Raw genomic sequence first — 54,946 nt, 5'->3', positions numbered from 1 at the left:
CCGTGCCGCTGAAGCAGGGCTTCGAGCGGATCGCGGCGATCATCCAGGGAGCCGGCCGGCCGCTGACGTCCTTCTGCGCCTGCGAATTGCGGTCGCCCGCGCCCTTCGACGATGCCGGCTTCAAGGCCTTCAACGAGGTCTATGTCGGGACCCTTGCGGCCTGGGGCATCTACGACCCCGCGACGAAGGCGAACCCCGTCGCCCGTTCCAATGTCTGTCCGCAGATCGGCGGACCGCCCGAGCCCTCGTTCCACGCGTTCTCCTTCATCGCGGAGGGCGACGTCGGCGCGCCGCAGTTCGTCATCTCCGGCTCGGGCGAGGCGCGGGAGGGCGCGGGCTCCTATGCCGAGCGCATCGTCCGGCTCAACGACACGAGCCCCGACGGCATGCGGGAGAAGGCGGTCTTCGTGCTGCAGCAGATGGAGAAGCGGATGGCCGCCTTCGGCCACGGCTGGCCGGACACGACGGCGACGCAGATCTATTGCGTCCACGACATCCATCCGTTCATGGCCGAGGAGATCGTCTCGCGCGGCGCCGCGCGGGCCGGCGTCATCTGGCATTTCAACCGGCCGCCGGTGATCGGCCTCGACTACGAGATGGATTGCCGCAGCGTGGCGGTCGAGCGCAGCGCCTGATGCCGGCGGCACGGGCCTGGCGGGACTTCTTCTCTCCCGTCCTTGCCGGCTATTGCGGCCTTCTGATCGGTGTGGGGATGGGCCGGTTCGGCTATCCGCCGCTGATTCCCGCCATGGTCGAGGCGGGCTGGGCCTCGCCCACCACCCTGCATCTCGCCGGCGCCTTCAACCTCGCCGGCTATATCGTCGGCGCGGGAACGGCGCTGGCGAGCGCCCGCGCGCTCGGGGTTCGCGCGGCCATTGCGCTCGCCGCCACGCTCGCCGTGACAGCCTTCGCCGCTTCCGCCGTGCCGCTTCCCGCCTGGCTCTTCATCGCGCTGAGGGCGTTGTCGGGCGCGACGGGCGGCGTGCTGATGATCGTCATCCCGCCCGTCGTCGCCAATGTGGTGGCCCCTTCGCATCGCGGACGGGCCAACGGCCTTGCCTTTGCCGGGGTCGGCACGGGTTTCGTGCTGTCGGGCACCGCCGTGCCAGCCTTCGCGGCGTCGGGCCCGGGGCCCGCCTGGCTGGCGCTCGCCGCGGCCCTGGCGGTCGCCAGCGTCGTGATGATGGCGCTGCTGCCACGATCGGCGCCACCGGTCGCAGCCCGCCGCAACGCGCCCGCTCCGGCCTGGCGGCGCGCGCCCGCCTTCCTCGGGCTCGCCGCGGCCTATTGCGGCGCCGCCGCGGGCTATGTGCCGCACACGATCTTCTTCGTCGACCACGTCGCCCGCGATCTTGGCTTCGGGCTCGCGATCGGCGGCTGGATCTGGGTTGCAGCGGGCATCACCGCCGTCATCGCGCCGATGGTCGCCGGACTCGCTGCCGACCGGTTCGGCTACGGACCGGTGCTGCGCATCATCGTCGCGCTCATGGCGATCGGCGCGGCCATCCCCGCGCTGACCCACAATCTCGTGCTGCTGACACTGTCGGCCATGATGGCAGGCGGCTTGATGATCGGGCTCGGATCATCCACATCCGGCCGTACCCGCGAGATCGTCGGACCGGAGGCCCATACAGCCGCCTGGGCGCTCCAGACCGTCGCCTTCGCCGTGGTTCAGGCCGCCGCTGCCTATGGCTTCACCGCGCTATTGGCAGCGACAGGCAGCCACACGCTCGTCTTCGCGATGGCGGGCGGGATCATGGCGAGCGGCCTTGCGGCGGAGCTTGCGACAGCCCGCCGCTGACCGCCAAGCAATAGAGGCTCCTTGCGGGCACTCCAATGTTGGGCCAACTTCCCGATATGGCTTGGACGCCCCCCACAGCAAAGGATCTTGCGGCTGATTGGATAGCCAGTCGCAGGAGCGACAGTATTGATGAGTCAAACTATGGAGCCGATTTCCTCCTGATGGACTCCCCACTGGAGGCGCCCGATCTCACGTGGGAGACCATCTTGTTGGTTGTGAGAGCCTATCCCGAGGCCGACTTCTATTGCGAGGCCCCTACGGAAGCGCAGGCAGTATGCGGTTCGCTCGCGGCAGGCCCTGTCGAAGACCTGCTGTCGTTCCACGGTCCAGATTTTATCGACAGGTTCGAACGCGAAGCCCGCTCGGATCGGCGAATGGCTTGGGTTCTTGGTGGTGCGTGGCAGTTCCAAATGACCGATGAGATTTGGAACCGCGTTCGCCGCGCCGCGGATTATAGTTATTGGACAAGGACAGTCACATAGCGGCGCCTGCCCGACATCGGGGCAGACGCTATTGAGAGTTCACAGCCAGACAAGAAAAAAGGGCGGCCGCTTTAGGCCGCCCTTGCGCCGGCCCGCCCGAAGGCGAGCCTCACTTTTCGTTCGGCGCGCGATCAGGCCGCGGCCTGATCCTGCTGCTTTGCCTGGACCGGACCGGAGTCCTTGCCCTTGGCGTCGACATCGCGGTCGACGAACTCGATCACCGCGACCGGCGCATTGTCGCCGTAACGGAAGCCCGCCTTCAGCACGCGGGTGTAGCCACCCTGACGCGACTGGTAGCGGGGGCCGAGAACCTCGAAGAGCTTCTTGACCATACCAAGGTCGCGAATCTGCGAGACCGCCTGGCGACGGGCGTGCAGATCGCCGCGCTTGCCGAGCGTCACCAGCTTCTCGACGATCGGACGCAGGTCCTTCGCCTTCGGCAGGGTGGTGACGATCTGCTCGTGCTTGATGAGCGCAGCGCACATGTTGGCGAACATCGCCTGACGATGCTCGGCCGTGCGATTGAACTTGCGGTGGGCTTTGCCGTGACGCATCGCCTTGTCCTCCGGTAGCTCGCGGACCTCACGGTCGGCGAGAATGAAAATCAGTAGTGGTCCTCGAAGCGCTTGGCGAGCTCTTCGATATTCTCCGGCGGCCAGCCCGTAACCTCCATACCGAGGTGGAGGCCCATCTGGGCAAGCACTTCCTTGATCTCGTTCAGCGACTTGCGGCCGAAGTTCGGAGTGCGGAGCATTTCCGCCTCGGTCTTCTGGATCAGGTCGCCGATATAGACGATGTTGTCGTTCTTCAGGCAGTTGGCCGAGCGGACCGAAAGCTCCAGTTCGTCGACCTTCTTCAGCAGCGCCGGATTGAAGGCGAGGTCCGGGATCGACTCCTGGACGACTTCCTTGCGCGGCTCCTCGAAGTTCACGAAGATTTCGAGCTGGTCCTGCAGGATGCGGGCCGCATAGGCGATCGCGTCCTCGGGCGAGACCGAGCCGTCGGTCTCCACCGTCAGGGTCAGCTTGTCATAGTCGAGAACCTGGCCCTCGCGGGTCGGCGACACCTGGTAGGACACCTTCTTCACCGGCGCGTAGAGGCTGTCGATCGGGATGAGACCGATCGGCGCGTCCTCGGCGCGGTTCTTCTCGGCGGGGACGTAGCCCTTGCCGGTATTGACGGTGAACTCCATGCGGATCGAGGAGCCCTCGTCGAGGGTGCAGATGACCAACTCGGGGTTGAGGATCACCACGTCGCCGACGGTCTGGATGTCGCCGGCGGTGACGACGCCCGGGCCTTCCTTGCGCACGACCATGCGCTTCGGACCGTCGCCCTGCATCTTGATGGCGATGTCCTTGATGTTGAGGATGATGTCGGTGACGTCCTCGCGCACGCCCGGGATAGACGAGAACTCGTGGAGCACGCCGTCGATCTGGACGGCCGAGACGGCGGCGCCCTGGAGCGAGGAGAGGAGGACGCGGCGCAGGGCGTTGCCGAGCGTCACGCCGAACCCGCGCTCAAGCGGCTCGGCAGTCGCGGTGGCGAAACGCTTCGGATCATCGCCGGGAACGATGTGGAGCTTCTCCGGCTTGATGAGTTCCTGCCAGTTTTTCTGGATCACGGGGTGTTACCTTCGCTTTGATCTGGCCGCTGTCTCGTCCCCTGCAGGACCCTGACGACCGGTTCCCCTGAAGCCTTTCGGCATGGGGCGGAGAACCGCGGACCGCCACAGGCCGGCCCGCGATTGCGAGAAGTGCGAACGCTCAGACGCGGCGGCGCTTGCGCGGCCGGCAGCCATTGTGCGGGATCGGGGTCACGTCACGGATGGAGGTGACGGTGAAGCCGGCGGCCTGGAGGGCGCGGAGCGCCGACTCGCGGCCCGAGCCGGGACCGGACACCTCGACCTCGACGGTGCGCATGCCGTGCTCGGAGGCCTTGCGGGCAGCATCCTCGGCGGCGACCTGGGCGGCATAGGGGGTCGACTTGCGCGAACCCTTGAAGCCCATCGTGCCCGACGACGACCAGGCGATGGTGTTGCCCTGTGCGTCGGTGATGGTGATCATCGTGTTGTTGAACGACGCGTTCACATGGCAGACGCCGGAGGCGATGTTCTTTCGCTCGCGGCGGCGAACGCGGGTGGCTTCCTTGGCCATATTTCAGTCCTTGTCCTTCGGGCGCGCCCGTAATGCCAGGCGCTCGGGAAACGGTCGGCGCGCGCGGGGCGCCCCGGATCCGGATTACTTCTTCTTGCCGGCGATCGCCTTCGCCGGACCCTTGCGGGTGCGGGCGTTGGTGTGGGTGCGCTGGCCGCGAACGGGGAGGCCCTTGCGGTGACGCAGGCCGCGGTAGCAGCCGAGGTCCATCAGACGCTTGATGTTCATCGACACTTCACGGCGGAGGTCGCCCTCGACCATGTAGTCGCGGTCGATGGTCTCGCGGACGGCCAGGACTTCCTGGTCGGTCAGCTGGTTGACGCGGCGCTCGGCCGGAATCTTGACCTTGTCGCAGATCTCGGCGGCATACTTGGCGCCAATGCCGTGAATGTACTGCAGCGCGATGACGACGCGCTTGTTGGTCGGGATGTTGACACCCGCGATACGAGCCATATCTCGTCTCCATGTGATCCGCGTTGCCGCGGTGGGAAATGAACCCGCACGTCCGGTGGAGGCCGGCCCTTGTGCGGTTGTCCTTGAAACAGTTCGATCCGCCTGCACAGCAGACGGACCGATGTCACCGTCGATCGGACGAGATGGGGCGCATAGCCCGCCCTCGGCCGCACGTCAAGACGAAATCACCGGAAATCGTCAGACGGGGAGATGGGCAGCGATGGCTTTGGTGACGTCATCGATCGGTGCCATGCCGTCGACCGTCTTCAGCGCGCCCTTCGATGCGTAGTAGTCGGAGACGGGCGCAGTCTGGGCGCGATAGGCATCGAGACGCTTCCTGAGCGATTCCGCGTTGTCGTCGGCACGGACAGGTTCGCCGCGCGCCGTCATCTCGGCGACGCGCTTCTCGATGCGGCCGACGAGGATGCTCTCGTCCACCTTCAGTTCGATGACGGCTTCAAGGCCAAGGCCGTGCCTCGCCAGCATCTGGTCAAGCGCCTCGGCCTGGGCGACCGTGCGCGGGAAACCGTCGAGAATGAATCCCTTGGCGCAGTCCGGCTCGGCGATGCGGTCCTCGATGATGCCGACGACGATGTCGTCCGACACCAGCTCGCCGCGCGCCATGACATCCTTCGCCTTCAGACCGACGGGCGTGCCCGCCTTGACCGCCGCCCGCAGCATGTCTCCGGTGGACAGCTGGACGATGCCGTGCCTGTCCACCAGACGCTGTGCTTGGGTCCCCTTCCCCGCCCCGGGTGGCCCGAGCAGAATCAGCTTCATCGACGTTTCCCCCTGAGCTGCGACTTCTTGATCAGCCCCTCATACTGATGGGCCAACAGATATCCCTGCACCTGCGCCACCGTATCGAGCGTCACCGTGACGACGATGAGCAGCGACGTGCCGCCCAAGAGATAGAAGCTTTGTCCAAGCTGGCCAATCAGCACTTCGGGCAATAGGCAGACCAGGGTGATGTAAGCGGCGCCGACGACCGTGATGCGGGTGAGGACATAGTCGATGTACTGCGCCGTCTTCTCGCCGGGCCGGATGCCGGGAATGAAGCCGCCATACTTGCGCAGGTTGTCGGCCGTCTCCGTCGGATTGAACACGATGGCCGTGTAGAAGAAGCAGAAGAAGATGATCAGCAGCGCGTAGAGCGCCATGAACAGCGGCTGGCCATGACCCAGCAACTGGGCGGTGAGGCGCAGCCATTCCGCGGGATTGGTCTGGAACGACAGGGCCGTGGTCGGCAGGAGCAGGAGGGACGAGGCGAAGATCGGCGGAATGACGCCGGCCGTGTTCAGCTTGAGCGGCAGGTGCGAGGAATTGCCCTCGAAGACCTTGTTGCCCTGCTGACGCTTTGGATACTGGATCAGCAGCCGCCGCTGGGCCCTCTCGAAGAAGACGATGATGACGATCGTGACACCGATCAGAACCAGCAGCGCCAGCAGCAGCGGCGTCGAGATGACACCCTGGCGGCCGAGTTCGAAGGCCTGCGCCAGGACACTGGGCAGTTCAGCGACGATACCGGCGAAGATGATCAGCGAAATGCCGTTGCCGACGCCGCGCTGGGTGATCTGCTCGCCGAGCCACATCAGGAACATGGTGCCGCCGGTCAGCGTGATCACCGTGCTCATGACGAAGAACAGGCCCGGATTGGCCACGACCGAGCCGGAGGACTGCAGGCCCACCGCAATGCCCCACGACTGGAACACGGCGAGCACGACGGTCAGATAGCGGGTGTACTGGTTGATCTGCTTGCGGCCCTGCTCGCCCTCCTTCTTCAGCTTCTCCAGTTCCGGCACGACGGCGGTCAGCAACTGGATGATGATGGAGGCGGAGATGTAGGGCATGATGTTCAGCGCAAAGATCGCCATGCGCCCGACGGCGCCACCGGCGAACACATTGAACATCGCCAGCGCGCCCTGATTGACGTTGAAGATCTGGCGCAGCGCTTCCGGATCGATGCCCGGCAACGGAATATAGGTGCCGAGGCGATAGACGAGCAGCGCGCCGAGAGTGAACCACAGGCGCTTCTTGAGATCCTCGGCCTTGCCGAAGGCGCCGAAATTCAGATTGGCTGCAAGTTGTTCCGCTGCCGATGCCATGGTGGCTCCGATGCATGAGGGACGGACGCGTCCATCCGGAAAAGTCGCATTCACTTAGCGGCCCGGAGCCGCCTTCGCCAGCCCCCCGCACGCCGCAGGACGGCAGGCGACAGGACAGCGCACAGATGAAAAGGGGCCGGTCCTCGTCGAACCGGCCCCTCGAAGCTTGATCGTCGCGAAAGGACGGGGCGCGCCAGCCGTCAGGCCGCGGCCTCTTCCTTCGCCTTGAGGAGCGTGACGGAGCCGCCGGCCTTCTCGACCGCCGCAACCGCGCCGGCGGAGGCGCCGGAAACGGTCAGGTCGATCTTCGCCTTGAGCTCGCCGGTGGCAACCAGACGGATGCCGTCGCGGGCGCGGCGGACGACGCCGCTCGAGACCAGACCGGCCTCATCGACGTTGCCGGCCTTCAGCTTCCCGGAGTCGATCGCGCGCTGGATGCGGGCGAGCGTCACCTCGACGAACGAGAGACGGAAGATGTTGTTGAAGCCGCGCTTCGGCAGGCGGCGATGGATCGGCATCTGGCCGCCCTCGAAGCCCTTGATGGCGACGCCGGAACGGGACTTCTGCCCCTTCACGCCGCGGCCGGAGGTCTTGCCCTTGCCGGACCCGATGCCACGACCGACGCGCATCTTGCGATGCGTTGCGCCGTCGTTGTCCTTCATGTCGGTGAGTTTCATGAGATCAATCCACCACTTTCACGAGGTGAGCGACCTTCGCGATCATGCCGCGGACACTCGGGGTGTCCTCCAGCGTGGCACGACGGTGCAGCTTGTTGAGCTTCAGACCGACGAGGGTCGCTTCCTGCGACTTCTCGCGGCGGATCGGCGAACCGATCTGCTCGATGGTGACGGTTGCTTTGTTGGCCATGGATCCGATCCTTACGCGTCGCCCTCGCCTTCCTCCTGGCGGCGGGCCTGGAGGACCGACACCTTGAGGCCACGGCGAGCCGCGACGGAGCGCGGGCTGTCCTGGTTCTTCAGCGCGTCGAACGTGGCACGCACCATGTTGTAGGGGTTGGAAGACCCCATCGACTTGGCGACCACGTCGGCCATGCCGAGCGTTTCGAAGACGGCGCGCATCGGGCCGCCGGCGATGATGCCGGTACCGGCCGGAGCGGCGCGCAGGATGACCTTGCCGGCGCCGTGGCGGCCGTGCACGTCATGATGGAGTGTGCGACCCTCGCGCAGAGCGACGCGGATGAAGCCGCGCTTGGCAGCTTCGGTCGCCTTGCGGATCGCTTCCGGCACCTCACGGGCCTTGCCGTGGCCGAAGCCGACGCGGCCCTTCTGGTCGCCCACGACGACGAGCGCTGCGAAGCCGAACCGCTTGCCGCCCTTCACCGTCTTGGAGACACGGTTGATGTGCACGAGCTTGTCGGTGAATTCGCTGTCGCGCTCTTCGCGGTTGCGCTCGCGTTCACGTTCCCGAGCCATGTTCTGTCCTTTCGGCGGCGGGGCCGCCCGTATCCGTTAGAAGCTCAGGCCGCCCTCGCGGGCGCCGTCGGCGAGCGCCTTGACGCGCCCGTGATAGAGATAGGCGCCGCGGTCGAAGACCACGGTGGAAACCCCTGCCTGCACCGCGCGCTCGGCGACGAGCTTGCCGACGGCAGACGCCGCAGCCTGATCGGCACCGGTCTTCAGCGAAGACTTCAGGTCCTTCTCCAGTGACGAGGCACTCGCAACCGTCACGCCATTCGCATCGTCGATGATCTGCGCATAGATATGCTTCGACGAACGGAAGACGCTCAGCCGCGGACGCCCATTCGCCGTCGAGCGCAGGGCCCGACGGACACGCGCCTTGCGACGCTCCGTTGCATCCTTAAAATTGGCCATAGCCAGCTCCTTTGATCGACGCGATCCGAACCCGGATCGCGCCCGGAAGACGGACAGGCCCCGAGACGGGGCCGTCGCCTTACTTCTTCTTGCCTTCCTTGCGGAAGATGAATTCGCCCGCGTAACGGACGCCCTTGCCCTTGTAGGGCTCCGGACCGCGATAGTCGCGGATCTCGGCGGCGACCTGGCCCACCTGCTGCTTGTCGTTGCCGGAGATGACAATCTCGGTCGGCTTCGGGGTCGCAATGGTGATGCCTTCCGGCACGGGATAGTTGATGTCGTGGCTGTAGCCGAGCGCGAGGTTCAGAACCTTGCCCTGGGCCGCAGCACGATAGCCGACGCCGGTGATCTCGAGCTTCTTCTCGAAGCCCTTGCTCACGCCGACGGCGAGGTTGGAGACGCGGGTGCGTGCCATGCCCCACATGGAGCGGGCGCGCTTGCCCTGGTCGCGGGGGTCCACCTTGACCACGTTGCCCTCCATCTTGACGAGGACGTCATCGGGGCAGGTGAACGACAGCTCACCCTTGGGGCCCTTCATCTTCACGGTCTGGCCGGACACCTGGGCGGTGACGCCCTGCGGCAGGTCGACCGGCTTCTTACCGATACGAGACATTGGATATCGTCCTTTGTCGTGAGGGAGCCCTGCCAGGTCAGAAGACCGTGCAGAGCACCTCCCCGCCTACATTCTGTTCCCGCGCATCATGGTCGGCCATCACGCCCTTGGGGGTCGAGATGATCGTGATGCCGAGACCGTTGGAGACGCGCGGCGAGTTGCCGACGCCGGCATAGACGCGCCGGCCGGGCTTGGACACACGCGCAATCTGGCGGATGACCGGCTCACCGTCGAAATACTTGAGCTCGATCTCGAACTCCGAACGACCGTTCGGGTGCGTGACGGTCATGTAGTCGCGGATGTAGCCTTCCGATTTGAGCACGTCGAGGACGCGGGCGCGCAGCTTCGAACCCGGCGTCAGCACGAGGGTCTTGCGGCGCATCTGCGCGTTGCGGATGCGGGTCAGCATATCGCCGAGCGGATCGTTGAGAGCCATGATCTGTCTCCTCTCACCAGCTCGACTTCACGAGGCCCGGAACGAGCCCCTTGTTGCCGAGGTCACGCAGAGCCACGCGGCTCATGCCGAGCTTGCGATAGAACGCCCGCGGACGGCCGGTGACTTCGCAGCGGTTCTTGATGCGAACCCTGGCGCCATTGCGCGGCAGGCTCGCCAGCTTCACGGTCGCCGCGAAACGCTCCTCGATCGAGATCGACTGGTCCATCACGGTCGCCTTCAGCGCAGCGCGCTTCTTGGCATCCCGCGCAACCAGAGTGCGGCGGTAGTTGTTCTTTTCGATGGAGCTCTTTTTCGCCATCGTTTTCTCCTGGTTTCCGCGTCTGAGACGGGCTTCTAGTTCAAGAAACCCGGCTCACTGCCGGAACGGGAAGTTGAAGGCCTTGAGGAGAGCGCGAGCTTCCTCGTCGGTCCTGGCGGTGGTGCACACGATGATGTCCATGCCCCACATCTGATCCACCTTGTCATAGGAGATCTCGGGGAACACGACGTGCTCCTTCAGGCCCATGGCGAAGTTGCCACGGCCGTCGAAGCTCTTCGGGTTGAGGCCGCGGAAGTCACGAACGCGGGGAAGCGCGATCGTCACCAGGCGGTCGAGGAACTCGTACATGCGCTGCTTGCGAAGGGTGACCTTGCAGCCCAGCGGCATGTTCTCGCGAACCTTGAAGTTCGAGATGGCCTGGCGGGCCCGGGTGATGACCGGCCGCTGGCCGGTGATCAGCGCGAGATCCGCTGCGGCAACCGTCGCCTTCTTGGAGTCGGCGGTGGATTCGCCGACGCCCATGTTGACGACGATCTTCTCGATCGCGGGGATCTCGAGGGGGTTCTTGTAACCGAACTCCTCGGCCAGCTTCTGCCGGACCACGCTGTCGTAATGCGCCTTGAGGCGCGGGGTGTAAGCCGCCTCAGCCATCGATGGTCTCCCCGGACTTCTTGGCCACACGCACCTTCTTGCCGTCGGCGAGAACCTTGAAGCCGATACGCGTCGGCTTGCCGGTCTTCGGGTCGGCATAGGCCAGGTTCGACAGATGGATGGGGCTCTCCTTGGAGATGATCCCGCCCTCCTGGGTCTGGCTCTGGCGCTGATGGCGCTTGACGATATTGACGCCGCGCACGAGAGCGCGGCTTTCGGTCGGCATGACCTGGATCACCTCACCGGTGCGACCCTTGTCGCGACCAGCAAGGACGACGACCTTGTCGCCCTTCTTGATCTTGGCGGCCATTACAGCACCTCCGGAGCGAGCGAGATGATCTTCATGTGGTTCTTGGCGCGGAGTTCGCGCGGAACCGGTCCGAAGATGCGGGTGCCGATCGGCTCCTTCTGATTGTTGATCAGAACTGCCGCATTCTTGTCGAAGCGGATCACCGAGCCGTCGATGCGGCGGATGTCCTTCGCGGTGCGAACGACGACCGCCTTCATGACGTCGCCCTTCTTCACGCGGCCACGCGGAATCGCTTCCTTCACGGAGACGACAATGATGTCGCCGACGTGGGCGTAGCGGCGCTTCGCGCCTCCGAGCACCTTGATGCACATGACGCGGCGTGCGCCCGAATTGTCCGCCACGTCGAGATTGGTTTGCATCTGGATCATGACGCAACCTCTTCCTTTCGCGCCCGTCTCGGGTCTCCCCGACGGCGGCGCGCTGTTCTAACGATCACCGAAAAGCTCAGGCCTTCGGCAGCACGACCCAACGCTTCAGCTTCGACAAGGGCGCGCCCTCCTCGATGCTCACCACGTCGCCCGTCTTGAAGGCATTGCCTTCATCGTGGGCGTGATAGTTCTTGGTGCGACGCACCGTCTTCTTCAGAAGCGGATGGGTGAAGCGGCGCTCCACCTTCACCACGATTGTCTTATCCTGCTTGTCGCTGACGACGATGCCCTCGAGCACACGCTTCGGCATATGCCCTCTCCTTACTTCTTCTCGGCGCGCTTCTGCGCGGCGATGGTCTTGACGCGGGCGATGTCGCGGCGAACCTGACGGACGCGAGCGACGTTCTCGAGCTGTCCGGTGGCCTTCTGGAAGCGCAGGTTGAACTGCTCCTTCTTCAGGTCACCCAGCTGGCCCTCGAGTTCGTCGAGGGTCTTGGTCCGGATCTCTTCGGCCTTCATGACCCTCTCCTCACTCGGCGATGCGCTGGACGAAGCGCGTCTTGATCGGCAGCTTGGCAGCCGCCAGTTCGAGCGCCTTCTTGGCGACCTCGACAGGCACGCCGTCGAGTTCGAACATGATGCGGCCAGGAGCGACCTTGGCGGCCCAGTACTCGTTGGCACCCTTGCCGGAGCCCATGCGGACCTCGGCGGGCTTCTTCGAAACCGGAACGTCCGGGAAGATGCGGATCCAGACGCGGCCAGCACGCTTCATCTCGCGGGTCATGGCGCGACGGGCGGCCTCGATCTGGCGCGCGGTGATGCGCTCCGGCTCCATGGCCTTGAGGCCGAACTGGCCGAAGTTCAGGTCCGTACCGCCCTTCGCAGGGCCGCTGATGCGACCCTTGAACTGCTTACGGAACTTGGTTTTCTTGGGCTGAAGCATGGTTCTAGACCTTCATCTCACGCCGCGTCGCGGTCTTGACCGCGCGACCGGCGGGTCGATCCCTCGCCCTCGGACAACTTCTTGTCCTGGGCCATCGGATCGTGCTCCATGATTTCGCCCTTGAAGATCCACACCTTCACGCCGCACGTCCCGTAGGTCGTGAAGGCCGTGGCCGTGCCGTAGTCGACATCGGCACGCAGGGTGTGCAGCGGCACGCGACCTTCGCGATACCACTCGAGGCGGGCGATCTCGGCGCCGCCGAGGCGGCCCGAGCAGTTGATGCGGATGCCCTCGGCGCCCAGACGCATGGCCGACTGAACGGCACGCTTCATGGCGCGGCGGAAGGCGACGCGACGCTCGAGCTGCTGGGCGATCGACTCGGCCACCAGAGTCGCGTCGGTCTCGGGCTTGCGGATCTCTACGATGTTGATGACGACTTCCGCGTCAGTCATCTTCGAGACGGCCTTCTTCAGCTTGTCGATGTCGGCGCCCTTCTTGCCGATCACGATGCCCGGACGCGCCGAGTGGACCGTGACGCGGCACTTGCGGTGCGGACGCTCGATGATGATCTTCGACACCGCCGCCTGCTTCAGCAGCTTCATCAACTCACGGCGGATCTTGAGATCCTCGTGCAGAAGCTTGCCGTACTCGCCCTTGTTGGCGAACCAGCGCGAGTCCCAGGTGCGGTTGATGCCGAGGCGAAAACCGATCGGATTGATCTTCTGACCCATCGTTCTCTCCTCAGGCCTTGGCTTCCTCGACCTGACGAACAACGATCGTCAGGTGCGAGAACGGCTTTTCGATCCGGGCGCCGCGACCGCGGGCACGGGCGTGGAAGCGCTTGAGCACGAAGGCCTTGCCGACATGGGCCTCGGCGACGACCAGATCGTCGACGTCGAGGTCATGATTGTTCTCGGCGTTGGCGATGGCGCTCTCGAGGCACTTCTTGACGTCGTTGGCGATCCGCTTGCGCGAGAACTCCAGGTCGGCGAGCGCGGTGTCGACCGGCTTGCCGCGGATGAGCGCGGCAACCAGGTTCAGCTTGCGCGGCGAGACGCGAAGCATGCGGGCGACCGCCTTGGCTTCGTTGTCGCTCAGGGCGCGGGGTGTTGCGGGCTTACCCATGGCTCACTTCCGCTTCGCTTTTTTGTCGGCCGCATGGCCGTAGAAGGTGCGGGTCGGCGAGAATTCGCCGAACTTGTGGCCAACCATCTCCTCGGAGACCTGCACCGGGATATGCTTCTGACCATTGTAGACACCGAAGGTCAGCCCGACGAAATGCGGGAGGATCGTGGAGCGACGGCTCCAGATCTTTACGACCTCGTGACGGCCCGACGAACGGGCTGCCTCGGCCTTCTTCAGGAGGTATCCGTCGACGAACGGACCTTTCCAGACGGAACGTGCCATGACGGGCCTCTGTTACTTCTTCTTCGAATGACGGCTCGCCAAGATGAACTTGTCGGTCCGCTTGTTCGAACGAGTCTTCTTGCCCTTGGTCGGGAAGCCCCAGGGCGTGACGGGGTGACGGCCGCCGGAGGTGCGGCCTTCGCCGCCGCCGTGCGGATGGTCGATCGGGTTCATTGCGACGCCGCGATTGTGCGAGCGCCATCCGAGCCAACGGTTACGACCGGCCTTGCCGATCGAGACGTTCATGTGGTCCGGGTTCGACACCGCGCCGATCGAGGCGAGGCAGCGGCCATGGACCAGGCGCTGTTCGCCCGAGTTCAGGCGAAGGATGACATAGCCCTCGTCGCGACCGACGATCTGGGCATAGGTACCGGCGGACCGGGCCACCGCGCCACCCTTGCCGATCTTCAGTTCCACGTTGTGCACGATGGTGCCCACCGGGATGTTGGCGATCGGCATGGCGTTGCCGGGCTTCACGTCGGCGCTTTCGGCCGAGATGACGCTGTCGCCGACAGCCAGGCGCTGCGGCGCCAGGATGTAGGAGAGCTCGCCGTCGGCGTACTTGATCAGCGCGATAAAGGCCGAGCGGTTCGGATCATACTCGATCCGCTCCACCGTCGCGGCGACGTCCGTCTTGCGACGCTTGAAGTCGACCAGACGATACGAGCGCTTGTGCCCACCGCCGCGGAAGCGGGAGGTGATGCGGCCGAGATTGTTGCGACCACCGGTCGAGGACTTGCCTTCCGTCAGAGTCTTGACGGGCTTGCCCTTGTAGAGGTCGGAGCGGTCGACCAGGACGAGCTGGCGAAGGCCCGGCGTGATCGGTTTAAAGGTCTTGAGTGCCATGGTTTACCCCTCGCCTCACAGACCGGTCGTGATGTCGATGGAGTGCCCCTCGGCGAGGGTCACGACCGCCTTCTTCACGTCCGAACGCTGGCCGAGCATGCCCTTGAAACGCTTGGTCTTGCCCTTCTGGACGAGCGTGTTGACGCCCTTGACCTTGACGTTGAACAGCTTCTCCACCGCCGCCTTGATCTGCGGCTTGGTGGCATCGATGGCCACCTTGAAGACGACCTGGTTGTGCTCCGCGACCAGCGAGCCCTTCTCGGTGATCAGCGGCGCCTTGATGACGTCGTAGTGACGCGGATCGACGGTGCTCATTTGAAGCGCGCCTCCAGTGCGTCGACGGCAGCCTTGGTCAGGACCAGGGTGTTCCGGCGCATGATGTCGTAAACGTTGATGCCCTGGACGGGGAGGACATCGACGAGCGGAATGTTGCGGGCGGCCAGCGCGAAGTTCTTGTCCACCTCGGCGCCGTCGATGATCAGCACGCTCTTGAAGCCGAGCTTCTCGAACTGCGCCTTCAGCGACTTCGTCTTGGCGGCCTCGGTCGAGGCCTTCTCCAGCACCACGATCGAGCCGGCCTTCACCTTGGTGGAGAGGGCATGCTTCAGACCGAGGGCGCGCACCTTCTTCGGCAGGTCGTGCTCGTGGGAGCGCGGCGTCGGACCGAAGGAGCGGCCACCACCGCGGAAGAGGTTGGCACGCGCGGAGGAGTGACGGGCGGAACCCGTTCCCTTCTGCTTGTACATCTTCTTACCGGTGCGATGGATCTCGGCGCGGTTCTTGACGTCGTGCGTGCCGGCGCGGCGCTTGGCAAGCTGCCAGCGCACGACGCGGTGCAGGATGTCGGCGCGGGGCTCGAGGCCGAAGATCTCGTCGGAGAGATCGACGGAACCGGCGTCGGCGCCTTCAAGGGTCTTGATTGTCAGTTTCATCTCAACCCTCCGTGGTTTCGGCAGCAGCCGGAGCAGCGTCGGCGCCCGGCAGCTTGAAGCTGCCCGGAAGCGGCGCGTCCTTCGGCAGCGGCTTCTTCACCGCGTCGCGAACGAGAATCCAGCCACCCTTCGAGCCGGGGACAGCGCCCTCGACCATGATCACGCCGCGCTCGACGTCAGTACGGACGACCTTGAGGTTCTGCGTGGTAACGCGCACGGAGCCCATGTGGCCGGCCATGCGCTTGTTCTTGAAGACCTTGCCGGGATCCTGGCGGTTACCGGTCGAACCGTGCGAGCGGTGCGAGACGGAAACGCCGTGGGTGGCGCGCAGACCGCCGAAGTTGTGGCGCTTCATGGCGCCGGCGAAGCCCTTGCCCTGGCTGGTGCCCGTCACGTCGACGAACTGGCCGGCAATGAAGTGGTCGGCCGAAAAGCGCGCGCCCACTGGCACCACTTCCTTCTCGCCCACGCGGAACTCGACGATCTCGTGCTTCGGCTCGACCTTGGCGACGGCGAAGTGGCCACGCTGGGCCTTCGACGTGTTCTTCACCTTGGCAAGGCCGGCGCCGAGCTGGAGGGCCGTGTAGCCGTCCTTCTCCGCCGTACGGTGGGCGACGACCTGACAGTCGTCCACCACCAGCACCGTCACAGGGACGTGCTCGCCGCCATCGGTGAAGATGCGGGTCATCCCCATCTTCTTGGCAATCACACCGGAACGCATCGCGCGCATTCCTCGTTTTGGGGTCGTCCGTGCCCGTGAGGCGGACCGGAGAGGACCCGGGTTACTTGAAGATGCGTCGCTCACCGGCGCATCTGGATGTCACGTCAGGCCGTCATTGGCCTGTCGCAGGACTCAGAGCTTGATCTCGACGTCGACACCGGCGGCGAGGTCGAGCTTCATCAGCGCGTCCACCGTCTGCGGGGTCGGGTCCACGATGTCGAGAAGCCGCTTGTGGGTGCGGATCTCGAACTGCTCGCGCGACTTCTTGTCGATGTGCGGCGAGCGGTTCACCGTGAACTTCTCGATCCGCGTCGGCAGCGGGATCGGCCCGCGGACCTGGGCCCCGGTGCGCTTCGCCGTGTTGACGATCTCGCGCGTCGAGGTGTCCAGGACCCGATGGTCGAACGCCTTGAGGCGGATCCGGATGTTCTGGTTCATGGGTTCGCCCCTTTAAGGCAAAGCGAAGAGGACGCACGCAATCCCGCGCGTCCTCGGGAAAACGATTAGGCGATAATCGAGGCGACGACGCCGGCGCCGACGGTGCGGCCGCCCTCACGGATGGCGAAGCGCAGCTTCTCCTCCATGGCGATCGGCACGATCAGGCTCACTTCCATGGCGATGTTGTCGCCCGGCATCACCATCTCCGTCCCCTCCGGAAGGGTCACGATGCCCGTCACGTCGGTGGTGCGGAAGTAGAACTGCGGACGGTAGTTGGTGAAGAACGGCGTGTGGCGGCCGCCCTCCTCCTTCGTCAGGATGTAGGCCTCGGCCTTGAACTTCGTGTGCGGCTTCACCGAACCCGGCTTGCACAGCACCTGGCCGCGCTCCACGTCCTCGCGCTTCGTGCCGCGCAGCAGCGCGCCGATGTTGTCGCCGGCCTGGCCCTGGTCGAGCAGCTTGCGGAACATCTCGACGCCCGTCACCACCGTCTTCTGCGTGTCGCGGATGCCGACGATCTCGATTTCCTCGCCAACCTTCACGATGCCGCGCTCGACGCGTCCGGTCACCACCGTGCCGCGGCCCGAGATCGAGAACACGTCCTCGACCGGCATCAGGAAGGGCTGGTCGATCGGACGCTCAGGCTGCGGGATGTAGGCGTCAACCGTCTCCATCAGCGCAATGATCGCCTCGCGGCCGATCTCCGGCGAACGGTCCTCGAGAGCGCACAGCGCCGAACCCTTGGTGATCGGGATGTCGTCGCCCGGGAACTCGTACTTCGACAGAAGCTCGCGAACCTCAAGCTCGACCAGCTCCAGAAGCTCGGCGTCGTCGACCATGTCCACCTTGTTCATGAACACGACCAGAGCCGGAACGCCGACCTGGCGGGCCAGAAGGATGTGCTCGCGCGTCTGCGGCATCGGGCCGTCGGCCGCCGACACCACCAGGATCGCGCCGTCCATCTGCGCCGCGCCCGTGATCATGTTCTTCACGTAGTCGGCGTGGCCGGGGCAGTCCACGTGGGCGTAGTGGCGGTTCTTCGTCTCGTACTCCACGTGAGCCGTCGAGATCGTGATGCCGCGCGCCTTCTCTTCCGGCGCCTTGTCGATCTGGTCATAGGCCGTGAACGTCGCGCCGCCAGACTCAGCCAGCACCTTCGTGATCGCAGCCGTCAGCGACGTCTTGCCGTGGTCAACGTGACCAATCGTGCCGATGTTGCAATGCGGCTTGTTGCGTTCGAACTTTTCCTTGGCCATGACGGCCTCCTTCAATGTTCGCTGCCGGAGGATCCTGATGGACCCGGTCCGGCGAGGTGACCGGGTTTAGGCGTATTTGGCCTGGACTTCGGCGGCGACGTTGGACGGCGCCTGCTCGTAGTGGCTGAACTGCATGGTGTAGCTGGCGCGGCCCTGGCTGAAGGACCGCAGCTGGTTGACGTAGCCGAACATGTTCATGAGCGGCACCTTCGCCTGGATCACGTTGGCGTTGCCGCGCATGTCCTGGCCCTGGATCTGGCCACGGCGGGAGTTGAGGTCGCCGATGACCGAACCGGTGTACTCCTCGGGGGTGACCACCTCGACCGCCATGATGGGCTCGAGCAGCACCGAACCGCACTTCTGCAGCGCCTCGCGCATGGCGGCGCGGGAAGCGATCTCGAAGGCGAGGACCGAGGAGTCGACGTCGTGGTAGGCGCCGTCGATCAGCGTCGTCTTGACGTCGACGACGGGGAAGCCGGCGATGATGCCCGCGCCCATGACCGAGTCGATGCCCTTCTCGACACCCGGGATGTATTCCTTCGGAACCGCACCGCCGACGATCTTGGACTCGAAGGCGTTGCCGGCGCCGGCCTCGTTCGGCTCGACGATGATCTTGATCTTCGCGAACTGGCCGGTGCCACCCGTCTGCTTCTTGTGGGTGTAGTCGATCTCGGCGCGCTTGGTGATCTTCTCGCGGAAGGCGACTTCCGGAGCGCCGACGGTGACGTCGACCTTGTGGGTGCGGCGCAGGATGTCGACCTTGATGTCGAGATGGAGCTCGCCCATGCCCTTGATGCGGGTCTGGCCGGACTCGGCGTCGGTGGAGACGCGGAAGGACGGATCCTCGGACGCCAGCTTCATCAGCGCCAGCGCCATCTTCTCCTGGTCCGCCTTGGTCTTCGGCTCGACGGCCATCTCGATGACCGGCTCGGGGAATTCCATGCGCTCCAGGATGACCGGCTTCTGCGGATCGCAGAGCGTGTCACCGGTGCGGGTGTCCTTGAGGCCGACCAGGGCGACGATGTCGCCGGCATAGGCCTCGGCAATTTCCTCGCGGTTGTTGGCGTGCATGAGGACCATGCGGCCGACGCGCTCGTTCTTCTCGCGGGACGAGTTGAGCAGGGCCATGCCCTTCTCGAGCTTGCCCGAGTAGATGCGGCAGAAGGTCAGGACGCCGTACTGGTCGTCCATGATCTTGAAGCCGAGCAGCGACAGCGGCTCCGAATCCGACGACTTGCGCTCGATCTCGGCGTCGGTCTTCGGGTCGATGCCCTTGATGGCCGGAACGTCGACGGGCGAGGGCAGATAATCGACGACGGCGTCGAGAAGGGTCTGCACGCCCTTGTTCTTAAACGCCGAGCCGCACAGGACCGGGAAGAAGGCGGAGGTGAGGACGGCCTTGCGGATGAGGCGCTTCAGGGTCACCTCGTCGGGCTCGTTGCCCTCCAGATAGGCTTCCATGGCGGTGTCGTCGAGTTCGACAGCAGCCTCGACCAACTCGTTGCGATACTCGGCAGCCTTCTCCTTGAGATCGTCCGGGATCTCGAGATTGGCGTCGAAGTCGGCGCCAAGCGACTCGCCCGACCAGACGACCGCCTTCATGCGGACGAGGTCGACGAGGCCCTTGAAGTTGGACTCCGAACCGATCGGAAGCTGGATGGCGATGGGCTTCGCACCGAGGCGCTTCTTGATGTCCTCGAGGCACATGTAGAAGTCGGCGCCGGTCTTATCCATCTTGTTGGCGAAGACGATGCGCGGAACCTTGTACTTGTCGCCCTGGCGCCAGACGGTCTCGGTCTGCGGCTCGACGCCCTGGTTGGAGTCGAGGACGCAAACGGCGCCGTCGAGCACGCGCAGCGAACGCTCGACCTCGATGGTGAAGTCGACGTGGCCGGGAGTGTCGATAATGTTCAGGCGCTTGCCGGCCCACTGGGCGGTCGTCGCGGCCGACGTGATGGTGATGCCGCGCTCCTGCTCCTGCTCCATGAAGTCCATGGTCGCGGCGCCGTCATGGACTTCGCCGATCTTATGGGACTTGCCGGTGTAGTAGAGGATCCGCTCGGTCGTCGTCGTCTTGCCCGCATCGATGTGGGCCATGATTCCGAAGTTGCGGTAGTCCTCGATCGCGTGCGTGCGCGGCATGATCTCAGTTCCTTCGGTTCCGGTGAACCGTGAAAGTCGTTACCAGCGGTAATGCGAGAAGGCGCGGTTGGCTTCCGCCATCTTGTGGGTGTCTTCGCGCTTCTTGACCGCGTTGCCGCGGTTATTGGCGGCGTCCAGCAGCTCGGAGGAGAGCTTGTCCACCATGGTCTTGTCGTTGCGCGAGCGGGCCGCCTGGATGAGCCAGCGGATCGCCAGGGCCTGGCGGCGCTCGGGGCGAACCTCGACCGGCACCTGGTAGGTGGCGCCGCCGACGCGGCGGGACCTGACCTCGATGGCCGGCATGACGTTCTCAAGGGCCGACTGGAACACCGTCAGGGGCTCCTGCTTCGCCTTGGATTCGATCTGGTCGAAGGCGCCGTAGACGATCTGCTCGGCTACCGACTTCTTTCCTTCGTACATGACCGAGTTCATGAACTTGGCCAGCACGACGTTGCCGTACTTCGCGTCCGGAATGACTTCGCGCTTTTCGGCCCGGTGACGACGAGACATCGCTCTCTCCGTTAATCCTGAAAGCCACCGGCCGCTCCAGCCCGGCGCCTACGCGCCTCGGCCAGGAGCGGCCGGTGGAAACAACTCTTACTTCGGCCGCTTGGCGCCGTACTTCGAACGGCGCTGCTTGCGGTTCTTGACGCCCTGCGTGTCGAGAACACCGCGCAGGATGTGGTAGCGCACGCCGGGAAGATCCTTGACGCGGCCGCCGCGGATCATGACCACGGAGTGCTCCTGGAGGTTATGACCCTCGCCAGGAATGTAACCGATGACCTCGAAACCGTTGGTCAGACGCACCTTGGCGACCTTGCGGAGCGCCGAGTTCGGCTTCTTCGGGGTCGTCGTGTAGACGCGCGTGCAGACACCACGCTTCTGCGGGCAGCCCTCCATATGGCGGGACTTCTCGCGGTAGGTGCGCGGCTGACGCGGGTTGCGGATCAGCTGGTTGACTGTCGGCATCGGCGGCCTTGTCCTTGAACCCATGAGACCCGGTCACCCGGTCCTCGGTAAAGCTTCGCTCAGCCCGATCCGTTTCCGGAACAGGCAACCGGGCGCTTCGTTTGCCCGGAAGGCAAACCGCGCCCGGCGAAAACAGAGGATCACCGTTCCTTGCGGGCGGGCGATCATGCGTTTCGATCTGACTGACGTCAGGCGATGCGGTTTCGGTTTGCTTCGATCGGAACCGGCTCAGAACCGTTCCCAGGACCGTGTGTGCAACCGACGTGCATCGGAAAGTTGGGCGGCAATACACCGTGAGTCGTCGCCCGTCAAGCGTTGCTCCCCGGAACCGGGTCCAAAGACCGTTTCTTTCGCGGACCCGGCGCAACGCGACAGAAACATTCCGGGCCTGCCCCGTCATAATCCATCAGTCTGCGCGCCCTATCCATCTCACCGGGCTCGCCGGTTTCGACCGGCATGAAAATAAGTACATTGCCCGAGAGGTGGGGAATCGGCTTATCCCGCATAGTGTGGTTTCGCAACGTCAGGCTCGACCCCTGCCGGTCCGGCTTTGCGGCGATCGTGCCAATGCTGAGGGTCCGTCGCGACCGAGTTGCCAACGGGACCGCTGTTCTCGAAGAACGCGGCCCATCATGAAAAGGATGAGGAACATGGCGTTCAGGAACGTCGTTTTCGCGGCGGTTGCCGCTGTTGCGCTGGCCGGATCGTACGGCATGACGGCCCAGGCCCAGACCGACCGGGACGGCCAGCAGCGCTGGATCAATATCGTCAACCGTTCCGGCGTGACGATCCGCGAGTTCTACATGACCGACGTCGACACCCGCGGCTGGGGCGACGATCGCCTCGGGCAGGACGTGGTTGAGCCTGGCGACTCGCTGCGTGTGGTGCCGACCCCGCGCCAGCGCTCTCGCGGCTATTGCCAGTACGACATGAAGGTCGTCTTCGCCAACGACCGCTCGGTGGAGCGCCGTGGCGTCAATCTGTGCCAGACGACCAACCTCGTCTGCACCTCGACGGGCTCCTGCCGGGTCAACTGATCCAGCCACACCCGCGTTCAAACAGAAGGGCCGCCTTTCCGGGCGGCCCTTTTTGTTTGTCCTGAGACCACGGAGCCTGGACAGGGGGCACGCCCCCTGCCCTCACAAGCCCCGTCAGGGCTGCGGGGCCTCGATGACAGCCATCTCCGCCGGAGCGCCGGCAGGGGTGCCAGCGGTCTTCTGCTTCTCGTCCAGGATGAGATCGTCGCGCTTCAGCGCGATCTCGCGGATGCGGTTCATCATGGCGCCGGTACCCGCCGGGATGAGGCGGCCGACGATGACGTTCTCCTTCAGGCCCTCGAGCGTGTCCGACTTGCCGTTGACGGCCGCCTCGGTGAGCACGCGCGTGGTCTCCTGGAAGGAGGCCGCCGAGATGAAGGACCGCGTCTGCAGCGAGGCCTTGGTGATGCCGAGCAGAACGGGCGTGCCGGTAGCCGGACGCTTGTTCTTGTCGTCGATCATCGCGAGGTTGGCCTCTTCCATCTCGGAGGCGTCAACCTGATCGCCCTGGATGAGGTCGGTGTCACCGGGATCGGTGATCTCGACCTTCTGGAGCATCTGGCGGACGATGACCTCAATGTGCTTGTCGTTGATGACGACGCCCTGGAGCCGGTAGACCTCCTGGATCTCGTTGACGAGGTAGGCAGCAAGCTCCTCCACGCCCTTGATCGCCAGGATGTCGTGCGGCGCCGGATTGCCGTCGACGATGAAGTCGCCCTTCTGCACCTCGTCGCCATCCTGCAGGTGGATGTGCTTGCCCTTCGGGATGAGGTACTCCGCCGTCTCGGCGTCGGCCTCGAAAGGCTCGATCGTCAGTCGGCGCTTCTGCTTGTAGTCCTTGCCGAAGCGCACCACGCCGGAGATTTCCGCGATGATCGCGGCATCCTTCGGACGGCGCGCCTCGAAGAGCTCGGCGACGCGCGGCAGACCGCCGGTGATGTCGCGGGTCTTGGCGCTTTCCAGCGGGATACGGGCGATGACATCGCCCGCATGGATCTGTGCGGCAGGCTCGAAGCTGATGACCGCGTCGACGGCGAGCGCGTAGCGGGCATCCGTGCCGCGCGGCAGCTTCTGCAGCTTGCCGTTGGAGTCGCGGATGACCAGCGACGGCTTGAGATCGGCCGAGCGGGTCGAGGTCCGCCAGTCGATGACGACGCGCTTGGTGAAGCCGGTCGCCTCGTCGGTGGTTTCCGCGAGGGACTGGCCGTCGACCAGATCCTCGAAGCCCAGCACACCGTCAATCTCGGAGATGATCGGGCGGGTGTAGGGATCCCACTCGGCGATGCGCTGGCCGCGCTTCACCTTGGTGCCTTCGTCGACACGGAGCTTCGCGCCGTACTGGATACGGTGCGTGGCGCGCTCGGTGCCGTCCGCATCGACGATGACGACCGCCATGTTGCGGCCCATCGCGATGAGTTCGCCTTCCGAGTTCTTCACGATCGAGCGGTTGCGGATCTTGATCGTGCCCTCGAAGGTCGCCTCGATGAACGAGGTATCGACCACCTGGGCGGCGCCGCCGATATGGAAGGTACGCATGGTGAGCTGGGTGCCCGGCTCGCCGATGGACTGCGCCGCGATGACGCCGACGGCTTCACCGATATTGACCTGCGTGCCACGGGCGAGATCGCGGCCATAGCACTGGCCGCAGACGCCGACCTTGGTCTCGCAGGTGAGCACCGAGCGGATCTTCACCTCCTGGATGCCGGCAGCGGTGATCGCATCGACGTCCTTCTCCAGGATCATGGCGCCGGCCTCGACAAGCACCTTGCCCGACGACGGGTCGGTGACGGTGACGGCAGACGAACGGCCGAGGATGCGCTGGCCCAGCGTCGCCACGACCTGGCCCGCATCGACGATGGCGCGCATGCCGATACCCTTTTCGGTATGGCAGTCACGCTCCGTGATGATGCAGTCCTGGGCCACGTCGACGAGACGGCGGGTCAGGTAGCCGGAGTTGGCGGTCTTCAGCGCGGTGTCGGCCAGACCCTTGCGGGCGCCGTGGGTGGAGTTGAAGTACTCCATCACGGACAGGCCTTCCTTGAAGTTCGAGATGATCGGCGTCTCGATGATCTCGCCCGAGGGCTTGGCCATGAGGCCGCGCATGGCGGCGAGCTGGCGCATCTGGGTGGGCGAACCACGCGCGCCCGAATGCGACATCATGTAGATCGAGTTGATCGGCTTGTCGCGACCGTTCTCGTCCTTCTTCACCGAAGAGATGCGCAGCATCATCTCCTGGGCGAGACGGTCCGAGCACTTGGCCCAGGCGTCGACGACCTTGTTGTACTTCTCGCCGTAGGTGATGAGACCGTCCAGGTACTGCTGCTCGTAGTCCTTGGTCAGCGTCCGCGTCTCCTCGACGATCGGCCACTTGTTGTCCGGGACGACCATGTCGTCCTTGCCGAAGGAGATGCCCGCCTTGTAGGCGTGGTAGAAGCCGAGCGCCATGATGCGGTCGCAGAAGATCACCGACTCCTTCTGGCCGCAGAAGCGGTAGACGGTGTCGATCATCGCCGAGATCTCCTTCTTCGTCATCAGCTTGTTGGCTGCGTCGAAGGGAACCTTGGGCGACTTCGGCAGGAGCTGGCCGAGGAGCACGCGGCCGGGCGTGGTTTCGTAGATGCGGCGGACGTGGTTGCCGTCAGGATCGAGGCCTTCCCAGCGATACTTGATCTTGGTGTGCAGGGTGACGACCTTGTTGGCCAGCGCATGCTCGAGCTCGCCGACATTGGCGAAGGCCTTGCCCTGGCCGGGCATGCCGTCCGACATCAGCGAGACGTAGTAAAGGCCGAGCACGATGTCCTGCGAGGGCACGATGATCGGCGCGCCGTTCGCCGGATGCAGGATGTTGTTGGTCGACATCATGAGGACGCGCGCTTCCAGCTGCGCCTCGAGCGACAGCGGGACGTGCACGGCCATCTGGTCACCGTCGAAGTCGGCGTTGAAGGCCGAGCAGACGAGCGGGTGCAGCTGGATCGCCTTGCCCTCGATCAGCACCGGCTCGAAGGCCTGGATGCCGAGGCGGTGAAGCGTCGGGGCGCGGTTGAGCAGGACCGGATGTTCGCGGATGACCTCGTCGAGGATGTCCCAGACCTCGGGACGCTCCTTCTCGACCAGCTTCTTGGCCTGCTTGACGGTGGCCGACAGGCCTTTGGCGTCGAGGCGGGCGTAGATGAAGGGCTTGAACAGCTCCAGCGCCATCTTCTTCGGCAGGCCGCACTGGTGCAGCTTCATTTCCGGGCCGACGACGATGACCGAACGGCCGGAATAGTCGACGCGCTTGCCGAGCAGGTTCTGGCGGAAGCGGCCCTGCTTGCCCTTCAGCATGTCGGCGAGCGACTTCAGCGGGCGCTTGTTGGCGCCCGTGATGACGCGGCCGCGCCGGCCGTTGTCGAACAGCGCATCGACCGCTTCCTGAAGCATGCGCTTCTCGTTGCGGATGATGATGTCCGGCGCGCGCAGCTCGATCAGCCGCTTCAGGCGGTTGTTGCGGTTGATGACGCGGCGATAGAGGTCGTTGAGGTCGGACGTCGCGAAGCGGCCGCCGTCCAGCGGCACGAGCGGACGCAGGTCCGGCGGGATGACCGGGACGACCGTCAGGATCATCCACTCCGGCTTGTTGCCGGACTGGATGAAGGCCTCGATGATCTTCAGGCGCTTGGCGAGCTTCTTCGGCTTCAGCTCGGTGGTGGCCTCGGAGATCTCCTTGCGGGTATCGGCGGCCAGCTTCTCCAGGTCGAGGCTGCGCAGCAGCTCGCGGATAGCCTCGGCGCCGATCAGGGCGGTGAAGCTATCGTCGCCGAACTCGTCCTGCGCCTTGATGTACTCCTCCTCGGAGAGAAGCTGACGCTCCTTCAGCGAGGTCAGGCCCGGCTCGATAACGCAGTAGTATTCGAAATAGAGGATCCGTTCGAGGTCCTTCAGCGGCATGTCGAGCAGGAGGCCGATGCGGCTCGGCAGCGACTTCAGGAACCAGATGTGGGCAACGGGAGCGGCGAGCTCGATGTGGCCCATGCGCTCGCGACGCACGCGCGAGAGGGTGACCTCGACGCCGCACTTCTCGCAGATGATGCCCTTGTACTTCATGCGCTTGTACTTGCCGCACAAGCACTCGTAGTCCTTGATAGGTCCGAAGATGCGGGCGCAGAACAAACCGTCACGCTCGGGCTTGAACGTGCGGTAGTTGATCGTCTCCGGCTTCTTGATCTCGCCGAACGACCAGGAAAGGATCTTCTCCGGGCTCGCGATCGAGATCTTGATCTGATCGAACGTGGCCGGCTGCGTGGTCGGATTGAAGAGATTTGCGATCTCTTGGTTCATCGCCGTCTCCTAAGCCCGGTCTCCCGGGGGGAAGTTCGGGGCCGGAAATGAATCCCGGCCGATGAAAGCGTCGTCAGGTGGAACGTCTCGGGGGACCGGGCGGGCCCGATCCCCGGGCAGGCTCGAACGCCTTACTCGGCGGCCTGCTGTCCCACGTCGTCGTTGTCGGTGCGCACCGGCTTGGAGACAGCAAGCTCGACGTTGAGGCCGAGCGAGCGCATTTCCTTGACCAGCACGTTGAAGCTCTCCGGAATGCCGGCCTCGAAGGTATCGTCGCCGCGGACGATCGCCTCATAGACCTTGGTACGGCCGGCCACGTCGTCCGACTTCACCGTGAGCATTTCCTGCAGCGTGTAGGCGGCGCCATAGGCTTCGAGCGCCCAGACCTCCATCTCGCCGAAGCGCTGGCCACCGAACTGCGCCTTGCCGCCCAGCGGCTGCTGGGTCACGAGCGAGTAGGGGCCGATCGACCGGGCGTGGATCTTGTCGTCCACGAGGTGGTGCAGCTTCAGCATGTAGATGTAGCCGACGGTGACCTGGCGATCGAACACCTCGCCCGTCTTGCCGTCGAACAGCGTCACCTGACCGGAGTGGTTCAGACCCGCCAGGTCGAGCATGGTCTCGATGTCGGCCTCCTTCGCGCCGTCGAAGACGGGGGTTGCGAAGTGGACGCCGCGCCGCGTGTTGCGGGCGAGCTCGACGAGGTTGGCCTCGTCCAGCGCGCCAATCTGCGCGTCGTCACCGTAGATCTTCGTGAAGGCCTCCTTCAGCGGCTTCACGTTCTTCGAGCGCATGTAGGCGTCGTAGGCCTCACCGACCATCTTGCCGAGGCCGGCGGCGGCCCAGCCGAGATGGGTCTCCAGGATCTGGCCGACGTTCATGCGGCTCGGCACGCCCAGCGGGTTCAGCACGATATCGGCATGAGTGCCGTCCTCGAGGAACGGCATGTCCTCGATCGGCACGATGCGCGACACGACGCCCTTGTTGCCGTGACGGCCGGCCATCTTGTCGCCCGGCTGGATCTTGCGCTTCACGGCGATGAAGACCTTGACCATCTTCATCACGCCCGGAGGCAGTTCGTCGCCGCGCTGCAGCTTTTCGACCTTGTCCAGGAAGCGCTGCTCGAGGCGGCGCTTGGACTCGTCATACTGCTTCCGCATGGCCTCGATCTCGGCCATCAGGGCGTCGTCGGCAACGCCGAAGGCCCACCACTGACCGCGCGGATATTCCGCCAGAAGGTCGCGGCTCAGCGCCGTGTCCTTCTTGAAGCCCTTGGGGCCGGAGATGCCGGTCTTGCCATCCAGCACCTCGGCGAGACGGCCATAGACGTTGCGGTCGAGGATCGCCTGCTCGTCGTCGCGGTCCTTGGCGAGACGCTCGATCTCCTCGCGCTCGATCGCCATGGCACGCTCGTCCTTGTCGACGCCGTGGCGGTTGAACACGCGCACTTCGACGATGGTGCCGGTAACGCCCGGGGGCACGCGCAGCGAGGTGTCGCGCACGTCCGAGGCCTTCTCGCCGAAGATGGCGCGCAGGAGCTTTTCCTCCGGCGTCATCGGGCTCTCGCCCTTCGGCGTGATCTTGCCGACGAGGATGTCACCCGCCTGCACTTCCGCGCCGATATAGACGATGCCGGCCTCGTCGAGGTTTTTCAGCGCCTCTTCCGAGACGTTCGGAATATCGCGCGTGATCTCCTCCGGACCGAGCTTGGTGTCGCGGGCCGAGACCTCGAACTCCTCGATGTGGATGGAGGTGAACACGTCCTCCTTCACGATCCGCTCGGAGAGCAGGATGGAGTCCTCGAAGTTGTAGCCGTTCCACGGCATGAACGCGACGAGCACGTTGCGGCCGAGCGCCAGATCGCCGAGGTCGGTCGAGGGGCCGTCGGCCAGGATCTCGCCCTTCTTGACGATGTCGCCGACGCGCACCAGCGGACGCTGGTTGATGCAGGTCGACTGGTTCGAGCGCTGGAACTTCATCAGGCGGTAGATGTCGACGCCCGACTTGGTCGGGTCGAGATCTTCCGTGGCGCGGATGACGATACGGGTGGCGTCCACCTGGTCGACGACGCCGGTGCGGCGGGCGGCGATGGCGGCGCCCGAGTCACGGGCCACGACCGACTCCATGCCGGTGCCGACGAAGGGCGCATCGGCCTTCACCAGCGGCACGGCCTGACGCTGCATGTTCGAGCCCATGAGGGCGCGGTTGGCGTCGTCGTTCTCGAGGAACGGGATGAGGGCGGCCGCGACCGACACGAGCTGCTTCGGCGACACGTCCATGAAGTCGACGCGATCGACCGGCAGCAGCAGGGTCTCGCCTGCCTGACGGCAGATGACGAGGTCCTCCATGAACTTGCCGTTCTTGTCGATCGGCGCGTTCGCCTGGGCGACCGAGTACTTCCCCTCCTCCATGGCGGACAGGTAGATCACCTCGTCGGTGACCCGGCCGTCGCGCACCTTGCGGTAGGGCGTCTCGATGAAGCCGTACTTGTTGACGCGGGCGAAGGTCGCCAGCGAGTTGATGAGGCCGATATTCGGGCCCTCCGGCGTCTCGATCGGGCAGATGCGGCCGTAATGGGTCGGGTGCACGTCGCGCACCTCGAAGCCGGCGCGCTCGCGCGACAGACCACCGGGTCCAAGCGCCGAGAGGCGGCGCTTGTGGGTGATCTCGGACAGCGGGTTGGTCTGGTCCATGAACTGCGAGAGCTGCGAGGAGCCGAAGAACTCGCGCACGGCGGCAGCCGCCGGCTTGGCGTTGATCAGGTCCTGCGGCATGACCGTGTCGATCTCGACCGAGGACATGCGCTCCTTGATGGCGCGCTCCATGCGGAGCAGGCCGACGCGGTACTGGTTCTCCATGAGCTCGCCGACCGAGCGCACGCGGCGGTTGCCGAGATGGTCGATGTCGTCGATCTCGCCCTTGCCGTCGCGCAATTCGACCAGCGTCTTGACCACGGCGAGGATGTCGTCCTTGCGCAGGATGCGCACGGTGTCCTCGGCGGTGAGGTCGAGGCGCATGTTCATCTTCACGCGGCCGACCGCGGAGAGGTCGTAGCGCTCGGAATCGAAGAACAGCGAGTGGAACATCGCCTCGGCGGTCTCGACCGTCGGCGGCTCGCCCGGACGCATGACGCGGTAGATGTCGAACAGCGCGTCCTCGCGCGTCATGTTCTTGTCGGCGGCCAGGGTGTTGCGGATATAGGCGCCGATGGTGACATGGTCGATGTCGAGGGTCGGAAGCTCCTCGTAGCCCTCGGCCACGAGCATCTTCAACATCTTCTCGGAGATCTCCTCGCCGGCCTCGGCGTAGATCTCGCCGGTCTTCATGTTGACCATGTCCTCGGCGAGGTAGCGACCCGCCAGTTCCTCGGTCGACAGACGCAACGCCTTCAGGCCCTTCTCGGCCAGCTTCTTCGCCTCGCGGACGGAGAGCTTCTTGCCGGCGTCGAGCACGACCTCGCCGGAATCGGCGTCGATCATGTCGTTGGCGGCCTTGAAGCCGCGCATGCGGGCGGCGTCATAGGGAACGCGCCAGCCATCCTTCTTGTCCTTCGTGACGACGATGCGGTCGTAGAAGGTCGAGAGGATGTCCTCGGAATTCATGCCCAGCGCGTAGAGCAGGCTCGTCACCGGAATCTTGCGGCGGCGATCGATGCGCGCATAGACGATGTCCTTGGCGTCGAACTCGATGTCGAGCCAGGACCCGCGATAGGGGATGATGCGGGCGGCGAAGAGCAGCTTGCCCGACGAATGGGTCTTGCCCTTGTCGTGGTCGAAGAACACGCCCGGCGAACGGTGCATCTGCGAGACGATGACGCGCTCGGTGCCGTTGACGATGAAGGTGCCGTTCGACGTCATGAGCGGGATGTCGCCCATGTAGACGTCCTGCTCCTTGATGTCCTTGACGGACTTGGCGCCGGTGTCGGCGTCCACATCGAACACGATGAGGCGCAGCGTCACCTTGAGCGGGGCGGCGAAGGTCATGCCGCGCTGGCGGCACTCGTCGACGTCGTACTTCGGCGGCTCGAACTCGTACTTCACGAACTCCAGCATGGCGCTGCCGGAGAAGTCGGTGATCGGGAATACCGACTTGAAGACGGCCTGCAGCCCCTCGTCGGAGCGTCCGCCCTTCGGCTCGTCGACCATCAGGAACTGGTCATAGGACGACTTCTGAACCTCGATGAGGTTCGGCATCGTCGCTACTTCCCTGATTTTGCCGAAGAACTTGCGGAACCTTTTGCGGCCGGTGAAAGTCTGAGCCATGTCGCCTCTCGCTTGGGCCGCCAGGCGTCGGCGGCGGCCCTGGTTCCAGCGGCGGGCGGGCTTGATGGAGCCGCTCCCGTCGCAGACGCCTGACCGGACGGTCCACATGCGGGTCGATGGGCGACCCTGGACCGTCCGGTCAAACGCTGACACCTCTGTTGAACACGCGGTGCCTTCCGGCCCCGCAATCTCTACTCGCCCGCCGCATGGCGGCTTCCGGTTCGGTCGCCCGATCCGGAAGGATCCACGCGGGCGACCCGGAGGCCGCCCGCGCGGAAGACAATCACTTCAGTTCGACCTTGGCGCCGGCGGCCTCGAGCTGCTTCTTCAGCTTCTCGGCCTCGTCCTTGCCAACGCCTTCCTTGACGGCCTTCGGAGCACCCTCGACGAGGTCCTTGGCTTCCTTCAGGCCGAGGCCGGTGATGGCGCGGACTTCCTTGATCACCTCGATCTTCTTGTCGCCGGTGGCGGCAAGCATCACGGTGAACTCGGTCTGCTCCTCGACCGGGGCAGCGGCAGCGCCGGCGCCCGGGCCGGCAGCGACGGCCACAGCGGCAGCGGCGGAGACGCCCCACTTCTCTTCGAGCATCTTGGCGAGCTCGGCGGCCTCGAGAACGGTGAGCGACGACAGCTCGTCGACGATTTTGGCAAGATCAGCCATTTGCATTTTCCTTTTGAACGGTTCGAACCGGTTTGAGTGAGAGAAGCCTCACGCGGCCTTGTCTCGGTCGGCATAAGCGTTGAACACGCGGGCCAGCTTGGCAGCGGGCGCGGTCGAGAGCTGGGCGATCTTGGTCGCGGGAGCCTGGATAAGGCCCACGAGCTTGGCGCGCAGTTCGTCGAGCGACGGCAGTGTGGCGAGAGCCTTCACTCCGTCCGCATTCAGTGCAGTGGTCCCCATGGCGCCGCCAAGGATGACAAACTTGTCATGGGCCTTGGCGAAGTCGGAGGCGACCTTCGGTGCCGCGACCGGATCATGGCTGATGGCCAGGATCGTGGGGCCCTTCAGGAGGGCTCCGATCGACGCGACGTCCGTGCCTTCGAGAGCGATCTTGGCGAGGCGGTTCTTTGTGACCTTCACGGACGCGCCCTGGGCCTTCATCTTGCGACGAAGGTCCTGCATCTGCGCGACGGTGAGGCCGGAATAGTGAGCGACGACGACGACGCCGGAGGTCTTAAAGACCTCGTTGAGCGTGCCGACCAGCTCCTTCTTTTCCGTGCGATCCACGTTTGCTCTCTCTGGTCGGGGCCTCCTTGCGGAAAACCCCGGGTTGCACCTGCCGATCATCGGCGCCGGCGAGCCGGCCATCCGAACGATCGGCGTTCGGCCCTGTCCCCTCTGGAACACCGCGGGATGAAACATCCCCCGGCCGAGGTGCCTTGAGTTCGAACCCTTCCCTCGGCGTCGCCGCCGGTGAAATGGTCTTCACCCGTCTGTGCAGGCTTGGCGATTAAGAGGGAAAGACCCCTCGCCTGCAGTCTCGGACAGGACATTCCGGTCTCGCGGTCCCGGGTCCTCGGACCCTTGTGGGACAACTCCACCGGCCTTGCCGCGCGGGTTTCCCTGCGCGGAAGCTCTTCAAAACTCGTGTCGGACTCCTGATCGAGGTCCCGGACCGCATCCGCGGACCTTTGCGACGATCGCGACCCCAAACCGGCGAATCGCGATCCATAGCCCAAACGCAATGAGGGCGTGGTTGCCCACACCCCTAGCCGGCGTCGTCTAGCAAAGGCTGTTCCACTTGCCAAGTGGGGCACGCGATTTTTTTGGCGCGCCCCGCTTCCCATGCAAGCCTGCGTCCCGAACGCGCGACCTGTCGGGGCACACGCGCAAGGCGCGTGCCCCGTCATGGATCATCAGGCGTTCAGAACACTCGACGGGTCGACCTTCACGCCCGGACCCATCGTCGAGGAGATCGCGATCTTCTGGACGTAGTTGCCCTTGGCGCCGGCCGGCTTGGCCTTCACGACGGCGTCGGCGAAGGCCTTGATGTTCTCGATCAGCTTGCCCTGGTCGAAGGACACCTTGCCGACGGCCGAGTGGATGATGCCGGCCTTCTCGACGCGGAACTCCACCGCACCGCCCTTGGAGGCGGCGACGGCCGACTTCACGTCCATGGTCACGGTGCCGACCTTCGGGTTCGGCATCAGGCCGCGCGGGCCCAGCACCTTACCGAGGCGGCCGACGAGGCCCATCATGTCCGGAGTGGCGATGCAGCGATCGAAATCGATCTTGCCGCCCTGGACGATCTCCAGCAGGTCCTCGGCGCCGACGATGTCGGCACCCGCCGCCTTGGCCTCGTCGGCCTTGGCGCCGCGGGCGAAGACCGCCACGCGCAGGGTCCGGCCGGAGCCGTTCGGCAGGTTGCAGACGCCGCGGACCATCTGGTCGGCGTGGCGCGGGTCGACGCCGAGATTCATCGCGATCTCGATGGTCTCGTCGAACTTCGCCGTGGCGCGCTCCTTCACGAGCTTCACCGCGTCGTCGATCGAATAGGTCTTGGCGGCGTCGATGCCCTCGAGGGTCTTACGATAGCGCTTTCCGCTCATGGCTTACCCCACCACCTCAAGGCCCATGGAACGGGCCGAGCCTTCGATCATCGACGAGGCCGATTCGACCGAGTCGCAGTTCATGTCGACCATCTTCGACTTGGCGATCTCGGCGATCTGGGCGCGCGTGATCTTGCCGATGAAGCCCTTGCCGGGGGTCGTGTGGCCCTTGTCGATCTTGGCGGCCTTCTTCACCCAGTAGGTGACGGGGGGCTGCTTCATCTCGAAGGTGAAGGAACGGTCCTGGTAGGCGGTGATGACGACCGGAATCGGCATCCCCTTCTCCATCTGCTGGGTCTTCGCGTTGAAGGCCTTGCAGAATTCCATGATGTTCAGGCCGCGCTGACCGAGAGCGGGGCCGATCGGCGGGGCGGGGTTAGCGGCCCCGGCCGGCACCTGCAGCTTGATGAATCCGACGATTTTCTTCGCCATGATATCCTCCTGACGCGCCTTTTTCGGGCGGCCGGTTGGGTTTCGTGGTCGGGTTCGGGAAGGATGGCGAACCGCCTCCCCTCGCCTCCCACGGGTGAAGGAGGAGCGGCGAACCGCACCTCCGCCGGATACCCTTGGGCATCCGGTTCAGGCCGCCGGACGAGTCCGGCGGCGCATCGGGTCAGAGCTTGTCGACCTGACCGAATTCCAGTTCCACCGGCGTCGGCCGGCCGAAGATCGAGACCGCCACCTTGACGCGGGCGCGGCCGTCGTCGACCTCCTCGATGAAGCCCTCGAAGGAGGCGAAGGGACCGTCGTTGACCCGCACCTTCTCGCCGACCTCGAAGGAGATCGTGGTCTTGGGGCGGTCGACGCCCTCCTGGACCTGCTGGGCGATGCGCATCGCCTCGGCCTCCGGGATCGGCATCGGCTTCTTGTCGGCGCCGAGGAAGCCGGTGACCTTCGGGGTGTTCTTGATCAGGTGGTAGGCCTGATCGGTCATGTCCATCTTCACCAGGACATAGCCGGGGAAGAACTTGCGCTCGGTGTCGATCTTGCGGCCGCGGCGCACCTCGGTGACGCGCTCCTTTGGCACCAGGATGTCCTCGAACAGCTCAGACAGGCCGCGCTGGGCCGCGCCTTCGCGGATGGCCTCGGCCACCTTGTTCTCGAAGTTCGAATAGGCGTGGACCACGTACCACTGCTTCGCCACGGACGGGCTCCCTCAGCTGCCGAGCGACAGGAGCGCCTGGACGCCCCAGCGGATCGCCGAATCGGCGATGAAGAAGAAGATCGCCGAGACGATCATGAAGATCACGACCATCATCGAGGAGATGCCGACTTCCTTGCGGGTCGGCCAGGTGACCTTGTTGGCCTCCTGGCGGACTTGCTGCATGAACTCGACGGGATTGGTCTTGGCCATGGTGTGAATCCGGACAGGGCCGCACACCGCTCCCGCCCTCTGGGGGCGAAAGCCGGCGCGTCGGCCCACAGAAAGGGAAGCGCGTCCCGCCGGATGTCCGTTACCGGGCCGGCAGGGAGTGGCGTCTGCTACCCGAAACGGGAGGGGCCGTCAAGGAAAGCGGTGGCGCAGGCACGCCTGAACGGAGAAGGCCCGGCGCTTGTCGCACCGGGCCTTTCCGAAATTGGCAGGGGCTGGGGGATTCGAACCCACGACCTGCGGTTTTGGAGACCGCCGCTCTACCAGCTGAGCTAAACCCCTAGAGGACCGCCGAGGATATAGCCCTCCACGGCCGTCCGATCAATCACGCGATGATCGACGCAACCACTCCAGCTCCAACCGTGCGGCCGCCCTCACGGATGGCGAAGCGCAGCTTCTCCTCCATGGCGATCGGCACGATCAGGCTCACTTCCATGGCGATGTTGTCGCCCGGCATCACCATCTCCGTCCCCTCCGGAAGGGTCACGATGCCCGTCACGTCGGTGGTGCGGAAGTAGAACTGCGGACGGTAGTTGGTGAAGAACGGCGTGTGGCGGCCGCCCTCCTCCTTCGTCAGGATGTAGGCCTCGGCCTTGAACTTCGTGTGCGGCTTCACCGAACCCGGCTTGCACAGCACCTGGCCGCGCTCCACGTCCTCGCGCTTCGTGCCGCGCAGCAGCGCGCCGATGTTGTCGCCGGCCTGGCCCTGGTCGAGCAGCTTGCGGAACATCTCGACGCCCGTCACCACCGTCTTCTGCGTGTCGCGGATGCCGACGATCTCGATTTCCTCGCCAACCTTCACGATGCCGCGCTCGACGCGTCCGGTCACCACCGTGCCGCGGCCCGAGATCGAGAACACGTCCTCGACCGGCATCAGGAAGGGCTGGTCGATCGGACGCTCAGGCTGCGGGATGTAGGCGTCAACCGTCTCCATCAGCGCAATGATCGCCTCGCGGCCGATCTCCGGCGAACGGTCCTCGAGAGCGCACAGCGCCGAACCCTTGGTGATCGGGATGTCGTCGCCCGGGAACTCGTACTTCGACAGAAGCTCGCGAACCTCAAGCTCGACCAGCTCCAGAAGCTCGGCGTCGTCGACCATGTCCACCTTGTTCATGAACACGACCAGAGCCGGAACGCCGACCTGGCGGGCCAGAAGGATGTGCTCGCGCGTCTGCGGCATCGGGCCGTCGGCCGCCGACACCACCAGGATCGCGCCGTCCATCTGCGCCGCGCCCGTGATCATGTTCTTCACGTAGTCGGCGTGGCCGGGGCAGTCCACGTGGGCGTAGTGGCGGTTCTTCGTCTCGTACTCCACGTGAGCCGTCGAGATCGTGATGCCGCGCGCCTTCTCTTCCGGCGCCTTGTCGATCTGGTCATAGGCCGTGAACGTCGCGCCGCCAGACTCAGCCAGCACCTTCGTGATCGCAGCCGTCAGCGACGTCTTGCCGTGGTCAACGTGACCAATCGTGCCGATGTTGCAATGCGGCTTGTTGCGTTCGAACTTTTCCTTGGCCATCGGTCGTGGTCCTTCGGCTGCCAAAATACGGGCGTGCCCGCGGTGGGCGGTCGGTTACGGGTTTTCGCGCCGCTGTTCAAGAGCGAATGTGAGCGGCGGGCGCGACAATCTGCCGGAACGGGAGAGGCTTGGAGCGGGTAGCGGGAATCGAACCCGCGTATTCAGCTTGGAAGGCTGCTGCTCTACCATTGAGCTATACCCGCACCGGATCGGCGAGTGACCACATTTGCGCGCCGCGATCAAGAGGCGACGGTCTGCCGTGCGCCGGAAAGCCTTGTCGCCCCGACGGATTGCCGGCTTCATTCCCATCCCGCATCTGCGCCCTGCGGCCATGGCGGCGCATCGCCGTGATGCATGCCCGATCCCGCCCTCCTCAAGCCCGACAGCATCCGTCTCGCACCCCTCGCCGCACCGCTGGCGGTCACGCAGATCATTGGCTGGGGCACGACGTTCTGGCTGCCGGCCATGCTGGTCGGCCCGATGGGAGCGGAACTCGCCATTCCGCCCGAAGCCATCTTCGGCGGCGTCACCGTCATGCTGCTGGTGAGCGCGGCGGTCGCGCCGCGCCTCGGGCGCATCATCGATGCGAGGGGATCGCGCTGGCCGATGGTCGCCGGCTCGCTCGCCTTCTTCCTCGCCCTCCTCGTCATTGCCCATGCGCGGGGCACGTGGAGCTACCTCGCCGGCTGGGTGCTGATCGGCATCGGCATGCCGCTGGCCCTGACACAGGCCGCGGCCGCGGCCATGGCGCAGATTGCCGGCCCGAAGGCACGACAGGCCATCGGCCTGCTCATGCTGCTCGGCGGGTTGTCCTCGACCATCTTCTGGCCGCTCGGGGCCTGGCTGGACGCCGCCTACGGCTGGCGGACGATGTGCCTCATCTTCGCCCTTTTCAACCTCGTCATCTGCGTTCCGGTGCATGCCCTCTTCGTCAAGCCCCTGGAAACGCGAGAGGGGCGCGAAACCGGGCTCACGACGGTGGCGCGCGGCCCCCCGCCGCTCACCGAGGAGCGCAGGCGCTCGGCCTTCATCCTGATGGCGGTGGCCTTCTCGCTCACCGGCTTCGTGTCATGGGGGCTCCCCCTGCAGATGGTGGAGATCCTCAAGGCCTTCGGGCATCCCGTGACCTTCGCGGTCCTCGTCGGCAGCCTGATGGGGCCTGCCCAGATGGCGGCACGGCTCGCCGAAATGCTGTTCGGGCGCTCGCTCGGCATCCTCACCGTCGGCGTGATCTCCGCCGCCCTCATGCCGATCGCCGTGGGCCTGCCGGTTCTCGGTCCCGGATCGGCGGTGGTCGCGGTGGCCTTCGTCTTCGGCTACGGCATGGCGGCCGGCGCGATGACCGTGGTTCGCAACGTCGCCCCCCTCGCCCTGTTCGGCCGCGAGACCTATGCCACGATGAACGGCTGGCTCAGCCTGCCGCAGAACATCGTCTTCGCCATGTCGCCCATGGTCTTCGCCTTCGTCATGCGCCACTGGGGCCCGACACCCACGCTCATCCTGGCCTTCGGGGCGGCCCTTGCCGCGCTCGGCACGATGTCCATGCTGGAGCGGCGGTTCCGCAGCGACGCCACGGCCTGACGCGACCCCAGCCTGGTGAACCGCACGGAACTCGCGTTTGACGATAGTTGCGACCGCAACTATACGGATCAGAACAACGAACCGGAGGAACGCCCCATGACCCTGCAATATGTCACCGGCTTCGTGCCCACCGACGACCGCGGCGGCGGCACGCTGAAATACATGTCCGGCTTCGGCAATTCCTTCGAGACCGAGGCGCTGGCGGGCGCCCTGCCGATCGGCCGCAACTCGCCGCAGAAGTGCAACTACGGCCTCTATGCCGAGCAGCTCTCCGGCTCGCCCTTCACTGCCCCGCAGGCGACCAACCAGCGCTCTTGGCTCTACCGCATCCGCCCGTCGGTGAAGCACTCCGGCCGTTTCCGGAGGATCGACAAGGGCCTCACTCGCACGGCGCCCGATGCGCGCAACGAGAGCGCGCTTCCGATCGACCAGTTGCGCTGGGATCCAACGCCGCTGCCCACCGATCCCGTGACCTTCGCCACCGGCCTGTGGACCGTCACCACGGCGGGTGATTCCGACACGCAGGTCGGCATGGCCGCCCATGTCCTGGTGGTCACGCAGTCGATGGGCGACGAGTATTTCTTCAACTGCGACGGCGAGTTTCTGATCGTCGCGCAGGAGAACAGCCTGCGCTTCCTCACCGAGTTCGGCGTCATCGAGATCGAGCCCGGCGAGATCTGCGTCATCCCGCGCGGCATCGTCTTCAAGGTCGAGCTCGTGAACGGTCCGGCCCGCGCCTATGTCTGCGAGAATTACGGCGGCGCCTTCACCGTGCCCGACCGCGGCCCGATCGGCGCCAACTGCCTCGCCAATTCCCGCGATTTCCTGACACCCGTGGCCGCCTACGAGGACCGCGAGGTCCCCTCCACCCTCTATGCCAAGTGGGGCGGCGAGCTCTATGCCGCCACCATCGACCAGTCGCCGCTCGATGTCGTCGCCTGGCACGGCAACTACTACCCCTACAAGTACAACCTGAGGCACTTCTCGCCGGTCGGGCCGATCCTGTTCGACCATGCCGATCCGTCGATCTTCACGGTGATGACGGCGCCGTCCGAGACGCCGGGCACCGCCAACATCGACTTCGTCATCTTCCCCGAGCGGTGGATGGTGGGCGAGAACACGTTCCGCCCGCCCTGGTATCATCGCAACCTGATGAGCGAGTTCATGGGGCTGATCTATGGCGTCTATGACGCCAAGCCCGAGGGCTTCGTGCCCGGCGGCATGAGCCTGCACAACTGCATGCTGCCGCACGGGCCGGACATGACCGCCTTCGAGCACGCCAGCAATGTGGAGTTGAAGCCGCACAAGCTGACCGGCACCATGGCCTTCATGTTCGAGACGCGCTTTCCGCAGCGCGTGACGAAATGGGCGAGCGAGTTGTCGACCCTGCAGCCGAACTACACCGACTGCTGGAAGGACCTGAAGAAGCACTTCGACCCGACGCGCAAGGAGCCGAAGTGAGGCAGTCGGCCTTGGGCAGTCGGCAGTCGAAATCCCGATTGCCTCCTGGCGATTGCCGACTGCCGCCAGCTCAGCTGACAACCGGCAGGTCGACGACGTCGTAGGCGTGCGACATGGCGCGCTTGAGGACGGGGTCGACCAGTTCCATCTCGAAGCGCGCCGCCGGGCGGATGCCGCCGATCGCCCCGAGCGTGCCACCGAACATCAGCGTGGCCGGCAGCAGCGTATCGCGGCCCGTCCACTTGCCGATGAGGTCGGAAGGCGGCCGCAGCGCCGCCAGCGCGCCCTCCTGGTAGAGCACCCGCTCGCCCCCGATGACGGCGTGGGCGCGCAGGATGAGCTCGTCCCAATGCGGCGCGACCTCCTCGTAGCGCCACAGCATGGTGCCGACCGGCTTGGCGCACATCTGCTTCGACAAGGCGATGCCGTAGGTCTCGGCCTTGCGGTCTGTGTGGTCGGAGCCGACCGTCACCCACAGCCCGTCGGCGAGCGAAACGATGACCGGCTCGATCTCGCCGGAGGAGTCGGGACCGAGCACCTCCACACGGCGGCTCTGCGTCACCAGCGAGGCCGCGCCGCGATAGAAGACCGGCACCGACGAGGGGGGCGGCACGCCGATGGCGGCGAGTTCGTGAATGTGGTGCTGGATCGCCGCCTCGTCGCGACCCGCCCAGCCGGCGATCACCAGCGTCTCGAGTTCGAGGGAGATGCGGTCGGAGCGGCCGGCGGCATGGCGGGTGAAGGTCAGCATGGCAGGACAGGTCCTCGGAGGCAGGAGATCACGGATAGCGCGACCGGCGGCGCGGCGCCATCCGTCCCGACGCGTCCCGCCTGTCGCAAGCCTGCAGGGCAGTCGCGCTAAGCTTAACGGCGCGTCGCTGTTGCCGTCGCCGGAGTCATGCGGTTTGATCCGCGCCGAACCTTTGGGAAGGGAACGACCATGCAGCCGATGAGCGCCGGCATCACCAAGGCCGGAACGGGGATCGACGGGATCGTCTGGAACATTCTCGGCCAGACCTATGTGCCCAAGCAGGTCAGCGAGACCTCCATGTCCTGGCACGCCACCTTCCCGCCCGGCACCTTCGTGCCGCCGCACATCCACCCCACCCAGGATGAGTTCATCTACATGCTCGAGGGCCGCTTCGACCTCGTGCTGGAGGGCAAGGAATTCGTCGCCACCACCGGCGACCTGATCCGCCTTCCGATGGGCCTGTCGCACGGCATCTTCAACAAGACCGACCAGACGGTGAAGTGCTTCTTCTGGGTCTCGCCGACCCGCCGGCTCTACGACCTGTTCTGGGGCATCCATTCGCTCGCCGAGCAGACCCCGGACGCCGTGGTGGCGCTGTCGGCCAAGCACGAGGTCGTGTTCCTGCCGCCGCCTCCGGGAGCGTGATGCCAGGCCGCCGGTTGCGGCGAGACTCGCCATCGTTCCTATCGTAGGAAAATAGGCCTTGACAGGGTCACGCTGTTCCGGCATCTTTGACCTATGTTCGGTCAGTGTGCCCTGAGGGTGATGAGAGGCCGACCGACGGGACGAGGGGCAGGGTCGCCGCCCCTCCTAGCGGCCTGAACGGGCCTGCGACCAGGTGACCAGCGCGACGCCGGCCACCACCACGAGGGCGCCGACCCACGTCGCCGGCGGATAGCGCTCTCCGAGAACCACCGTGCCGGCGACGAGCCCCACCGCTGCCGCCACATAGCCGATCTGGCTGAGATAGACCGGCCCGCCGACCTGCTGCAGGCGAAAGAACATGGCGAGGTTCGCGCCGGTGGCGACGATCTGGGCAGCGATGAGCCCGGGGACGCCGAGAACCGCCGCCAGCCCCGGCAGCCCCTCCCCGCCGGCGAAGACCGCCGCGAAAAGCAGCCCCGCCGCAGCGATGTTGATCGCAGAGGCGAGCGCCAGCGGATCGGCGCCGGGCGGCCAGTTGTGCGAGCGATACACGTTGCCGGACGCGAGGCAGACGGGGATCGCCAGGCCCAGCAGCACCCATCCGAGCGAGGCGTCCGCTCCGCCCGCATCGCCCCGGAAGGCGATGATGACCAGCACGCCGGCCAGGCCGATGGCGATGCCGAGCGTGCCGAGCCGGTCCGGCCATCGGCGCGCGACAAGCGATGCGATGGTCAGCGTCATGATCGGCGAGAGCGCGAACATCACCGCCGTCAGACCGGCGCCGATCTTCGGGATCACCACGAAGACGATGAGGTTGGGCAGGGCGAAGGAGATCAGCGCGGCGACGAAGTAGTAGACGAGGTGCCCGCCCGAAGGGGGCTTGCCCTTGGCGATGGCGCCGATGGTCAGGATGAGGCTCGCACCGAGGGTGGAGAGGAAGACCCACGAGGCGGGCTGGATGCCGGCGCCCGCCGCCAGCTTCTGCAGCGGGAAAGTGGCGCCGAGGCAGAGACCGCAGCCGGTGAGGAGCAGCGCGGCCTCGCGCATGCGGGCAGTGGCGATCATGCAGGGTCCGATGCGGCGCGGAGGCGCGCCGAGAGCCGTCAGGGCGGTCACGCCGCCTTGCGGTTCACCTTCTCCTGCGAGAAGCCGGCCGTCGAGGCGTAGCCGCGCACGATGGCCTTGCGCTCCTCGAAGGACAGCACCGTGTCGATGTCGGTGAAGCCGTCCGGCGCACGGTCCTCCACCGCGTCGATGACGCCCTCCGGTCCGCCCTTGCGGTTCATACGGACGATCTGGGCGGTCGGCGGCAGGCGTTCCTGCTCATAGGCCCACAGCGCCTGCACCGGATGGTCGGCGCTCTTGAGGAGGTCTGCGAGGCAGCGCGCATCGAGGATCGCCTGCGACGCGCCGTTGGAGCCGACCGGATACATGGGATGGGCGGCATCGCCGAGCAGCGTGACCCGGCCATGGCTCCAGCGCGGCAGCGGGTCGCGGTCGCACATCGGATACTCCCAGAACTCCGGCGTCGCCTCGATCATGCGCTGGGCGTCGAGATAGGGCAGCGAGAAACGCTTGAGATAGGGCACGATGTCCTCGAAGCGGCCGGGCCGCGACCAGTCCTCGCGGCGCGGCGGCGTCGCGTTGTTCTCGCCGATCTTGGCGGCGATGGCCCAGTTGGTGAGCTTGCGGCCGGGGGCGAGCCCCTCGGCGATCGGATAGATCACGAGCTTGGCGCACATGCCGCCGGCGATCACCATCGAGCGCCCGGTGAGGAAGTCCGGCCAGTCGAGGGCCCCGCGCCAGAGCATGATGCCGTTCCAGGCCGGCGGGCCCTCGCCCGGGAACAGCGAGCGACGGACGGTGGAATGGATGCCGTCTGCGCCGATCAGCACGTCGCCGCGCGCGGTGCGGACATGCCGGCCCTCACGGTCGAAGAAATAGGCGGTGACGCCGCTCTCATCCTCGCGCCAGGAGCCGAGGCGATGACCGGTGAAAATGCGGCTCTCGCCGAGCCGCGCCCTCACCGCCTGGTGGATGACGGTCTGCAGCCGCCCGCGGTGGATCGAGAACTGTGGCACCTCGAAGCCGGCCTCGACGCCGCGCGGCTCGCGCCAGATCTCCTGGCCGAAGCGGTTGGTGTAGATGAGTTCGTGGGTGCGGATGGCGACATCGTCGAGCCGCTGCAGGAGGCCGAGCCCCGCCAGTTCCTTGATGGCATGCGGCAGGGTGTTGATGCCGACCCCGAGTTCGCGGATCTCGGTGGCCTGCTCGTAGACCTCGCAGCCGATGCCGCGTTCGGCGAGCATCAGCGCGGTGGTCAATCCCCCGACGCCGCCGCCGACGATGATGGCCTTCATGGAACACTCCCCGACGCGAAGGCGAAAAAACCAAGCGCGGATCATGGCTTGCCGGGCGAGGCCGCGCAATACCGCCGAAGCGGGAAGAGGGTTCCGAACCGCGCCGGATGAGGCCCTTCTGATGGTAAGGTTACGCGGTGTCAGGCCGTGCCTTCCGTCCCTGCCACGTCCCGTGTAGAGACGCGCCATGACCGCGCCCGAGACAACCACATACGATCCGGCCCTCTGGCTCGACCACGAGGGGCGCCCCACCTTCCGCCATCGGCCGAAGCTGGTCGGCCCTGAAATCCATTTCACCATCGAGGAGCGCGACCTCGTCTGGTCGGACGGGCGCTCGTCCGGGCGCCTGCCCCTGCACCAGATCGACAGCGTCCGGCTCGTCTTCCGTCCGGCCAATCTCTACACCCGCCGCTACCGGCTGGAGGTGCGCCAGCGGCTCGGCCAGAGAATCTGGTTTTCCAACGTGTCGTGGCGCGGCATGGTCGAGATCGAGGCGCATGACGCGCCCTTCGCCGCCTTCGTCAGGGAACTGTGCGCAACGATCGCCAGAACATCGCCCAAGGCGCGCTTCATCGCCGGCGAGCCCGCCTGGCGCTATGCGATCATCGCCGCGACGACGATGGGTCTCGCCTTTTCCCTCACCTATCTGGCCTACCAGGCGATCCGCGCCGTCAACTGGGGCCTGATGGGCCTCGTCGTCTTCATCGGCGGCTACACGGTCTGGCAGATGTCGCTCTGGCTGACCAAGAACCGCCCCGATGACTTCGACCCGCTGAATCCGCCGGCGATCCTGCTGCCGGTCGTCACGCCGCCTCGGGCCTGAGCGCCATGACCGAACACTTGGCGTGGCGCACGACATGCGCCGCGTTGGAGCCGAGGAGATAGGTCGCCAGCCGCGGCTTGTGCGAGGCCATGACGATGAGGTCGACCTTGGAGGTCTCCGCCTCTTCGAGGATCTCGTGATAGGGCCGGCCGAGGCGGACCTTCACCTTCACGCGGTCAGCCGGCAGACCGAGATCGGCGGTCAGCGCGGCAAGCGCCTCCTGCGTCTCCTTCAACTGCCTCTTGTGGAAGTCCTGCGGCAGGTATTCGGCCGCCATGACAGGCATGTCGGGAACGACCGCAAGCAGGATCATCGTCGAGCCGTTGAGGTCGGCGAGCTGGCGGGCGACCGACAGGGCCTTCTGTTCCAGGCCGGGTTCGGTCGGATCGACGGGGCAGAGAATGGTGCGAAACATGGGCAGCCTCCGATGGTTGCCGTCTTCATGCCACCGACGCCGCTGCCTGTCCTTGAGGCGCGTCAAGCCTTCGGGTCGCCGCGGCTGAGGACGTCGCCGACGAGATCGCGCACATCGGGTCGCGGCGCGCCGATATAGGGCAGCGGCCGCGTCACCGCGATGGCTGTGATCCCCAGGCGGGCGGTCAGAAGACCGTTCAGGACGCCCTCCCCCAGCTTGGCCGACAGCCTGGCGGCAAGGCCGTGGCCGACGATCTGGTCGAGGATCGTGTCGCCGGCCGCCATGCCGCCGGTCAGCGCCATGTGGGCCAGCACGTGGCGCAGCAGCTTGACCATGCCGAAGGTGCCGGGTCGTCCGCCATAGAGTTCGGCGATGCGGCGGATGAGCCGCACCGCGGTCGCAAAGACCATGGCGAGGTCAACCGCCGCGCGCGGGCTGATCGCCGTCACGACCGAGACCCGGCGGGCCGCCTCCGCCACCAGCCGCGTCGCCTCGCGGTCCAGCGGCTCGAGGATCTCGCGCTCGACGATGCGCAGGCGCTGGGCGCCGTCGACGATGCCGTCGGCGAAGGCAGCAGTTACCGCCGCGCGGCCGCGTGCCGTCCGGGCATTGCCCGCCATGGCGGCGATGAGGTCGGCGGCGACCGCGGCCGCCGCGCGGTCGTCCCTGTCGAGCAGCGCCCTGGCGGCGCGCTCGCGCAGCGTGTCGAGGCGCGCGAGGCTGCGCAGCGCGAAGATCTCGCGGCCGAGCAGGACCAGCCCTCCGACCAGGAACAGCACCAGCGCGGCAACCCCGACCCAGCCGAGCCACTGGGCGCGGGTGAACAGGTCGTCGATCAGGGTGGAGACGGCGATGCCGAAGGCCAGCGACAGGAGGCCGCCGAGCCCGGCCCAGAACAGGCGGGACCAGAGGCTGGTCGCCGGCGGGGGCGGCGGCGGCGCCACATCCGGCGGCACGTCGGCGCTGGATGCCGGCACCGGCGCATCGCTCGGCGGCGCGATCTCCACATCGCCGGAGTCGAGGCGGAAGACCTGCGGCTTCTGGGACGGGGTCCTGCTCATGCCAGGCGGTCTCCGATGAGGAACTCGACAGCCCGGTCGAGCCGGATATGCGGCAGCGGCTGGGTCGCATCGGCCTTCGGCGGCAGGAAGCGGACGAAACGGTAGTCCTCGCCGCGGAAGGCCGCAGGCCCGGAGAAGAGGCCCGTAGGATCGGCGGGAAGCTCGCCGGGAAACACCGCCACATCCTCGGCGCCGTCGAAGGTCTGGCCGCCGGCCTGTTCGCCGGCCAGCGGCGCGCCGACGATGCAGGCGAGGCTGCGCCCCTTGCGCGTCACCGTCGTCTCGCGGGTGGCGCGGAGAGAGGCCAGCGCCACCGCATCCACCCGCGCGCCGGCGAACTCGGCGCGGCGGATGGCGCGGTCTGTGAGGCGCTTCAGCAGCGCTTCGAGCCGGTCGTGGCTGGTCTGGTGGAGATGGTCGGCCTTGGTGGCGGCGAAGAGGATGCGGTCGATCCGCCGCGACAGGATGGACGACAGGATCGAATTGGCGCCGGGTCTGAAGGCGGTGAGCACGTCGGCGAGCGCCAGTTCCAGGTCCGCCAGCGCATCAGGGCCGGCATTGAGGGCGGCGAGCGCGTCAACGAGCACCACCTGACGGTCGAGCGTGGCGAAATGATTGGCGTAGAAGGGCATGACGACGAGGCGCTTGTAGCTCTCGAAGCGCTTCTCCATCAGGCTCGCGAGACTGTCGCCTGCCGGTTCGCGGCCGGCGAGGTCGAGCGGCGCGAAGGTGAGCGCCGGCGAACCCTCCATCTCGCCGGGCATCAGAAAGCGCCCCGGCGGCAGGGTCGACAGCGACACGCGCTCGTCACGGCAGGACTTCAGATAGCGGGTGAACTTGTCGGCAAGCCGCCGGGCATCGCTCTCGGCGCCCTTGCCGAACGCGTCGATCTCGGCGCTCGCCGCCAGCCACTCGGCCGAAAGCGCCGCGCGCGGCGGCCGGCGCGCCGCCTCGATGCTGCGGCGCGACCATTCTGAATAGGTCTGGGCCAGCAGCGGCAGGTCGAGGAGCCATTCGCCGGGATAGTCGACGATATCCAGCGTCAGCGTCTTCTCGCTGCCGCGGAAGAAGCCGGAGTTGGAGGCGAAATCGATCGCAAGGCGGATCTCGCTGATGCGCTTGGTGCCTTCCGGCCATTCCCGCGGCCCGGTCAGGGTCTGAAGATGATCCTCGTAGGGAAAGCGCGGGATGCCGTCGTCGGGCTGCGGCTCCAGTCGCACGCGGGCGATCCGGCCCTGCGCCTGCGCCTCGAAGACCGGCCAGCGCGCCGCGGTCAGCAGGCCATGCACCAGCGCGGTAATGAACACCGTCTTGCCGGAGCGCGACAGGCCGGTGACGCCGAGCCGCAGCGTCGGGTTGGCCCAGTCGGTCGCATAGGCCGTGAGCGACCGCGCCGCTAGCCGCGTTTCGTTCAGCCAGCCGGTCCAGACCATCTACTCGGCCTCGCTGTCGAGATCGCGCGGCACGGTGAACGAGACGAGCGTGCCGCAGCCGGGCGCGAGATCCCGCCAACTGTCGATGGCGCAGTCGATCACCGCGAGCCCGCCGGTCGGATATTTCCGTGACATCCGCTGGCGTTGGTCCCTGGGGCCGTGGGCGACGAGGTCTTCCGCGAGCGTCTCGATGCCCGGATTGTGTCCGACGAGCAGGAGCGTGGCGACATCCTCGTCGGTCTCGCGGATGACATTGGCCAGCATCCAGGCCGGCGCCTCGTAGATGCGTGTGTCCTGTTCACCCGCGGGCAGGCGCACGAGCCCGACGCTCGCCAGGGTCCAGGTCTCGACGGTCCGGGTGGCCGTCGAGACGATGACCTTGTCGGGGATCAGGCCGCGATCGACGAGAACCCGGCCCATGAGCGGTGCCGCGCGTCGTCCGCGCCCCGCCAGGGGCCTATCATGATCCACCAGTCCGGCCGGCCAGTCCGACTTGGTGTGCCTCAGCAGGATCAGCCGGCGCATGGTTCTCCTCGCGATGCTCCAACATGTGCCCCCTCGCCCGCCGATGGACAAGGGCCGGCCGCGGGCGGCTGTCACCGACGCGAGGCGGCGCGCCGTTCCGACAGGATCAGGTAGAGCCCGCTCGCCACGATGATGGCGGCGCCGAGGAAGACCTGCGGGCCGGGAATGACGGAGAAGATGAACCAGCCCGCCGCCACCGACCAGAGAAGCTGGGTGTACTGGACCGGCGCCGAGACCGAAGCGGAGGCGAAGCGGAAGGCCATCAGCATGAAGGACTGGGCGACGAGCTGGATGGCCGCATTGAGACCGATGACGGCGACGAGCCAGAGCGGCACCGGCTGCCAGTTCGGCAGCGCGAAGCCGAGCGCGATGAGGCAGATGAAGAGGTTGAAGTAGAACAGGATCGACAGCGTTCCCTCGGTCTTGCCGAGATTGCGGATCGCCACCATGGCGGCTCCCCAGGTCGCCGCCGACAGGACCGCGAGCAGCGCGGCGATGGAGACGCCCTCCGGGCCCGGCCGGATGATGACGAGCGCGCCGAGAAAGCCGATGGCGACGGCGATCCAGCGGTTCAGGCCGACGGGCTCGCGCAGCACAAGGCCGGAGAGAGCCACCACGAAGAAGGGCGTGACGAAGAGGATGGCGGTGGCAACCGGCAGGTCGAGCTCCCGCAGCGCCTCGAAATAGGCGAAGACGGACACCGCCGAGAGGCTGGCGCGGAAGAGATGGGCGCCGGGGCGCCGGGTGAGGATCGTGGCGCGGCCGCGCGCCACCTGGACCAGGATGATCGGTGTCAGGATGGCGAGGCCGAAGGCGCTGCGCATCGCCATGATCTGCCAGCTCGGCAGTTCCGCCACGATGATCTTCAGGATCGTGTCGGCGACCGACACGAGCGTGAAGCAGACGAACTGCGCGGCGATGGCGGCGAGCGGACGCTCGGCCGTCTGGGGGGGCATGGCGCTTGTCTCCGCGCGGTTCCCCGACATCTACCGGGATTGCGACGACTGCCAAGTCCGCGCGGGGCATGATGCCCCTGCACCGGTCGGCCCTTGACCGGCCGGCCTGCGGCCTCAGCCCTGGCGCTCGGGCGTATGGATGACGAGACCGTCCAGTGCCTCGGTCACCTTGATCTGGCAGGACAGCCGCGACGTCGGCTTCACGTCGAAGGCGAAATCGAGCATGTCCTCCTCCATGTGGGACGGCTCGCCGGTCCTGGCCGACCAGGCATCGTCGACATAGACGTGGCAGGTGGCGCAGGCGCAGGCGCCGCCGCATTCGGCGACCACGCCCGGAATGCCGTTCTTGATGGCCGCTTCCATGACCGTCGCTCCGACGGCGGCGTCGACCGTGCGCTTCTCGCCCGCATGGTTGATGAAGGTGATCTGGGGCATCGGCTCCTCGCGCTCGCAGCACCTGCCGGCGCCGCTCCGGCGCCCGACAAAGAGAAACCGCCGCTTGGATGTCGCGGCGGTCCCGGATGGCGTTGACATAGCGAAAGGCGCAGCCGCGCGCCAGAGGCCGACGGCGCATGGCCGCCCGGCCTCGGCGCCGGGACGTGTTCAGGCCGCTTCGAGCAGGTGCGAGATGAAGCCGTTGGCCTCGGCCACCGCCTTCTCCAGCCGCCCGAGATCGTCCCAGGCACGCGACGAGAGATGGTCGACCTGATCGCATTCGACGGCCTCGGCCGCCTGCGCGACCCCGAAGGCGCCGATGCCGAGCGCCGAGCCCTTCAGCGTGTGGGCCGCTTCGGCCCAACTCTTCGCCGAGGTGGCGTTGCGCAAACGCTCCAGCATGGTGCGCGACTGACGCTCGAAGAGAGCCAGAACCTCGCGCTCGAGGCTGTGGTCGCCGAAGGTCTGTCGCGAGAGATGGGTGAGATCGACGGGAAGGCCGCCGCCCGGAATGTCGTCCGACATGATACGCGCCATGGTCATAGTGTCCCCTGTGTGACTCAACACCCGTCCTGGGCGTGTTGTCGTTGGAGGAGGTTGATCCTCCCCGCTCCCCTGTGAGCCAACCATGGCGCGGCAGCGGCGAAAGCGAGGTTAAAGCGGACGGCCCGAGAAATGGATTCAGGCGACGCGGTTGACCGGGCGTAAATGCGCGAGGATGCGGAACTGCAGCGCCCGCCGTTCAACCCGGGCGACCGGGAGCGGCCGGTGGCGTCCGACCGACGGCCCGGTAGCCCTCGGCCGTCAGCTTGCAGACGAGCCAGTCCGGCCTCACAGGATTGGCGAACCAGGGTTCGGCCCATCCGGCATCCAGGCAGGCGCGGATGGTGGCATGCGGCACCTCGCGCCCGTGGACGTCGAACAGCGGGAGTTTTCCACCGGGCTGATCAACCCCGCGCGCGAGCCAGCGCCGCTGTGGCTCCGTCGGCCGGGCCGAGGAAGACGCTGCGGCACCCGGCTTCTTCCCGACTTTCCGCCCGGCCCCCTGATCAGTCATGGTTACTCATCCGTTAACGATGAATCCGAAACTGCTGGTCCGGCAGGTTTCATTCCTTAGGACCCGCCGGTAGATTACACGCTGCGGCGGACTGTTGTCTGCCATCCGTGGTCGTTGCGTCCAAGAGGCACTTGGGACCTGGCCATTGATGGAAGATGGCCAGTCGGCAGTCTCAAGGATGCGGGCGACACCATGGCGAACACTCCGAAGAAGGCTCAGGATCCGGCCGAAGCGGCCCTCGCGGCCATTCAGGATGCGCTGAACCTTGCCAACGAGGACCAGGGCAAGGGCGGCTCCCGGGCGACCGGCCGTGACGCACCCCGCCAGTCGGGCGATGCGATGCGCGTCGACGACGACCTCTTCGCCGACACGCGCCGCGCCGACCAGGTGGTTTCGCCGACCCAGCCGCCGGCCAATGACGACCGCCGCGATCTCGCCCAGATGCTGGAGCGGCTGTCGCGCCGCCCCTCGCCCGCGCCGCTGTGGATCGCCGCCCTTCTCTCGCTCGCCTGGTTGGGCGCCGCCCTCTATATCGGCTCGCGCCTGTTCGGCTCGACCCTGCCCGACATCACCGAGCCCGGCACGCTGACCTTCGCCGCCGTGGCCTTCCTGCCGGTGCTCTTCTTCTTCGTCATGGGCGCGCTGATCCGCCGCTCGCAGGAGATGCGCATCGTCGCCCAGGGCATGAGCGAGGTCGCCCTGCGCCTCGCCGAGCCGGAGACCGTCGCCCGCGAGGCCGTGGTCTCGGTCGGTCAGGCCGTCCGCCGCGAGGTCGCGGCGATGGGCGATGGCGTCGAGCGCGCCCTGGCGCGCGCCGGCGAACTCGAGACCCTGGTCCACAACGAGGTCGCCTCGCTGGAGCGCGCCTACAGCGACAACGAACTGCGCGTGCGCGCACTCATCGAGGAACTCGTTACCCAGCGCGAGGCCATCGTCTCCAATGCCGATCGCGTCCGCACCGCGCTCACCGGCGTCCACGAGCAGGTGGCGAGCCAGATCGCCGATGCCGGCGAGCAGCTCTCGCGCCGCATCGACGAGTCGGGCATGCGCGTCACCTCGTCCCTCGGCGAGAAGGCTGAAGCCATCACCATGGCGCTCGGCCGCGCCGGCGACACGATGATCGACCAGATCCAGGTGCGCGGCGCCGACATCGTCGAGCGCCTCGCCTCGACCAGCGACGAGGTCACCCGCGCGCTGTCGACCACCGGCGACCGGGTGACGTCCGTGCTGACCGATACCGGCAACATCGTCACGGTCACCATGGCCGAGACGGGCACCAGCATGGCCGCCAAGCTTTCAGAAACCGGCACGGCGATGACCAACCATCTCGCCGCCACCAGCACCGAGATCACCCAGGCCATCGCCAGCCGTTCCGACGACGTGTCGGCGCGCCTGAAGGAGACGGGCGAAAGCCTCGTCGCCGAACTGTCGGCGCGCACCGGCGAGGTCTCGCAGACCCTGCGGGCCACCGGCGAGACCCTGATCGCCGAACTCGCAACCCGCAGCGGCGAGGTGTCCTCGACCCTGCGCGACACCGGCGAAACGCTGATCACCGAGCTGTCCGAGCGCGGCGGGTATGTCTCCGCCACCCTGCGCGATACCGGCGAGAGCCTGATCGCCGAGCTGTCCAGCCGCGGCAACGAGGTCACCGGCCGCCTGAAGGATACCGGCGAGAGCCTGGTCTATGAACTCTCGACGCGCGGCAACGAGGTCAACTCGGTCCTGAAGTCGACCGCCGAGACGCTGGTCTATGAGCTGGCGACGCGCGGCGGCGAGGTCACCTCGACCCTGCGCGAGACGGGCGAAGCCTTCGTCTCCGAACTGTCGCTGCGCGGCAACGAGGTCTCCACGCGCCTGCGCGACACAGGCGAGAGGCTCGTCGGCGAACTCACCGAGCGTGGCTCGGAGGTCGTCAACAAGCTCGATTCCACCGGCACCTACGTCGCCGAGACCATCACCGTGCGCGGCGGCGCCCTCGCCGACCGCATCGCCGAGACCGGCGACAAGCTGCACGAAACCGTCACCACCCACGGCGACGAGCTCGACAAGCGCCTGGCCGTCACCGGCCAGCTCATCGCCGAGGCGATCACGCAGCGTACCGCCGAGGCGAAGAACGCCATCGGCGACGTCGGCATCCAGGTCGTCGAAAGCCTGACCGAGAAGGCGCAGGACGTGCAACTCGCCCTGCATCGCGCCAGCGAGACCGTCACCACCGCCATTTCCGAGCGCACGGCCAACCTGCGCGAGGAGATCGAACTGGCCGGCACCGACGTGCTGTCGACCTTCGCCACCCAGGGCACGGACCTGACGCAGCGGATCGGCGACATCGGCTCCCAGGTGACCGAGGCGCTCGCCGCGCGCGGCGAGTTCGTGACGACAGAGATGCAGCGTGTCGCCGCCGCGCTGAGCGAGACGGCCACGGCGCACGGCGAGGCCGTTGTCACCCGCATCGCCCAGAACGTCATCGCGCTGGACGACGCCATCAACCGCCACACTTCCGGCTTCGAAAACCGCGTCGCCTCTCATGCGACCAGCCTGGAGGACGCGTTCAACCGCTACACCTCCGGCTTCGAGACCCGCATGGGCGCCCAGGCCGCCGGGCTTGAGGACGCCTTCCTCCGCTACACGTCGAGCTTCGACAGCCGCATCGGCGCCCACGCCGCCGGGCTGGAGGACGCTTTCAACCGCTATTCTAGCGGCTTCGAGATGCGCGTCGGCCAACAGGCGGCGAACCTCGAGGAGGCCTTCATCCGCTACACCTCGGGCTTCGAGACTCGGATCGGCGAACAGGCGGCCAATCTGGAGGACGCCTTCATCCGCTACACATCGGGCTTCGACACCCGCGTCGGCGAGCATGCGACCCGGCTGGAGGACACCATCGTCCGCCACACCTCGCATTTCGAGGGCCGTGTTGGCCACTATGCCTCCTCCTTCGACGAGGCCATGGCGCGCCATGCCGGCCAGTTCGAGGGCAAGGTCTCGCAGTACGCGACCGGTCTCGACGAGGCCATCGCCCGCCACAGCTCCTCGTTCGAGGGGCGCATCGCCCACTATGTTACCAACCTCGAAGACCAGGTCAGCCGCCATGCGCTGAACCTCGAGGACGCGGTCGGCCGCCTCACCAACGATTTCGAGGGCCGTGTCGGCTCGCATGCCTCCATGCTGACCGAGCAGGTCGCCAACCACACCGCCCTGCTCGACCACAAGCTCACCGGCCATATCGGTGCGCTGAACGAGACGATCGCCGGCAAGGGCACCGCGCTTGCCGACCGCATCGCCAGCGACGCGCGCGAGTTCGCCGAGCGGGTGGCGCAGCAGTCCGGCGAGATCACCGAGGCCCTCGACGGCCGCCTCGCCCGCATCGACCAGGCGCTGGACACCCGCGCCCAGGCCTTCAACGAGACGCTGGCCAACCGCACGCTCGAACTCGCCAAGGTCCTCGGCGAGGGCGGCAAGGCGGTGACCGAGGCTCTGGAGAACAAGTCGGCCGAGATCACCTACAACCTGACCTCGAAGTCCGACGAGATCACCCTGACCCTGACGTCGAAGTCGGACGAGATCGCGACCAATCTTGCCTCCAAGTCGGACGAGATCGCGACCAATCTGGCGACCAAGTCGGATGAGATCTCCACGAACCTCTCGTCCAAGTCCGAAGAGATCGCCTACAGCCTGACCTCCAAGTCGGACGAGCTGGCACGCCTGCTCAACGACAAGTCGGACCAGATCGTGTTCAACCTGACGTCGCGCTCCGACGAGATGGCGCGCGATCTTGCGACCAAGTCGGACCTCATCGCCCACAACCTCGCAACGACGTCCGAGAGCATCGCCCAGAACCTGGCGATGAAGTCGGAGGACATTGCGCGCACGCTGTCGGACAAGTCGGCGGACGTGACCTATACCCTCGCCTCCAAGTCGGGCGAGATCGCGCGCCTCCTGACCGAGAAGTCGGAAGAGGTCGCCTATTCGCTGGCGACCAAGTCCGACGAGATCACGCGCCTGCTGTCCGAGAAGTCGGACGAGGTCACCTACACGCTGACCTCGAAGTCCGACCTCATCACCGCGACGCTGTCGGACAAGGCGGACGAGATCAACCGCACCCTCGGCGGGCGGGCGCTGGAAGTGGCCGAGACGCTCGACACCCGCGTCGCCCGCTTCGAGGAGGTCGTCGTCGGCCGCCTGGAGTCGGTGTCGCAGACGCTCGACGCCCGCGGCTCGCACATTGCCGAGACCCTCACCGATCGGGTCGAGGCGGTGACGCAGACCCTGCGCGCCAACGCCGACGAGGTGGAGCGCACGCTTTCCACCATCTCCACCGACATCACGCAGGGCCTGTCGACCCGCGTCAACGAGATCAACGCGGTGCTCGGCGCGCGGTCGGCGGAACTCGCCACCCTCCTCGACGAGCGCGGCAACGACCTCGTCACGCGCCTCGGCGACAACGGCATGCAGGTCACGACCGAGGTCAGCCGTGTCGGCGACATCGTCGTCCGCGCGCTGGAGAACCGCGGCACGGCGATCGCCGAGGTCATCGGCCAGAAGGGCGCGGAGATCACCCGCACCCTGTCGCAGACCGGCCTCGACGTCACCCGCGGCATCTCCGACACCAGCGAACAGGCGGCCCGCATTCTCGCCGAGAGCTCGGACGCCTTCCGCGGCCAGGTGGAAAGCGGCACCCGCGAGTCGGTCCAGGCGCTTACGGAGACGAACGACCAGTTGCGCGGCGAACTCGCGGGGCTGCTCGGCAGGCTCGGTGAGACCAATGGTTCCCTGCGCGAGGTGGTGGGCCAGACCGAGACGTCTCTCGCCAGCCTCAACAACCAGCTCGGCGAGCGCATCGGCCAGTTCGCCAGCTCCGCCGAGACCGCCTCGTCGGCGGCCGAGACCGCGACGCGCATGCTGAACGGACAGATCAGCCAACTCGCCAGCGCGGCCGGCACGGTGCTGCGGGACGTGTCCTCGCTGTCCGAGCGCTTCGACGCCCAGGCCCGCCTGCTCGGCGCCGCGGCGGAACAGGTCGAGGACATGCAGCAGCGCCTCGACGCCTCGTTCGACGCGCGCCGCGAGGTCATCGAGACGCTCGTCAGTCACCTCGCCTCGAAGACCGAGGACATGGACAACCTGGTGAAGAGCTTCACCGGCCTCCTGGACGACAATCTCGGCGTCGCCGAGAGCCGCGCCCGCGAGATCGGCCGCGTCCTCGTCGAATCGACGAACCAGACGACCCATGCCATCGGCGAGCAGGCGGAGACGC

Annotated in this window: 59 protein-coding genes and 2 tRNA genes (2 of these 61 cut by a window edge); 9 read left to right on the top strand and 52 right to left on the bottom strand. The window is 66.3% G+C overall.

From position 1 onward, the window contains the following. The 3 genes in view from cnbZ to ACJ4V0_RS10115 are tightly spaced (at most 35 nt apart) and all read left to right on the top strand, a layout consistent with a single transcriptional unit that may run on beyond the window. A protein-coding gene (gene cnbZ / locus ACJ4V0_RS10125; RefSeq protein ID WP_448299448.1) for a 2-amino-5-chloromuconate deaminase CnbZ crosses the window boundary here: on the top strand, positions 1–635 show its 3' portion. The gene continues 118 nt to the left of window position 1, outside the view; the window shows 635 of its 753 coding nt (coding positions 119–753); its start codon lies beyond the left edge, outside the window; its stop codon occupies positions 633–635. Further along, positions 635–1,801: a YbfB/YjiJ family MFS transporter gene (locus ACJ4V0_RS10120; RefSeq protein WP_448299447.1), complete on the top strand. Its 1,167-nt coding sequence runs from the start codon at positions 635–637 to the stop codon at positions 1,799–1,801. The genes cnbZ and ACJ4V0_RS10120 overlap by 1 nt, the downstream gene beginning before the upstream one ends. 35 nt (positions 1,802–1,836) lie before the next feature. After that, positions 1,837–2,283, top strand: coding sequence for a DUF6869 domain-containing protein (locus tag ACJ4V0_RS10115; RefSeq protein ID WP_448299446.1), 447 nt, complete (start codon positions 1,837–1,839; stop codon positions 2,281–2,283). A 131-nt stretch (positions 2,284–2,414) separates the two neighbouring features. On the opposite strand, the gene rplQ is transcribed toward ACJ4V0_RS10115, so the two are convergent. The 31 genes from rplQ to rpsL form a co-directional block, all read right to left on the bottom strand. Continuing rightward, positions 2,415–2,837, bottom strand: a complete 423-nt coding sequence (gene rplQ / locus ACJ4V0_RS10110) for a 50S ribosomal protein L17 (protein ID WP_448299445.1) — start codon at positions 2,835–2,837, stop codon at positions 2,415–2,417. 50 nt (positions 2,838–2,887) lie between these two features. Continuing rightward, positions 2,888–3,904, bottom strand: coding sequence for a DNA-directed RNA polymerase subunit alpha (locus ACJ4V0_RS10105; protein ID WP_448299444.1), 1,017 nt, complete (start codon positions 3,902–3,904; stop codon positions 2,888–2,890). Positions 3,905–4,046: 142 nt separating this feature from the next. Next, a complete protein-coding gene (rpsK, locus tag ACJ4V0_RS10100) occupies positions 4,047–4,436 on the bottom strand; it encodes a 30S ribosomal protein S11 (protein ID WP_293424902.1) in 390 nt (129 codons plus the stop codon). 84 nt (positions 4,437–4,520) lie between these two features. Then, a complete protein-coding gene (rpsM, locus tag ACJ4V0_RS10095) occupies positions 4,521–4,889 on the bottom strand; it encodes a 30S ribosomal protein S13 (protein ID WP_448299443.1) in 369 nt (122 codons plus the stop codon). 198 nt (positions 4,890–5,087) lie between these two features. After that, on the bottom strand, positions 5,088–5,669 hold the full coding sequence (locus ACJ4V0_RS10090; RefSeq protein ID WP_448299442.1) for an adenylate kinase: 582 nt from the start codon (positions 5,667–5,669) through the stop codon (positions 5,088–5,090). Further along, on the bottom strand, positions 5,666–6,994 hold the full coding sequence (gene secY / locus ACJ4V0_RS10085; RefSeq protein ID WP_448299441.1) for a preprotein translocase subunit SecY: 1,329 nt from the start codon (positions 6,992–6,994) through the stop codon (positions 5,666–5,668). The genes ACJ4V0_RS10090 and secY overlap by 4 nt, the downstream gene beginning before the upstream one ends. Positions 6,995–7,194: 200 nt before the next feature. Further along, complete coding sequence (gene rplO / locus ACJ4V0_RS10080) at positions 7,195–7,671, bottom strand: 50S ribosomal protein L15 (protein ID WP_448299440.1); 477 nt, start codon at positions 7,669–7,671, stop codon at positions 7,195–7,197. Between the two features lie 4 nt (positions 7,672–7,675). Further along, positions 7,676–7,861 carry a 50S ribosomal protein L30 gene (rpmD, locus tag ACJ4V0_RS10075; protein ID WP_296570726.1) on the bottom strand — a complete coding sequence of 62 codons (186 nt, stop codon included), beginning with the start codon at positions 7,859–7,861 and terminating at the stop codon, positions 7,676–7,678. A gap of 11 nt (positions 7,862–7,872) precedes the next feature. Further along, positions 7,873–8,427, bottom strand: coding sequence for a 30S ribosomal protein S5 (gene rpsE / locus ACJ4V0_RS10070; RefSeq protein WP_108174394.1), 555 nt, complete (start codon positions 8,425–8,427; stop codon positions 7,873–7,875). A 36-nt stretch (positions 8,428–8,463) separates the two neighbouring features. Continuing rightward, entirely contained in the window at positions 8,464–8,826 is a 363-nt protein-coding gene (gene rplR, locus ACJ4V0_RS10065; protein WP_448299439.1) for a 50S ribosomal protein L18, read from the bottom strand. A 79-nt stretch (positions 8,827–8,905) separates the two neighbouring features. Continuing rightward, a complete protein-coding gene (rplF, locus tag ACJ4V0_RS10060; protein ID WP_448299438.1) occupies positions 8,906–9,439 on the bottom strand; it encodes a 50S ribosomal protein L6 in 534 nt (177 codons plus the stop codon). A 37-nt stretch (positions 9,440–9,476) separates the two neighbouring features. After that, positions 9,477–9,875 carry a 30S ribosomal protein S8 gene (gene rpsH, locus ACJ4V0_RS10055; RefSeq protein ID WP_448299437.1) on the bottom strand — a complete coding sequence of 133 codons (399 nt, stop codon included), beginning with the start codon at positions 9,873–9,875 and terminating at the stop codon, positions 9,477–9,479. 13 nt (positions 9,876–9,888) lie between these two features. After that, complete coding sequence (gene rpsN, locus ACJ4V0_RS10050; protein WP_448299436.1) at positions 9,889–10,194, bottom strand: 30S ribosomal protein S14; 306 nt, start codon at positions 10,192–10,194, stop codon at positions 9,889–9,891. Between the two features lie 54 nt (positions 10,195–10,248). Then, entirely contained in the window at positions 10,249–10,806 is a 558-nt protein-coding gene (gene rplE, locus ACJ4V0_RS10045; protein WP_448299435.1) for a 50S ribosomal protein L5, read from the bottom strand. Beyond that, a complete protein-coding gene (gene rplX / locus ACJ4V0_RS10040; RefSeq protein ID WP_448299434.1) occupies positions 10,799–11,116 on the bottom strand; it encodes a 50S ribosomal protein L24 in 318 nt (105 codons plus the stop codon). Before rplX ends, rplE begins: the two co-directional genes overlap by 8 nt. After that, positions 11,116–11,484: a 50S ribosomal protein L14 gene (rplN, locus tag ACJ4V0_RS10035; protein ID WP_448299433.1), complete on the bottom strand. Its 369-nt coding sequence runs from the start codon at positions 11,482–11,484 to the stop codon at positions 11,116–11,118. The genes rplX and rplN overlap by 1 nt, the downstream gene beginning before the upstream one ends. Positions 11,485–11,560: 76 nt before the next feature. Further along, entirely contained in the window at positions 11,561–11,794 is a 234-nt protein-coding gene (rpsQ, locus tag ACJ4V0_RS10030; protein ID WP_448299432.1) for a 30S ribosomal protein S17, read from the bottom strand. 11 nt (positions 11,795–11,805) lie between these two features. Then, positions 11,806–12,003, bottom strand: coding sequence for a 50S ribosomal protein L29 (gene rpmC / locus ACJ4V0_RS10025; RefSeq protein WP_106748017.1), 198 nt, complete (start codon positions 12,001–12,003; stop codon positions 11,806–11,808). Between the two features lie 10 nt (positions 12,004–12,013). Beyond that, positions 12,014–12,427: a 50S ribosomal protein L16 gene (rplP, locus tag ACJ4V0_RS10020; protein WP_448299431.1), complete on the bottom strand. Its 414-nt coding sequence runs from the start codon at positions 12,425–12,427 to the stop codon at positions 12,014–12,016. A 17-nt stretch (positions 12,428–12,444) separates the two neighbouring features. Next, on the bottom strand, positions 12,445–13,158 hold the full coding sequence (gene rpsC, locus ACJ4V0_RS10015; RefSeq protein ID WP_448299430.1) for a 30S ribosomal protein S3: 714 nt from the start codon (positions 13,156–13,158) through the stop codon (positions 12,445–12,447). A 10-nt stretch (positions 13,159–13,168) separates the two neighbouring features. Continuing rightward, positions 13,169–13,552 (bottom strand): 50S ribosomal protein L22, encoded by a 384-nt coding sequence (gene rplV, locus ACJ4V0_RS10010; protein ID WP_448299429.1) that lies wholly within the window; start codon positions 13,550–13,552, stop codon positions 13,169–13,171. Positions 13,553–13,555: 3 nt separating this feature from the next. After that, complete coding sequence (gene rpsS, locus ACJ4V0_RS10005; protein ID WP_448299428.1) at positions 13,556–13,834, bottom strand: 30S ribosomal protein S19; 279 nt, start codon at positions 13,832–13,834, stop codon at positions 13,556–13,558. A gap of 12 nt (positions 13,835–13,846) precedes the next feature. Then, entirely contained in the window at positions 13,847–14,680 is an 834-nt protein-coding gene (rplB, locus tag ACJ4V0_RS10000; protein ID WP_448299427.1) for a 50S ribosomal protein L2, read from the bottom strand. 15 nt (positions 14,681–14,695) lie between these two features. Next, positions 14,696–14,995: a 50S ribosomal protein L23 gene (locus tag ACJ4V0_RS09995; RefSeq protein ID WP_448299426.1), complete on the bottom strand. Its 300-nt coding sequence runs from the start codon at positions 14,993–14,995 to the stop codon at positions 14,696–14,698. Continuing rightward, positions 14,992–15,612, bottom strand: coding sequence for a 50S ribosomal protein L4 (gene rplD, locus ACJ4V0_RS09990; protein ID WP_448299425.1), 621 nt, complete (start codon positions 15,610–15,612; stop codon positions 14,992–14,994). The genes ACJ4V0_RS09995 and rplD overlap by 4 nt, the downstream gene beginning before the upstream one ends. A gap of 1 nt (position 15,613) precedes the next feature. Continuing rightward, positions 15,614–16,333 carry a 50S ribosomal protein L3 gene (gene rplC / locus ACJ4V0_RS09985; protein ID WP_448299424.1) on the bottom strand — a complete coding sequence of 240 codons (720 nt, stop codon included), beginning with the start codon at positions 16,331–16,333 and terminating at the stop codon, positions 15,614–15,616. Between the two features lie 132 nt (positions 16,334–16,465). Beyond that, a complete protein-coding gene (gene rpsJ, locus ACJ4V0_RS09980) occupies positions 16,466–16,771 on the bottom strand; it encodes a 30S ribosomal protein S10 (RefSeq protein ID WP_106748008.1) in 306 nt (101 codons plus the stop codon). Positions 16,772–16,836: 65 nt separating this feature from the next. Then, entirely contained in the window at positions 16,837–18,027 is a 1,191-nt protein-coding gene (gene tuf / locus ACJ4V0_RS09975) for an elongation factor Tu (protein WP_448299414.1), read from the bottom strand. Between the two features lie 66 nt (positions 18,028–18,093). Continuing rightward, entirely contained in the window at positions 18,094–20,169 is a 2,076-nt protein-coding gene (gene fusA, locus ACJ4V0_RS09970) for an elongation factor G (RefSeq protein WP_448299423.1), read from the bottom strand. 39 nt (positions 20,170–20,208) lie between these two features. Next, positions 20,209–20,679: a 30S ribosomal protein S7 gene (rpsG, locus tag ACJ4V0_RS09965; protein WP_448299422.1), complete on the bottom strand. Its 471-nt coding sequence runs from the start codon at positions 20,677–20,679 to the stop codon at positions 20,209–20,211. Positions 20,680–20,766: 87 nt separating this feature from the next. After that, entirely contained in the window at positions 20,767–21,138 is a 372-nt protein-coding gene (gene rpsL / locus ACJ4V0_RS09960; RefSeq protein ID WP_305578066.1) for a 30S ribosomal protein S12, read from the bottom strand. A gap of 650 nt (positions 21,139–21,788) precedes the next feature. Between rpsL and ACJ4V0_RS09955 the strand changes: the two genes are divergently transcribed. Further along, a complete protein-coding gene (locus ACJ4V0_RS09955) occupies positions 21,789–22,175 on the top strand; it encodes a hypothetical protein (RefSeq protein ID WP_448299421.1) in 387 nt (128 codons plus the stop codon). Between the two features lie 114 nt (positions 22,176–22,289). On the opposite strand, the gene rpoC is transcribed toward ACJ4V0_RS09955, so the two are convergent. The 11 genes from rpoC to ACJ4V0_RS09900 form a co-directional block, all read right to left on the bottom strand. Then, positions 22,290–26,492 (bottom strand): DNA-directed RNA polymerase subunit beta', encoded by a 4,203-nt coding sequence (rpoC, locus tag ACJ4V0_RS09950; protein ID WP_448299420.1) that lies wholly within the window; start codon positions 26,490–26,492, stop codon positions 22,290–22,292. A 131-nt stretch (positions 26,493–26,623) separates the two neighbouring features. Beyond that, positions 26,624–30,754: a DNA-directed RNA polymerase subunit beta gene (rpoB, locus tag ACJ4V0_RS09945; protein WP_448299419.1), complete on the bottom strand. Its 4,131-nt coding sequence runs from the start codon at positions 30,752–30,754 to the stop codon at positions 26,624–26,626. 283 nt (positions 30,755–31,037) lie between these two features. Next, positions 31,038–31,415 (bottom strand): 50S ribosomal protein L7/L12, encoded by a 378-nt coding sequence (gene rplL, locus ACJ4V0_RS09940; RefSeq protein WP_448299418.1) that lies wholly within the window; start codon positions 31,413–31,415, stop codon positions 31,038–31,040. Positions 31,416–31,463: 48 nt separating this feature from the next. Continuing rightward, entirely contained in the window at positions 31,464–31,982 is a 519-nt protein-coding gene (rplJ, locus tag ACJ4V0_RS09935; RefSeq protein WP_448299522.1) for a 50S ribosomal protein L10, read from the bottom strand. A 629-nt stretch (positions 31,983–32,611) separates the two neighbouring features. Beyond that, positions 32,612–33,304 carry a 50S ribosomal protein L1 gene (rplA, locus tag ACJ4V0_RS09930; RefSeq protein WP_448299417.1) on the bottom strand — a complete coding sequence of 231 codons (693 nt, stop codon included), beginning with the start codon at positions 33,302–33,304 and terminating at the stop codon, positions 32,612–32,614. 3 nt (positions 33,305–33,307) lie between these two features. Then, entirely contained in the window at positions 33,308–33,736 is a 429-nt protein-coding gene (rplK, locus tag ACJ4V0_RS09925; protein WP_444749725.1) for a 50S ribosomal protein L11, read from the bottom strand. 181 nt (positions 33,737–33,917) lie between these two features. Beyond that, complete coding sequence (gene nusG, locus ACJ4V0_RS09920; protein ID WP_448299416.1) at positions 33,918–34,448, bottom strand: transcription termination/antitermination protein NusG; 531 nt, start codon at positions 34,446–34,448, stop codon at positions 33,918–33,920. 12 nt (positions 34,449–34,460) lie between these two features. Further along, positions 34,461–34,658 (bottom strand): preprotein translocase subunit SecE, encoded by a 198-nt coding sequence (gene secE, locus ACJ4V0_RS09915; RefSeq protein ID WP_448299415.1) that lies wholly within the window; start codon positions 34,656–34,658, stop codon positions 34,461–34,463. A gap of 224 nt (positions 34,659–34,882) precedes the next feature. Continuing rightward, a tRNA-Trp gene (locus ACJ4V0_RS09910) sits at positions 34,883–34,958 on the bottom strand. Positions 34,959–35,001: 43 nt separating this feature from the next. Continuing rightward, the gene (gene tuf / locus ACJ4V0_RS09905) at positions 35,002–36,192 is read right to left on the bottom strand and encodes an elongation factor Tu (protein WP_448299414.1); all 1,191 of its coding nucleotides are present in this window, start codon (positions 36,190–36,192) and stop codon (positions 35,002–35,004) included. A gap of 129 nt (positions 36,193–36,321) precedes the next feature. Continuing rightward, positions 36,322–36,395 (bottom strand) — tRNA-Gly (locus ACJ4V0_RS09900). Between the two features lie 151 nt (positions 36,396–36,546). On the opposite strand from ACJ4V0_RS09900, the gene ACJ4V0_RS09895 reads away from it, so the two are divergent. Beyond that, the gene (locus ACJ4V0_RS09895; protein WP_448299413.1) at positions 36,547–37,773 is read left to right on the top strand and encodes an MFS transporter; all 1,227 of its coding nucleotides are present in this window, start codon (positions 36,547–36,549) and stop codon (positions 37,771–37,773) included. A gap of 96 nt (positions 37,774–37,869) precedes the next feature. Further along, positions 37,870–39,234, top strand: coding sequence for a homogentisate 1,2-dioxygenase (hmgA, locus tag ACJ4V0_RS09890; RefSeq protein WP_448299412.1), 1,365 nt, complete (start codon positions 37,870–37,872; stop codon positions 39,232–39,234). Between the two features lie 70 nt (positions 39,235–39,304). Here the strand turns inward: hmgA and ACJ4V0_RS09885 are convergent, their stop codons facing one another. Then, entirely contained in the window at positions 39,305–39,985 is a 681-nt protein-coding gene (locus ACJ4V0_RS09885; protein WP_448299411.1) for a DUF2848 domain-containing protein, read from the bottom strand. 189 nt (positions 39,986–40,174) lie between these two features. On the opposite strand from ACJ4V0_RS09885, the gene ACJ4V0_RS09880 reads away from it, so the two are divergent. Further along, positions 40,175–40,630, top strand: coding sequence for a cupin domain-containing protein (locus ACJ4V0_RS09880; protein WP_448299410.1), 456 nt, complete (start codon positions 40,175–40,177; stop codon positions 40,628–40,630). A 165-nt stretch (positions 40,631–40,795) separates the two neighbouring features. Here the strand turns inward: ACJ4V0_RS09880 and ACJ4V0_RS09875 are convergent, their stop codons facing one another. Together ACJ4V0_RS09875 and ACJ4V0_RS09870 are read right to left on the bottom strand one after the other, a co-directional pair. Then, entirely contained in the window at positions 40,796–41,746 is a 951-nt protein-coding gene (locus tag ACJ4V0_RS09875) for a DMT family transporter (RefSeq protein ID WP_448299409.1), read from the bottom strand. Then, positions 41,743–42,990 (bottom strand): flavin-dependent oxidoreductase, encoded by a 1,248-nt coding sequence (locus ACJ4V0_RS09870; RefSeq protein WP_448299408.1) that lies wholly within the window; start codon positions 42,988–42,990, stop codon positions 41,743–41,745. Before ACJ4V0_RS09870 ends, ACJ4V0_RS09875 begins: the two co-directional genes overlap by 4 nt. A gap of 187 nt (positions 42,991–43,177) precedes the next feature. On the opposite strand from ACJ4V0_RS09870, the gene ACJ4V0_RS09865 reads away from it, so the two are divergent. After that, positions 43,178–43,813 carry a hypothetical protein gene (locus ACJ4V0_RS09865; protein WP_448299407.1) on the top strand — a complete coding sequence of 212 codons (636 nt, stop codon included), beginning with the start codon at positions 43,178–43,180 and terminating at the stop codon, positions 43,811–43,813. On the opposite strand, the gene ACJ4V0_RS09860 is transcribed toward ACJ4V0_RS09865, so the two are convergent. The 7 genes from ACJ4V0_RS09860 to ACJ4V0_RS09830 all read right to left on the bottom strand — a co-directional run bounded on the left by ACJ4V0_RS09860 (position 43,794) and on the right by ACJ4V0_RS09830 (position 49,175). After that, positions 43,794–44,228: a universal stress protein gene (locus tag ACJ4V0_RS09860; protein ID WP_448299406.1), complete on the bottom strand. Its 435-nt coding sequence runs from the start codon at positions 44,226–44,228 to the stop codon at positions 43,794–43,796. The two genes, ACJ4V0_RS09865 and ACJ4V0_RS09860, sit on opposite strands and share 20 nt — an antisense overlap. 62 nt (positions 44,229–44,290) lie before the next feature. Next, positions 44,291–45,289 (bottom strand): YcjF family protein, encoded by a 999-nt coding sequence (locus ACJ4V0_RS09855; protein WP_448299405.1) that lies wholly within the window; start codon positions 45,287–45,289, stop codon positions 44,291–44,293. Beyond that, the gene (locus ACJ4V0_RS09850; protein ID WP_448299404.1) at positions 45,286–46,722 is read right to left on the bottom strand and encodes a YcjX family GTP-binding protein; all 1,437 of its coding nucleotides are present in this window, start codon (positions 46,720–46,722) and stop codon (positions 45,286–45,288) included. The genes ACJ4V0_RS09855 and ACJ4V0_RS09850 overlap by 4 nt, the downstream gene beginning before the upstream one ends. Then, positions 46,723–47,247, bottom strand: a complete 525-nt coding sequence (locus tag ACJ4V0_RS09845) for a SixA phosphatase family protein (RefSeq protein ID WP_448299403.1) — start codon at positions 47,245–47,247, stop codon at positions 46,723–46,725. 71 nt (positions 47,248–47,318) lie between these two features. After that, positions 47,319–48,203 (bottom strand): DMT family transporter, encoded by an 885-nt coding sequence (locus ACJ4V0_RS09840; RefSeq protein ID WP_448299402.1) that lies wholly within the window; start codon positions 48,201–48,203, stop codon positions 47,319–47,321. Between the two features lie 114 nt (positions 48,204–48,317). Next, the gene (locus tag ACJ4V0_RS09835) at positions 48,318–48,638 is read right to left on the bottom strand and encodes a 2Fe-2S iron-sulfur cluster-binding protein (RefSeq protein WP_448299401.1); all 321 of its coding nucleotides are present in this window, start codon (positions 48,636–48,638) and stop codon (positions 48,318–48,320) included. Between the two features lie 168 nt (positions 48,639–48,806). Further along, on the bottom strand, positions 48,807–49,175 hold the full coding sequence (locus ACJ4V0_RS09830; protein WP_448299400.1) for an Hpt domain-containing protein: 369 nt from the start codon (positions 49,173–49,175) through the stop codon (positions 48,807–48,809). A gap of 712 nt (positions 49,176–49,887) precedes the next feature. On the opposite strand from ACJ4V0_RS09830, the gene ACJ4V0_RS09825 reads away from it, so the two are divergent. After that, positions 49,888–54,946, top strand: partial view of an apolipoprotein A-IV repeat region-like domain-containing protein gene (locus ACJ4V0_RS09825; protein ID WP_448299399.1) — the 5' portion only. 1,004 nt of this gene lie beyond the right edge of the window; the window shows 5,059 of its 6,063 coding nt (coding positions 1–5,059); the start codon lies at positions 49,888–49,890; its stop codon lies off the right edge, out of view.

The organism is Phreatobacter aquiterrae (assembly GCF_053471285.1).
Note: the sequence above shows the minus strand (reverse complement) of the source record. Positions and strands in the feature narration are given on the sequence as shown.

What these genes read in the sequence shown, in the direction of transcription:
- rplE (WP_448299435.1), bottom strand. Translation starts at nt 10,806, where the DNA reads ATGGCTGAGGCGGCTTACACCCCGCGCCTCAAGGCGCATTACGACAGC.
- rplP (WP_448299431.1), bottom strand. Translation starts at nt 12,427, where the DNA reads ATGCTTCAGCCCAAGAAAACCAAGTTCCGTAAGCAGTTCAAGGGTCGC.
- ACJ4V0_RS09880 (WP_448299410.1), top strand. Translation starts at nt 40,175, where the DNA reads ATGCAGCCGATGAGCGCCGGCATCACCAAGGCCGGAACGGGGATCGAC.
- rpsL (WP_305578066.1), bottom strand. Translation starts at nt 21,138, where the DNA reads ATGCCGACAGTCAACCAGCTGATCCGCAACCCGCGTCAGCCGCGCACC.
- fusA (WP_448299423.1), bottom strand. Translation starts at nt 20,169, where the DNA reads ATGCCGCGCACGCACGCGATCGAGGACTACCGCAACTTCGGAATCATG.
- ACJ4V0_RS09830 (WP_448299400.1), bottom strand. Translation starts at nt 49,175, where the DNA reads ATGGCGCGTATCATGTCGGACGACATTCCGGGCGGCGGCCTTCCCGTC.
- ACJ4V0_RS09895 (WP_448299413.1), top strand. Translation starts at nt 36,547, where the DNA reads ATGCCCGATCCCGCCCTCCTCAAGCCCGACAGCATCCGTCTCGCACCC.
- rpsJ (WP_106748008.1), bottom strand. Translation starts at nt 16,771, where the DNA reads ATGAACCAGAACATCCGGATCCGCCTCAAGGCGTTCGACCATCGGGTC.
- rpsG (WP_448299422.1), bottom strand. Translation starts at nt 20,679, where the DNA reads ATGTCTCGTCGTCACCGGGCCGAAAAGCGCGAAGTCATTCCGGACGCG.
- rpmD (WP_296570726.1), bottom strand. Translation starts at nt 7,861, where the DNA reads ATGGCCAACAAAGCAACCGTCACCATCGAGCAGATCGGTTCGCCGATC.
- secY (WP_448299441.1), bottom strand. Translation starts at nt 6,994, where the DNA reads ATGGCATCGGCAGCGGAACAACTTGCAGCCAATCTGAATTTCGGCGCC.
- ACJ4V0_RS10120 (WP_448299447.1), top strand. Translation starts at nt 635, where the DNA reads ATGCCGGCGGCACGGGCCTGGCGGGACTTCTTCTCTCCCGTCCTTGCC.
- ACJ4V0_RS09870 (WP_448299408.1), bottom strand. Translation starts at nt 42,990, where the DNA reads ATGAAGGCCATCATCGTCGGCGGCGGCGTCGGGGGATTGACCACCGCG.
- rpmC (WP_106748017.1), bottom strand. Translation starts at nt 12,003, where the DNA reads ATGAAGGCCGAAGAGATCCGGACCAAGACCCTCGACGAACTCGAGGGC.
- ACJ4V0_RS09840 (WP_448299402.1), bottom strand. Translation starts at nt 48,203, where the DNA reads ATGCCCCCCCAGACGGCCGAGCGTCCGCTCGCCGCCATCGCCGCGCAG.
- rplA (WP_448299417.1), bottom strand. Translation starts at nt 33,304, where the DNA reads ATGAGCGGAAAGCGCTATCGTAAGACCCTCGAGGGCATCGACGCCGCC.
- rplV (WP_448299429.1), bottom strand. Translation starts at nt 13,552, where the DNA reads ATGGGTAAGCCCGCAACACCCCGCGCCCTGAGCGACAACGAAGCCAAG.
- rplN (WP_448299433.1), bottom strand. Translation starts at nt 11,484, where the DNA reads ATGATCCAGATGCAAACCAATCTCGACGTGGCGGACAATTCGGGCGCA.
- ACJ4V0_RS09860 (WP_448299406.1), bottom strand. Translation starts at nt 44,228, where the DNA reads ATGTTTCGCACCATTCTCTGCCCCGTCGATCCGACCGAACCCGGCCTG.
- rpsS (WP_448299428.1), bottom strand. Translation starts at nt 13,834, where the DNA reads ATGGCACGTTCCGTCTGGAAAGGTCCGTTCGTCGACGGATACCTCCTG.
- ACJ4V0_RS09855 (WP_448299405.1), bottom strand. Translation starts at nt 45,289, where the DNA reads ATGAGCAGGACCCCGTCCCAGAAGCCGCAGGTCTTCCGCCTCGACTCC.
- rplK (WP_444749725.1), bottom strand. Translation starts at nt 33,736, where the DNA reads ATGGCGAAGAAAATCGTCGGATTCATCAAGCTGCAGGTGCCGGCCGGG.
- rpsC (WP_448299430.1), bottom strand. Translation starts at nt 13,158, where the DNA reads ATGGGTCAGAAGATCAATCCGATCGGTTTTCGCCTCGGCATCAACCGC.
- ACJ4V0_RS09850 (WP_448299404.1), bottom strand. Translation starts at nt 46,722, where the DNA reads ATGGTCTGGACCGGCTGGCTGAACGAAACGCGGCTAGCGGCGCGGTCG.
- rpsQ (WP_448299432.1), bottom strand. Translation starts at nt 11,794, where the DNA reads ATGCCGAAGCGTGTGCTCGAGGGCATCGTCGTCAGCGACAAGCAGGAT.
- ACJ4V0_RS09865 (WP_448299407.1), top strand. Translation starts at nt 43,178, where the DNA reads ATGACCGCGCCCGAGACAACCACATACGATCCGGCCCTCTGGCTCGAC.
- rpsH (WP_448299437.1), bottom strand. Translation starts at nt 9,875, where the DNA reads ATGGCTCTCAACGATCCGCTCGGCGATATGCTGACCCGCATCCGCAAC.
- secE (WP_448299415.1), bottom strand. Translation starts at nt 34,658, where the DNA reads ATGGCCAAGACCAATCCCGTCGAGTTCATGCAGCAAGTCCGCCAGGAG.
- rplC (WP_448299424.1), bottom strand. Translation starts at nt 16,333, where the DNA reads ATGCGTTCCGGTGTGATTGCCAAGAAGATGGGGATGACCCGCATCTTC.
- ACJ4V0_RS09995 (WP_448299426.1), bottom strand. Translation starts at nt 14,995, where the DNA reads ATGAGCACCGTCGATCCGCGTCACTACGACGTCATCAAGGCGCCGCTG.
- rplD (WP_448299425.1), bottom strand. Translation starts at nt 15,612, where the DNA reads ATGAAACTGACAATCAAGACCCTTGAAGGCGCCGACGCCGGTTCCGTC.
- ACJ4V0_RS10090 (WP_448299442.1), bottom strand. Translation starts at nt 5,669, where the DNA reads ATGAAGCTGATTCTGCTCGGGCCACCCGGGGCGGGGAAGGGGACCCAA.
- ACJ4V0_RS09835 (WP_448299401.1), bottom strand. Translation starts at nt 48,638, where the DNA reads ATGCCCCAGATCACCTTCATCAACCATGCGGGCGAGAAGCGCACGGTC.
- ACJ4V0_RS09885 (WP_448299411.1), bottom strand. Translation starts at nt 39,985, where the DNA reads ATGCTGACCTTCACCCGCCATGCCGCCGGCCGCTCCGACCGCATCTCC.
- rplX (WP_448299434.1), bottom strand. Translation starts at nt 11,116, where the DNA reads ATGGCCGCCAAGATCAAGAAGGGCGACAAGGTCGTCGTCCTTGCTGGT.
- rplO (WP_448299440.1), bottom strand. Translation starts at nt 7,671, where the DNA reads ATGAAACTCACCGACATGAAGGACAACGACGGCGCAACGCATCGCAAG.
- rpsK (WP_293424902.1), bottom strand. Translation starts at nt 4,436, where the DNA reads ATGGCCAAGGAAGCCACCCGCGTTCGCCGCCGCGAGCGAAAGAACATC.
- rplB (WP_448299427.1), bottom strand. Translation starts at nt 14,680, where the DNA reads ATGGCACTCAAGACCTTTAAACCGATCACGCCGGGCCTTCGCCAGCTC.
- rpsE (WP_108174394.1), bottom strand. Translation starts at nt 8,427, where the DNA reads ATGGCTCGGGAACGTGAACGCGAGCGCAACCGCGAAGAGCGCGACAGC.
- rpsM (WP_448299443.1), bottom strand. Translation starts at nt 4,889, where the DNA reads ATGGCTCGTATCGCGGGTGTCAACATCCCGACCAACAAGCGCGTCGTC.
- rpoC (WP_448299420.1), bottom strand. Translation starts at nt 26,492, where the DNA reads ATGAACCAAGAGATCGCAAATCTCTTCAATCCGACCACGCAGCCGGCC.
- rplF (WP_448299438.1), bottom strand. Translation starts at nt 9,439, where the DNA reads ATGTCTCGTATCGGTAAGAAGCCGGTCGACCTGCCGCAGGGCGTCACC.
- hmgA (WP_448299412.1), top strand. Translation starts at nt 37,870, where the DNA reads ATGACCCTGCAATATGTCACCGGCTTCGTGCCCACCGACGACCGCGGC.
- rpsN (WP_448299436.1), bottom strand. Translation starts at nt 10,194, where the DNA reads ATGGCGAAAAAGAGCTCCATCGAAAAGAACAACTACCGCCGCACTCTG.
- rpoB (WP_448299419.1), bottom strand. Translation starts at nt 30,754, where the DNA reads ATGGCTCAGACTTTCACCGGCCGCAAAAGGTTCCGCAAGTTCTTCGGC.
- ACJ4V0_RS09845 (WP_448299403.1), bottom strand. Translation starts at nt 47,247, where the DNA reads ATGCGCCGGCTGATCCTGCTGAGGCACACCAAGTCGGACTGGCCGGCC.
- rplQ (WP_448299445.1), bottom strand. Translation starts at nt 2,837, where the DNA reads ATGCGTCACGGCAAAGCCCACCGCAAGTTCAATCGCACGGCCGAGCAT.
- rplL (WP_448299418.1), bottom strand. Translation starts at nt 31,415, where the DNA reads ATGGCTGATCTTGCCAAAATCGTCGACGAGCTGTCGTCGCTCACCGTT.
- ACJ4V0_RS10115 (WP_448299446.1), top strand. Translation starts at nt 1,837, where the DNA reads ATGTTGGGCCAACTTCCCGATATGGCTTGGACGCCCCCCACAGCAAAG.
- rplR (WP_448299439.1), bottom strand. Translation starts at nt 8,826, where the DNA reads ATGGCCAATTTTAAGGATGCAACGGAGCGTCGCAAGGCGCGTGTCCGT.
- tuf (WP_448299414.1), bottom strand. Translation starts at nt 18,027, where the DNA reads ATGGCCAAGGAAAAGTTCGAACGCAACAAGCCGCATTGCAACATCGGC.
- ACJ4V0_RS09955 (WP_448299421.1), top strand. Translation starts at nt 21,789, where the DNA reads ATGGCGTTCAGGAACGTCGTTTTCGCGGCGGTTGCCGCTGTTGCGCTG.
- tuf (WP_448299414.1), bottom strand. Translation starts at nt 36,192, where the DNA reads ATGGCCAAGGAAAAGTTCGAACGCAACAAGCCGCATTGCAACATCGGC.